Origin of the sequence: Methanococcoides vulcani (genome assembly GCF_900111645.1) — an archaeon.
GTDB classification, from domain to species: domain Archaea; phylum Halobacteriota; class Methanosarcinia; order Methanosarcinales; family Methanosarcinaceae; genus Methanococcoides; species Methanococcoides vulcani.
In genome coordinates this window covers 115,343-173,013 of the sequence record NZ_FOHQ01000005.1, presented here as the reverse complement: position 1 = coordinate 173,013, position 57,671 = coordinate 115,343, and the positions used below count along the sequence as shown (strand labels likewise).

Sequence of the window (57,671 nt, the reverse complement as noted above, 5' to 3'; positions counted from 1 at the left end):
ACTCAGGAAGGTTCTCATCGAACATGTCGGTAAGTATGTATTTTGCACGGTCTATGATCTGTTTCCTCTTGGTAGCACGGACATCTTCAACCTGTGACACCTCGATCTTTGCAGTACATGGACCGACCCTGTCGATGGTCTCAAGGGATGCTGCAAGTATTGATGTTTCAACTCTGTCAAGGCTGGATGGTATGAAAATATTACCTTTGGTCTTGCCGCCTTTTGCAGCAACTGAGACCTCGATCCTACCAATTCGTCCTGTTTTCTGCAGATCGCGCAGGTCAAGGTCTGAACCCAGCAGGCCCTCGGTCTGACCAAAGATCGCCCCGACTATATCCGGACGTTCGATTATCCCATCAGCATTGATCTTTGAATGAATGATATATTTAGTTGTATCAGTATTTTGCATATGTAAGTCTCCATTTGTGTGTGGTATATTGCCTTATAGACAGTATCCGAACGTAACAGAACAGCAAAACAGAATCATTCGGACATAACACAAATATAGGATCTCGAAGATCAAGGGAAGAACTACTTATCGGCTACTGGTATCCTGACCATTAGGATGCTTGTTCTTAAGCAATCCCGTTAAGGAGATCCTGTTTGTTCAAACTAACAAGTAATGCATCAACTATCCGGATAGTCCACAGACCTGACCGCTTAACGGCTGGCAAAGGAACTACATTATCAGCATGTAGCTATGCCATGGCCTTATTTGTGAACGTTCCGGCATTTATTTACCTTGAACCGTTTGAACGGTTATGGAACAATATGATACTAGATCTAAGATGCCGGTTGGTTCAATTCCAATAAGATATGAATGGAACCTGGTCCTTTAGATAACTCCCTACGTTTGTATTATGTGATGTGGTACAGCTATTTTCCCAATAGTGTGACCATGATATGATTCAGATTATATTTTGATGATCTGCTTACCCCCATTGGATAAAGCACCCAATGGGATTTTTGATAAACCAATTAAATTTTACTTATGACGTGATCTTGCTTCGATCACAATAGGCTAATTAGTTCTTACAGTTTAATAACCTTGTGGTTTTCAACTTTAAGGAATATCTCTGCAACACGATTATAATAAAACAGTATAAATTGTTCTCATGACAAATAAAGTTTATATTTGAAAACAATGTATTTTGTCTTGTATTTTTCCCAGAAAGGAATCCTACAATAAGGGAGCTACAATAAGAGAAATACATTGCATAGAACTTCACAATAGGGCTTACCAACATATATATATAGAATAATATTGTAGCAGCACTAGACGAGCGGGACACATTATTTTTTGCTACAATAACCCCCCACTCCCCAAACTCGCTCGTCGATTAACTTCATCTTTTTCTATACATTCTTAACATCATTCTTGCATTGCTTATTCTATACGTTGCTTTTTATATACATTTTTAACATTACTAAATCTGTTATTTCAGGTTCTGTACAAAAATCTATTAACCAGGCTGTCGAACTTATCTTATGAAAGATATTACAAAATATGATGTTGTTATTCTCGGCGGAGGAGCCACCGGAATGTCAACCGCCACACATGTGAGACGATGCCGTGATCTTTCTGTTATTGTTATTTCAAAGGACAGTCATGTATCCTACAGCGAATGTGGAATACCTTTCAAGCTTTCCGGCAAGGTACATGATTTTGATTCCCTCATAGTAAGAACCCCGGATTTCTTTGATAAAATGAGAATCGATATCCTGCTGGAAACAGAAGCAAAAGAAATAGATCTTAACGAAAAGAAGATAAAACTGGAGGACAGGGATATCGGTTTTGACAAACTGGTCATTGCTACCGGTGGAACCCATCACATCCCTTCTCATCTGCAGGCTTTCCTTGAAATGGACGGCGTATTCACCTTGCAAACGCTTTCTGATGGCATGAAAATAGAAAGTGCACTCCTGTCTGCTGAGAATGTGGTTATCATCGGTGCCGGTGCCATTGGGGTGGAAACAGCTGCAGGAACTGCAAAACGCGGCATAAGAACCACACTGATCAATCGCAGTTCCTCGATACTTTCGCGACTGATCGATACTGACATGTCGGAGATAGTTAAAGGCTACCTTACCTCCATAGGGGTCGATCTTATCACAGGAGAGGTCCCGGAAAGCATTGAAGGGAAGAGTAAGGCTGAATATGTGGTCCTTTCAAAAGAAAATGTCCCCGCAGATGTAGTTATTATTAGTACCGGGATAGTTCCTGACATAGAAATTGCAAAGAAAGCAGGTATTTCCATTGGGGAAAAAGGTGGTCTGGTCGTCAATGATAATCTTCAGGTCCGGATCGATGACCAGTTCTCAACTGATGTCTTTGCCGGTGGAGATTGCTGCGAAGTTACCGAACTTGTTACAGGAAAGAAAAGCATGATCCAACTGGCACCTGTGGCAAGAAGGATGGCTACCGTAATAGCAGACAATATCTGTGGTAAAGGAACCGTATTGGAATCTGTTCTCGGACCCAGTGTTTATGTTGCAGGAGATCTCCTGATCGGTTCTGTGGGCCTGACTTCCAGAAAAGCAGAAACAGAGAACATCGGGATAGTAACAGGCTATTCTAAAGGAGTAACGCATGCGACCTTCTATCCGGGCAGCAGTGATATCCATATCAAACTTCTTTTCAGGGAACAATACCTTGTGGGTGCACAGGTCATAGCCAAAGACGGAGTTAAGGAACGGATCGACAGCCTTGCCTTCATGATAAAGAAAAAGACCACGGTAGATGAAATGCTCACAATGGAAACCTGCTATGCACCACCGGTTGCCACTGTTGTAGATCCTCTTTTCTATGCTGTAAAGGATGCTTACAGGAAAATGAGGAACGTTAAATGAGGAACATTAAATGAGGAACATTAAATGAGGAACATTAAATGAGGAACTGGCAATGATCCATATCGACGGATCCTATGGTGAAGGCGGCGGCCAGATATTAAGGACATCAGTGGCACTTTCAGCAGTCACCGGGGAAGCGGTGCACATCACTGACATACGCAGCAACCGCCCAAAGCCAGGCCTTTCGGCCCAGCATGTAAAGGCAATAGAAACAGCTGCCCTTATCTGTGGTGCCACTGTGGAAGGGGTTAGCATTGGTTCTACCAACATCACTTTTTCTCCACAGGAAGTGAGGGGGGGTTACTATACTATTGATATTGGCACCGCCGGCAGCATAGCCCTTCTGCTCCAATGTATCATGCCGGCTGCAGCATACTCTGATACTGATATCGAGCTGAACATTATCGGAGGCACAGACGTTTCGTGGGCTCCAAGCATTGATTACCTTGAGAATGTCACACTGAAAGCACTGTCAAAGATGGGGTACAGATGTGAGATAGATACTCGCAAAAGGGGATACTACCCCCGTGGTGGCGGAGTTGTTCATGCAACGATCAGTCCATCAGAACCGGAACCCCATGACTTTACAGAAGAAACCGGGGACATACTTGGCATATCTCACTGCTCGAACCTTCCTGAACATGTTGCAAAGCGTCAAGCAGATTCTGCAAAAGATATCATTGGAAAAGCCGGATACGACTGCCACATAATCACCGAGTGTGCCGAATATCCTTCCACAGGCAGTGGGATAACATTATACTGTGGAATGAAAGGGGCATATGTTCCGGGAAAAAGAGGATTACCTGCCGAAAAGGTCGGTAGCCGGGCAGCTGCAGAACTTCTGGATGAGCTTTCGAATCGGTCTTCTGTCGACGTACATCTTGCGGACCAGCTTATACCCTATATGGGACTCGCAAAAGGCGGTTCATTCACAGTTAGAGAGATCTCATCTCATACAACAACGAACATCTGGGTTACAGAACAGTTCCTTGATGTGAAGTTCAAGATACAAAAAAAGGGTAATATGATGGAAATATTAGCGATATGAACAAATTTGTTCACTCTTCAATTTCCACAATGGTCAGATATTCAGGCGGTACAGATTCGGTCAGAACGATGTCATCGTTAACGGCCATGAACTCAATACCGTCATTTTGTGCCTCATCCGCATCGATCTCAAGTACAACCGGATTCTCTGTGTGAACTGATGCTGATTCCGTAGCCTTTTCCAGAGTTGTGCTAAGATGCACGTATGTCTGCCTGAGAGGTGCAATACCGGCATCAAGAAGCATGTCAACTTCTTCCTGGCTGACACCGTAGTACAGGTAAGGCAATTCATTCTCAGGATAATCCAGTTCCACATCTACAGAATGACCGTATCTTGCCCTTATTCCGGAACCTGTTATCTCATACCTGTTCTTAACGTCAGATTCTACAAGTGATATAAGGCGCTCCCTGCTTGCCCACCTATAGCGGCGTTCCATGAGATCACAAAGCAGGTCCATGTTGACCCAACCCTGCTTATCCATTGTAAGACCTACATCATCCGGAAAATGTCTCAAGGCACCTGAAACGAACCTTCCAAGGCGTTCTTCACGTTCGTCATCCAGTACATACCTGCCACTTTTGCCGCAATCAGGACAAACTTCGCCTCTGAAGTATCCATGCTCTTTACATTTTCGAATCATGCTATCTAATTGCAGATGCATTTAATAGTTAATATAACTTTATCCATGATCCCGTTCACAGGAAGCCGGATATAAAAATGATTCCGGAAGATGATATAAGAAAACTACAACGTGTCTTTCGTCAGGATTATATCATATCGGATTAAAGTTAATCGGAGTTCATGCTATTGCAAAATAGAGGGACGAACAAATTGCTTTACATATCACATATATTCTAAACGGTTCTGCGAACCCATGTTCCAGAACCTATTTACAGGTGTCATCAATGGACGATATAACTGAAATCTACAATAAGCTTGGAGGCATTATCAGCGAAGATGATTTTCGAAAGAAGGTCGATGAAAAGGTCGATCAGATGAGCGGCCTTTGTGATACTAAGACAGCGGCAATGCTCGTTGCCCATGACCTTGGTGTCACGGATACCGCAAAAGAAGTTATCAAAATAAAGGATATAACCCCTGAGATCGGTAATGTCAACTTCGTTGCAAAGATTGTCTCAGTATTTGATGTACGTGAGTTTAACAGGAATGACGGTACCACCGGAAGGGTCGGTAATATCATGGTAGCTGATGAGACCGGTTCTATCAGGCTGACACTATGGGACGAACGTGCTGAGCTTATCAAGAACGGAAGTGTAGAGGTAGGCGACTGCATGGAGATCAGTGGCTATGCAAAAGATGGATATTCCGGCACTGAGATCAACATCGGAAGGTATGGTGTCATCAATAAGACCGACCAGAACGTTGAGGTTAGGATGGACTCACAGAAGATATCTGAGATAAAGGATGGCATGGGCGACATCAACATCTCCGGAAAGTTGCTGGACGTATCGGATGTCAGGACATTCCAGAAGAAAGACGGCAGTCAGGGCCGTGTTTCTAACATACTCATTGGTGATGAGACCGGAAAGATACGTGTGACATTATGGGATGAAAAGGTCGATTCTGCCAGTGACCTGAACCTGGATGATGCTGTTGAGATCATAAACGGATATGCCAGGACCAACAACTTCAGCCAGCAGGTCGAGATCCAGATAGGCAATCACGGAGTTCTCAGGAAAACAGATGCCAGTGTCGAATACAAAGAAAGCTTCACTCCAATAGCTGACATAATACCCGGGGAATCCTATTCCATCGAGGGTTCTGTTTCAGGTCTTGGAGAGCTCAGGGAATTTGACAGGGATGACGGAACAACTAACATGGTCTCAAATATCTATGTATCAGATGACACAGGACGTATCCGCATAGCATTGTGGGGAGATCATGCACTTCTTGTGGACGAACTGGACATTGATACCCCTATCAAGATCATTGATGCATACTCAAAATCAGGCTTTAACGACGAAATAGAACTAAGTGCAGGAAACCGCACAAGGATCAACATATTGTGACCACAATCACCTATATATGCTATTAAGTCAGAATGTTATTTGTGTAGTGTGGGAACACAAATAATAGCATAGGAGGGTGATATCGTATGGTCATTAGGACCAAATGGGATGTCGAGGCTGATGGATCTGCAAATCAGCTCCTGAACGATATTGTCGTGCGTGAGATCATGACACCGGACGTTCTTGTCCTTGACATTACCAGTACAGCGCTTAAAGCCGCTCAGACAATGAAGGAGAACAATGTAGGTAGCCTCATTGTCTCGAAAGATGGCAACCCTGTAGGTATTGTCACTGAAAGGGATATTGTTCACAAGATCATGGCAAAGGATGTCAAACCCAGCACCATGCTTGTTGAAGGGATAATGTCATCCCCTATTATAACAGTAAAACCAGCAACAGATGTTATCAAAGCATCTGAGATCATGGTCAAATCCGGGATCCGACGGCTTGCAGTCACCGATGAAGAGAAGATCATTGGTATCATCACGGATCGGGATATCCTTACAGTAGCTCCGGGCCTGAATACTATTCTTGAAGACTTGATAGAAATAAACCGGGAGCAGGATATTCCTGAAACGACGGAATTAGAATTTGAAAGGGGGATCTGCCAGAGATGTAGTTCGTATGTGGATAGCCTTAGCCCTGTTAACGGTCTTATGTTATGTGAAGACTGTAAGGAAGACGAAAGCGACTACGACTGATCCGCTTCTTTGAATAATCGTATGAACGGGGGTTCGTATGAAAGTTAATGAAATTATGTCAAAGGATGCCGTATGCATAAAAAAGCATGATAATATAACCCATGCACGTCAGCTAATGAGAGACCACTTCCTCAGGGGTCTCCCTGTAATAGATGAGGAACAAAAAGTAGTTGGTATCCTCAAGGACCAGGACGTTCTCAATATCAAGTCCACACGATCCAATGTCACAGTTGAAGGATACATGCACGATTGTCCGTTGATAACTCCGGAAACAGATATTGTTGATGCTGCAAAGCATCTTCTCGATTCGGAGGTAAGCCGATGTCCTGTCATAGTTTCCACTGAAAACAGGATGGTAGCCGGAATCTTAAGCAATTCAGACATACTTGCAAACATTGGCAGTGACAGGAAACTGGATGCAGCTGTGGCTGATATTATGACCGCAGATGTAATCACATGCACACCAAAGGAAAGTCTCACAAAGGTCTGGCCTGTTTTGCTCGAATCGAACTTTTCCGGTCTGCCTGTGGTCTCTGACAACAGTGAGACCATTGGAATGGTAACACGAATGGACATAATACGTTCCGGATTCGTCAGGACAGCCCTGAACGATACACACGGCACTCAGCCAAAGGATACCACAGTAGTTGAAAAGATAATGTCCACGCCTGTTTATACCGTGTCTGCCGATACATCGGTAAAGGAATGTCTCGAGAAGATGCTCCATTACGATGTTGGCAGAATGACGGTTCTTGATAAAGATCGGATCGTAGGTATCGTGGATCGCACTGATATCTTACGGGCATTTGTAATGGGAACTGATCCTGTTCAATAATGGAGGAAATTCCATCTAAAATTTATAAAGCAGTTAAATCCGGGTCTGTATCCTAAATCCCAAAGATCTTTCCGGGTAATCTTAGATCACTCCCGAACCCGTATCGCCAGTCGAACATCATAAAAAGAACGAAAAATATGGAGGATTAAATGAAACTTGAAGCACATAGCCCTACAAAGGGCAGGGTTCAAAAAAAGGATCATGTGTTGATCACCACTTCCGGCACAATGGATCGTGGGGCTTTTGATTTTCATACAAGGATCTCAGAGCACGAAGGGGATATTATGTCGGTGGCCACCAAAGAAGTTATCACGGCCCCACCTACAACAAGGATCATCGATGCCATAAAGATCATGACAAGAAAGAACTTCAGGCATATCCCCCTTACTGATGCTGGCACAAATCGGGTTGAGGGTATCGTTACCTCTTTCGATGTAATCGATTTCCTTGGAGGAGGAGATAAGAACCAACTTGTTGAAAAGAGGTATAAGGGCAACCTGCTTGCAGCCATCAATGCAGATGTAAGCACAATAATGCAGCATAATGTGATATCGATACGCAGTGACGGGAATATCAGGGAAGCTTTTGATCTTATGCTCAAGAACAATATCGGAAGCCTTCCGATCGTAGATAATGCAAATCATGTACATGCCATCTGCACAGAGAAGGATTTCCTGACATTTACAGCTGGAATAGTTACCAACAAAACTATCGCTGAGTACATGAGCAAAAGAATTGAGAAAGCGTCTGCAGACATGACCATTAGTGATGCTGCAAAGATAATGGTAATGAATCGTTTCCGCAGACTTCCTGTGGTCAAAGGAGATATTCTCATTGGTGTTGTCAATGCGTCGTCCATAATGCACTTCCTGGGAAATGGAGATGCATTTGAAAAGCTAACCACCGGTAACATCCATGAAGCAATGGATGCTCCTATCAGCTCACTGATCTCAAAAGATGTTGTCTGGGTATCATCAGATGCAGATCTTGGGAAAGCAAGCGAGCTTATGGTGAAAAATGGTGTTGGGGCACTGCCTGTAATTGACAACGGAAAGCTCTGTGGTATAATCACAGAAAGGGATATACTTAGAGCAATGGCTGAATGAATGAAAATCCACAAGGATAACAAAAGAACAAGGAGGATGAGATATGAAAGTATCAGACATTATGACATCACCTGTCCATGTAATGGGACCGGATGAGCCTGTATCACATGCAAGGAACCTTATGCTAAGGCACAAGATAAGCACTATTGTTGTTGTAGAGAACGACAAGATGGTGGGGATAGTAACTAAGTCCGATCTGGGAAGACGCCTTGCACAGGCAGAACCTATGTGGAGAAGAAGACCGATAGACAAGGTCCCTGTAAAAATGATAATGACAGAAGAACCTGTCACGATCTACCCTGAAGCATCTGTTTCCCAGGCGACGGCACTGATGGTCGATAACGATATCAACAATATCCCTGTGGTCAACAAAGACAGCCTTCTGGGAATTATCACGAGAGTTGACGTGGTACGCTGCATGTCAGAACTTCCAACTGATAAGAAAGTTGGTGAAATAATGACAAATGATCCTGTATTTGTACACAGGCATCACACCGTCAATCACGTGGTCGATGAAATGGAAAGTAACAATGTCAGCAAACTTATTGTTACCGATGATTCCGGTGAAGCTGTGGGAATCATAACCACAAGAGAACTTGCACTGCACGTACTGGCAAATAATCAGGGAGAGCTACCATCCAAGAACATCAAGATGGCAAGAAAACCACAGGCAGGCGGTGAAAAGGTATACAGATATGTGAAGGCAGTTCCGCTTGTTGCTGAGGATATGATGGCCGAGATCGCAAGCATATTGGATATAAATGACCCTATCACGGAAGCTGCAAAGGTGATGATCGATAAGAACGTCACAGGCATCCCCATTGCTGAGAACGATGAGATCGTTGGTATTGTCAGCAGAACAGATGTGATGAAGGCAGCCTGATAAAGGTATAGCAAGGAAGTATAGACTAAGAACATGAGTTAAAGAGGTGACAGACATGCAAGTAAAGGACATAATGATACAACCAACATCAATTGACAAATCAGACACGATCTCACATGCACTTGATGTGATGGAGAAGAAAAGTACACGTCGCCTGTTAGTGACACATGATAATGATCTGGTCGGTGTTCTCACCATGAGGAGGCTTACCGAAGAACTGGGAACACGAAAGAAAGGTGCAAAACCAGCTTCTTCACTTCATGTTGCTACTGCTGTATCAGACAACTATGTGAAGGTCCTGCCTGATATGGATCTCAATGATGCGGTCGTATTGATGGCTAAAAAAAGTGGTGTTATCATTGTAAGCGACAATGAGAACGTTCTTGGGTGGGTCACGCCCGCTGAACTGCTTCAAAATGTAACATTCGACGGGTATGCTGCTGAGGTTATGAACAGTAACCCGATAACTATACATCCCGGAGACAGGGTAAGCCATGTCAGGCATCAGATGCTTGATGAGGATGTTGGAAGGTTCCCTGTTATTGAGGATGATAAGCTTGTGGGAATCGTTACAGAGAAGGATATTGCAAAGTCAATGCGTGCATTCAGGGATGTGGTTTCAGGAAACAAGCAGGATTCCCGTATCAAGAACCTCATTGTAGAGGATATCATGAAGAGGGGGGTCAAGACCGTACAGACCAACACCCCGGTGTCGGAAGTAAAAGAGATGATGCTTGAGGAGAACATTGGTGGTGTGCCTGTTGTAAACCTCGAAGGATATATGGTCGGGCTCATTACAAGAAGAATGCTTGTGAACACCATTGCAAAGTGAAAACTATGCGATCCGGGGATGCTGGTAAAGATATCGAACTGGACATAGAGGGTGTGGCAGAATATCTTGGCATACCCATTTCCAGACTTCAGAGACTGCTGGATAAGCGTGAGCTTTTGCAGAACTGGGGAGAATACCAGCACCTTTTTCGTTTTGAAACCACTTTTTCACAGATCGAAAGTGGAACTGTTGTCTAGCAGAAGGATGGCTGTTTTGAGCTGATCAAGGGTTTTCCAAAGATAAAGCGAGCCATGTTGCTTGAACCTGCCATCAATTCCCAGTTTTCCGATATTGATACCGTCTGTGTGGAAGAGAAGATGAATGGCTTTAATGTACGAGCCATAGCTCTGGACGGAAAGATAACCGCTATCACACGCGGTGGATATGTCTGCCCCTATTCCACCGAAAAAGCAAGGTACCTGCTGAATATTGATTTTTTTAATGACCATCCGGACCTAGTCCTTCACGGGGAAATGGTCGGACCCGATAACCCTTATGTGCCCAAGAAAATATACGATATCGATTCCCTTGACTTCTTTGTCTTCGATATCAGGCATAAGGGCAGTGGTGAGCCTCTGCCTGTATATGAAAGAAGGAAGATGGCAGAAGAATATGGTTTTACACAGGTCAGGCTTTTCGGGGAATTTACAAAAGAAGAGGCTCCTGCGAAGATACGGACCATTATCAAAGAACTCGGGAAAATTGAACATGAAGGTGTTGTGATCAAAGATCCCGATATGAACATCCCGCCTATAAAGTACACCTGTTCACAGAGCAATTGTGCAGATCTGCGACATGCTTTCAGATTTTATAATGATGTTGGACGTGACTATCTTTTTTCAAGGGTGGTGCGGGAAGGTTTCCAGGCCTTTGAATGGGGAGAAAGCGAAGAAGATTTCAAAAAGCGCTGCCTTCAGCTTGGGGAGAGCATACTTAGTCCAATGGCAGACTCCATTACTGAGATAGGAAAAGGTGAAAGAGTATCTGACGAAGTGCAGATACGGGTTAGAAGTCTTGATACTCTTTCAAAGTTCAAGGAATACCTCCGGCGGCAGGGAATAGATACAATGTTCGATGAACCGGAAAAGATCGGCGATGAATTCCTTGTGAAGATAAAAAAGCTGAGCAAGAGTACTAATGATAAGACCCTGTCCATGTTCAAAGGAGAACTCTGGTGATCTCAAAAAAGCATATATGACAAAAGGTATTTCTGTACACTAAAAGTGTGATCATATATGACAAAAATAACTATTATCGGAAGCGAAAAAAGCGGCAAAACCACCCTTGCTTCAAAACTTGGGAAAAAGGGAAACACAGCGGACATTACGATGTACGATTTTTCCAAGAACGACAGGGTCCTGACGACCATAGATGCGGTAGGGTATCCAACTTCTATCAAACCCATGGTTACCGCCTTCAATCTTTCAGACATTGTCCTCTTGTGCGTACCTCCTGAAGGCCTTGATGCACATACAGGCGAATGCATCATCGCACTTGACCTCCTGGGATACAAGCACGGCATCATCGTCCTTACAAAGGCAGATACAAGCTACCCTTATGCTTTAGATGAGCTCAAGGAGAAACTCAAGAAGATAACAGCGGGTACTGCTCTTGAGAACTGGGAATATATCTCCGTATCCACAACTTCATTTGAAGGAATGGAAGAATTGAAGGAAATGATATTCGAGACAGGAGATATAGTTGCAAAGGAGCAAGAGGAACTGAACGATCTGCCAACACGCGTTGTTATCGACCAGTCCTTCAATGTAACAGGTATCGGTTGTGTGGTACTTGGAATTGTGATGCAGGGCACCCTGAAAGCAAAGGACAAGCTGGTGGCATTCCCAACAGACAAAACCATCGAAGTACGCTCGATACAGCTGCATGATGTGGATGCAAAGAGCGCACCTGCAGGTGCCCGGGTGGGACTTGCACTCAAGAACGTCCAGTCAAAGGATATTGAGAGAGGTTTCATACTCTCGGAAAAGGAAGATGTGACCGAAGACCTTACACTCAAATGTAAGTTCTCACCATTCTCAAAAGGCTTTGCAATCGGAGATGTTCCACATATCTTCGTCGGACTTCAATCATCCCCGATGAGAGTTGAAAAGATAGTCAAGGATGGCGAGGAAGTTGAGAGAACAACAACTGACGCCGAATGTATTGTAACACTATTAGGATCGAAGTTACTGGCTTACAATGAATCAGACAGGTTTACCATCTGCAATCTGGATGATAAACAGAGATTCGCGGGATATGGTTACAAGGCTTAAAGCCCAATATCCCACATTTTATATTTTATTTCTTTGGCATTAATGGTTTGAAACCATCAAGATTAGTAGGACGTTCAACAGCTTGGGCCAGGGAAGTACACGAAGGATTTTCAAGAAACTTCGGACGGTCCACAGGAGCAAATATAGCATCATTTCCTGCATAATCTTTGTATCCCTCTGGAGCCTCTTCCTTCGGCTTCTTGAAAGCCAGTTCCTCCGATAAAGAGTACTCTTCTTCCTTTTTCATTGCAGATGTTACAGAACCGATATTGAGTCCTTTCTCCCTCGCAATGCCACCTTCGCCTTTGCCCTGAATGTACTTGTCGGAAACAATATCGCCAAGGCCCAGACTGTTGGCGAGGCTTTCCAGCTTCACAAAATTCTCTTTAACCCAGCCGATCTCCGAGTGTTTATGGTAACCTACCTCAAAGCCAAGCTCAAAGGCTTTCTTTTCAACTTCTGCCCTTTTCAGTTCAGCAAGGGTAGGCTTATCCTTATTTTTCTTGGACAGGTCCATTTCCACATTACCATTATTCAAGGTAGGAAGATACTTTCAGTCCTTTCTCAGTGAACTCAAGCTGCATCATATTACAATCATGCTTTGTTCCACGCATCTTTATGATCTGCAATGCACGGGTCATCTTCTTGCCATAGAGGAAGTTGTGAAGGAACATTACTCCATGTGATGCAAACTGTTCTGTTGAATATGCACTTGGGTCTGTCATCTCAGAGAGAAGGATGGTAGTGCATCCAAGCTGCTTCAGGTTCCTGATGAACCTGCCCATCTCTTTTTCTTCTGAAATGCGATCCTTTGTAGTAAAACGGATAGCAGATACAGAGTCTATAACAAGCCTTTTTACATTGTATTCCTGAACATAAGCAGCGATCTCTTTGAACACCATTGCCGGGGAAGGAGCTTCACCTTCCACAGATGAGTGGCTTACATCATAATCTGAAGTTATAACTTCATGGAGGTCATCCATGTATCCGTATTCCATTCTGGGACCAAGATCTGCAAAAAGAAGCTTTTTCATCTTTATTAAGGTCGCCACGTTCAGCAAGTAATTGGACATATCATTGATGATGTTCTGGGGGCTTTCAAGCAGGCTAACATAGAGACCGACATCCCCAAAAGTAGCACCCTGTGCAAGGAATTGCATACCAAAAGTGGTTTTTCCGCTTCCAGGGGGACCGCTTAAAAGATAAACACGTTCCGGAACCAGTCCACCCTGAACAAGTTCATCGAAACCTTCAATTCCAGATTGTATCCTCATATTAAACCTCTCTTTAATACCAAACCATGAATCTCTTAGATATATTTGTATGGAGATATATTTTAAGTCATCGATGAAAGTTATATTTATCATTTATAGATTATAAAAAGTGGAACAGTTAAAGTTAAGTGAAATCCTGATAAACATAAGTAAGAACTAAAAATACAATAACTGTTTATTCAGACAAATATCATTTTACTCCAAATTAGAACTCTGAATAACCATAGTCCAAATCGAACAAGTGATAAAAATGATCAATATAGCAATCCCAAAAGGCAGTTTAGAAGAGCAGACATTACTATTGTTCAAGCAGGCAGACCTTGAGATAAAAAAGACATCCAGGGATTACAACCCAAAGATCAATGATCCAAGGATCGAAAAGATAAAGATCCTGCGCCCACAGGAGATCCCAAAATATATCGAGGAAGGCTATTTTGATCTCGGGATCTCCGGACGTGACTGGGTAGTGGAATCCAGTTCAGATGTGGTAGAGGTTGCCGATATGCCCTACAGCAAGCAGGGTGCCGGTATTGTAAAGATCGTTATTGCTGTTCCACAGGACAGCGATATCCAGAGTGCCAAAGACATCAAACCCGGAAGCAGGGTTACAACCGAGTATCCGAATATTACAAAGAAGTTCTTCGATGACCTTGGAATTCCGGTCGATCTGCACTTTTCATACGGTGCAACCGAAGCAAAGGTCCCTGACCTTATGGATGTCGTGGTCGACCTCACAGAGACAGGATCCACTCTCCGTAAGAACGGACTGAAGATCGTGGATGTTATGCTGGAATCATCCTCAAAGCTTATAGCTAACAAGGAAAGCTGGGACGATCCTGTCAAGAGGAAAGAGATAGAAGAGATCAAGACCTTGCTTCTGGCGGTTATCGAAGCACGTGGAAAAGTACTCATCGACATGAACGTACCTGCTGATAAGCTGGACTCTGTGATCGAGGCACTTCCATCACTTAAAAGGCCAACTGTTTCCCAGCTTTACAATTCCGACTACTATGCCGTAGAATCTGTTGTGAACAAGAACGAAGTGAACATCCTGATCCCAAAACTCAAGGACCTCGGTGCTGAGGACATCCTTGAACTTGATATTTCAAAGATAGTTCACTAAAACGAACGATCATGGAAAAAGAAGAAAGCAGCCAATTCAAAATAAAACGGAAAGATGTAATATGGTCAGTGAAACTGTTCACGCTATTTACGATACTGGCCTTTGTATTCAGCATATCTGTTTACGTAGTTGCTTTCTTCTTTTCGCAACCTGAATCGGTAAGTGCTGTCCTGATCTCAACAGCACAGGCTGCTACTTCAGAAGTTGATGTCGTCAACGAGGCAATTATTTCAACCTCAGATGCCGCTACTTCAAAAGTGGAGTTCGGTGCCAGATATATCGGTCCGCTATATTCTGTTTTTTTCTTCAACATAATAGCAATATTTGTCACATCTATCGGTGCCGGAGCCATAACATACAGTCACAGAATAGTATTCAAAGAATTAATATTGCGCTCACAGCACCCGTTCTATTCTAAGATCTCCTGTAATATGGAAAAATTATCTTCACCCTTTTTTTCATTTGTACAGAAGGTCGCCCTGCACATCTATCCTGATATAAAGAAATATGATGTGGATGAGAAAAATGATAGCTCAAATTCTATCTGGAAACATTGCGGTTACACCGGCGAGGACTATAGAGCAATAGCATCAGTACTCCCACTCATATTTCCTGTGATGACATTGTTCCTAAATGGCCTTATAGCAGGAACTATCCTTGCATTTTTCGTGTTCAATGGTATACTGTGGGGGATTCAAACAGCAGGATTTGCTGGTATTGTTCTAGGAGCTGACTTTGCTTTCATATATTACTTTGCTTCAATACTTCCTCATGGAATAATTGAACTGCCGGCAATTTTCATAGCAACATCCATTGCATACAGATTTTCAAGAATTCACTCAGAAGAGATCATAAAAGGGCGTTTATTCGAAGCTGAAAAAGAAGAGGATCTAAAAGAAGACATTAGAAGGATAGAGGATATCACAGGAGCATATCTGAGATCCCGATACCTGTTGAAAATATTCTCAATTGCGATAATTATGCTCCATGTTGCTGCATATATAGAAATACGATTGACACCAAAAATAGCAGGATATGTGATCGATCTGATGGGTCTGTTGATCAGCAGGACCCTGATATGATCTGAACACGTTGTCTTTTCAGTACTGAATTATCTTATTTGGAGAACTTGTCAATCCCTTCAGATACATTCCTGAGCAATTGTCCTGCAATTTCCTGTGTTGGCCAGGAACCAAGACCACAATCGGGACCAACATACTTGATGCGATCCCCGAATATGGAATCTGCTTTTTCAAGGCGCTTTGAGATGACATCCGGAGTTTCCATTTCCGTTACAATCTCCGACAAATACTGAGTGTCCTTCCAGACATTAGTGTTGTACTTTTCGTTGAGTACAGACGCAAGGTTGAAAATATCGGTCCTCGCAATACCCACGCGCAGGAACGAATCGGCATCTTCCAGCACCTTCCTGTCGATAAGATCAAGATAGGAAGGGTTTGCTGCAGACTCCACACCTATGACATTAATGGTCGGTGTATCACAGGCTATCCTGTAATGAAGCGGGGAGTGCAGATGGATCTCCACGTCCACGTCCTGCTTACCTGCATAGGAAGTGGCAGTGCTCAGTGCTTCCACCAGTTCGGCATCCTCGAACATGACCTGTGGGTTGATACCGATACTTGGCTCATCGATGGAGACCGTCCTGATATTGAAGTTCTTCGCAGACTTGATCGAATTGCTTATGAAACGGTCGATACTTATTGCAAGCAGGTTCAGGATGTCTGTGTACTGGGTTCCCCCGAAGTCCTTAAGATAAAGTTCAAGCGGACCGGTCACACAGATACGGACATCCGGTTTTTCACCGGTCTCATCCCTGTACTCTGCAGCAGCTTCTTCTATAACAGCAAGCTCAAGGATACGTGCGCTGTCCTCTTTGACCTTGAAAGGCTCTTCCACACATTCCGGATCATTGATGATTGACAGGAACTGCTGGTTCATGTCCTGGAACTGGGGATATGTTGCTACCTGCACACCAGCATCAAGTTTCTGGCTAAAGGCCGAACGTATGACAGAAAAAAGCTTCTCATCACTATCCCTTTTCGAAAATGCACTCTCCATCCACTCCTTTGTTACGCCTTCAGGTAGCGGATAACTGCCAATGTCATCAAAGATCAGGTCACTCATAACTATCGTATGTGCGAGTATCATTTATAATGTTAGCGAATTATTTTCTTTGGGAGTATGAGAAAAAGAAACTAAACACCGAACCTGCAAGTATTATAAGTAAAGACTCCCAAGTTGAAAAGAAGCTTAAAAGGAAGTAATTTTCTTAAATAATATCATTCTACCACTGGTGAGATAATTGAAGATAATGATCATAGGCGGCTTTCTCGGAAGCGGCAAGACCACTACATTGTTAAAGCTCGGTAAGCATTTGAGCGAAACAGGCCACAAGATCGCGATAATCGTGAACGAGATAGGTGAGATCGGACTTGACGGTGACACACTTTCAAGCACCGGGATCGTCACCGAAGAACTTACAAGCGGCTGTATCTGCTGTACTCTCAAGATCAGCATGGAATACACCCTTGCCAAACTTTCAGATGACTTCCACCCTGACGTTATTATTATCGAGCCTACAGGCATCGCCTTCCCAAGGCAGATCAAGGAAGACATCGGCCTCATGAAGATAGATGACCTGAGCTTTGCACCTATCGTGAACATTGTTGACGGGACAAGGTTCAACACCGAGATAAAGCAAACACCGAAGTTCATCCTGACACAGATAGAAGATGCTGAGATCCTCTGTATCAACAAGGTCGATATCGCAGAGGAAGAAAAGGTTGCAGAGGTCAGGAATTTCCTGGAGGAGATCAATCCCGAAGCAGAAGTTATTGAATTCTCTGCAAAGGAAGTCGATGAGAAGTTCCAGAGGCTCATAGACCTGCTGGCAGGCAAGAGTAAGGAAAGGGAATCAAGAGAAGCTATCAATTCTATTGAAGCCTCTGAGGTCAGTTCCTATTCCGGCGAACTTATCATCAAAGACTGCGAACTGGAAGAGCAAAAGGCAGAAAAGTATGCAACAGATGTCCTGACTTCCATAAGCAAGCAGGTCAAAAAGCTCAATCCGGATTTCGTAGGTCACATAAAAATGGCCATGGAATACCCGGGAATCCTCATGAAAGCCAGTATCACATCTTCAGAGAGCATACCTCATATCGAGTTCTTTGAAACAAAAGGAAAGGATTGCAGCGTGAAGTTCCTTTCAGCAGTTACAAATGTGGAAAAGGAAGAGCTTGTGAAGATCGTCGAGGGTACGATAAAAGAGCATCTGGAGCAGGAAGGAATACCTTTCAGTAACAAGGTCAAGAATATACAGACCATCAATATCCTTTAAGAATAAAACACTCCAGTACAATTCTTCAGGAGAAGGATGTGCCTTTTCCTAATCTCTTTTTTGCAGAACACTATTTTGATTTACATTTATCAGTTTAGTTCACACTGATTGGTACACTGACCAGTTCTCACTTTTCCTCGAACAATTCAATACCTTCGAACCTGCATTCTGCAATTCTTCTTTCAAAGAGCAGATAGCGGAACCTTTTGAACAGTGCATATATCCTGAAATATAAGCCGAACAGTTTTTCAGAATACCTGTCTCCAAGATAGAATACTTTCTTATCGTCCTGAACAGAATCATCCACAAATCTGACCACACCACCGGCATTGGTCAGTTTTACCAGGGTGCCCTGAGGAAGCCGGGGTCCGAGTACGATGGCATCCTCTTCCATCCCATCATCGCCTAAGGTATCTTCAATGAAACCATAGTTGAATATCGTAGGTATCGGGGAAAAAAGGACTCTTTTGTACCCGTCATCAACTTTCTGATACTTGAAAAAGCTGAATTTTGGAGTTTCGATCCGTATCTTCATTATACAGTAATCAACTTCTTTTTTTATAAAACGCTTTGCAGAATAGTTTTTCAGATAGGTATCTGAAATCAATGATGCAGCTACATAATAGCCACACGATGATCATATGATGATCACATGATCTCAAAACAGGACCTGTAAAGCATATTCCAGGAAAAGATAGCCTTCCACTATAAATATCAGAGGCATCCCGATCCTGAATTTCGGATGCCTGGTCTTATGCCTGAACTTCTGCATCCCCATTATGGAACCTATGCTCCCGCCCAGCAATGCCCAGGTGAAAAGGGTCTTTTCCGGTATCCTGTACTGGTTCTTAATAGCTTTCTTTTTGTCAGAGTACATCAGCCAGAAAGCATAAGCATTTACTAAAAAAAGATACAGGAGAAAGTACATGTATAATTTCATATTCCATTCTCCCGATCTGTGTTGATATGTTTTTCATGCCTGAATTACATTGATTCAGGAGCACCCATTCCAAGGGTATCCAGAGTGTTAGCAAGCACTATCCTTGCACAGTCCACAAGAGCCAGACGGCTTGCACGGACATCCTCTTCTTCAGCATTGAGGACGGACACGAAGCGATAGAACTGGTTGAATGCATCTGCAAGTTCCCTTCCGTAGATAGCAAGCATATGAGGTTTCAGTTCCTTTGCACACTGGTCCAGCACATTGTCGAACATTCCCATCTTCTTGATAAGAGCTATCTCAGTATCTTCCACAAGAAGTGAAGGAGCAATAATTGCCTCACTGTCCCACAGGCCTTCATCCTTTGCCTTTCGCAGGATACTGCATGCACGTGCATGTGAGTACTGTACGAAAGGACCGCCCTGCTTCTCGAAATCCAGAGCTTCCTTCCAGTCGAAGACCGTGGATTTCTCAGGTGAGACCTTCACGATATCGTACCTGACAGCACCGATACCGACCATGTCAGCAACCTGTTTCTTGAAATCGTCAGGCATCTCAGGGCGGCGCTTGTCCACCTCTTCCAGTGCCCGGACCTTGACCTGGTCGAACAGTTCGTCGGCACTTATGAACTTGCCGCGCCTTGTGCTCATTGAACCTTCAGGCAATGAAACGAACTCAAAGATAACGAACTCAGGTTCTTTTTTGCCTATGGCATTCAACGTGGCCTTGAGCTGACCGGAGATAAGTTTATGGTCTGCTCCAAAGATATCGATGATCCTGTCAGCACGCTCTCCCTTCCATTCATGGTATGCAAGGTCACGTGTTGTATAAAGTGAAGTACCATCAGAACGCTGGATAACTAGCGTCTTTTCAAATCCGTAATCCAGAAGATCCACAACAAGGGCACCATTATCGATCTCAGTACGTCCTGTAGCCTTGATCTCATCCACTATCCTTGAAACATCACCGGACCTGATGAAACTTGATTCCTTCGGGAACTCGTCGTGGGAGACGTTCATCTTTCCGAGGGTTTCCTTGATACCTGCAACTGCAAGACCTACAGCCTTATCGAAACGCTCAATTGTCTCCTCATCACCGCTCTCAACAAGCTGCATGAGCCTGTCGATCTCGGCAACCTTTTCGGGGTGTGTCTCAAGCTCTGCGTTCGCCTTTATGTAAACATCTGCAATAGCATGGTCGGGCTTGGAACTTTCATCGAACTCGAAGTGCTCAAGAGCCCAGGAAACTATGGCTATCTGACGGCCCATGTCATTTACATAGTAGTGCAGCTCGACATTGTATCCTGCACGTTTGAGGATTCTACCAAGGGTATCTCCGATAATGGAATTTCTTATGTGTCCGACATGAAGAGGACCGTTAGGGTTAGCAGAAGTGTGTTCAAGCAGTATCCTGCCCTCACAGAAATTGCCTCCGAAAGACTCCTTTTTCTCCCTGATCCCGGAAACGATAGCATCAATGAAACTGCGACTGGCACTGATATTCAGATATGGGCCCAATGCCTCTACCTTCCCGATATAGGAACCCTCTGGTATTACTACCTCAGAAGCGATCCTGTCAGCAACGTCCTTTGGGCTCTGTTTTGCAACAGAGGCCAGCCTGAATGCGACCCTTGACGAAAGGTCTGCATGCTGGGAAGGACCAAGCTCCAGATCGTTCACTTCAAAACCTGCCGAACGGACAGCATCGTTCAGTACGGATGTAACCTGCTGTATAAAATTTAGGAACAAAATGATCACCTGTTAATTAACCTCAGATGCCTGTGTTGAAACGCAAGATAGCGACGATACCACCAAAAGCGTTCAGAAGCTGTGCACCCTCTTCAAAATCAGTGGAAATGAACTCTACCGTGGTACTCATCTGGTCACACATTTCGGATAGTTCATCCACAACATCGACCTTCTCCACTACCTCAAGATAGGAACCACATTTCGGGCAGTTACCAAGACTTGTCTTCGAATCACCAGGCTTGAAATCCCTGGTGGTCTTTTTCTCATAATCGCAAGACGTACACCTGACGGTCTCCCTCTCAGCTCTTAGGTCTTCTGATACGAGCATTATATCGACAGCACCTATCAGGAGGTTCTCACGTACGTTGTCCTCACCATAGGTCGCTTTGCCTGAATCCGATACCAGTTCCTTGAAGAACTGCTGCATCAGTTTCTTCTCTACCATGAGATCAAGGTCCTCAAGTCTTTCACTTGCCGCGTTCACAAGTTCTGAAAGACCGGACTCATCTGTATATGCTACATCGAAAAGCCCAAGCATCTTCTTCTCTATCTCATGGTGGAAGAAATGACCGGACTCGAACTCCTCTTTTGTTGGTGAAGGACCACCAACAAGCACGCCTTCAAAGTCCTTCTGGTCAACTGTGAGGAAGACCTCACTTGCTGCATCACCGATACGCTTGTAGAAATCGTGTATGGCAATAAGTCGAAGCTGCTGGAACCTGTGGGCACTCTGTCCTCCTTTCCTCTGTTTACCAGGAACGGTTGAGGTCAGGTTACGATATGGTTCTATGTGCTTGCCCACCAGAAGCCCTACTGAGGCCTCACGCCTGTCAAGGACGAGCAGACCATAGGTCTTTGCTTCCCTTAACATCTCCTCCAGCGGGTCAAGGTAGAATGAAGAATCACAGTGATACCTGTATGTAATAATAGGCTGTGGAGGCTCAATGATAGTTGTCTCCATATTTGTCTTGTTGGCTCCGATATCAACAGCGCCTGTGAAATAGACGATACCGTTCTCAGGGACTGTCACATACCTGAGTCTGGACATAATGGATTCTATGGCACCCTGCACATTTGTCTTGGTCAGCTTGGATTTGATGTTGGAAGCCTGACCGTGCTCGGTCTTGAGCTGTGCAACCACATCTGAAAGCTGCTTGTCAGGGGGAATATACAAGGAGATCAGTTCAGTACCACGACCTCGCTTATTCCTTAACGATTCCAGTTTCTTTTTAAATTCATATTTTTGATGTGAAGATTGGTCAGCCATTGTGGGAATACTCCATAATAAGGATCAATTGGGATTATAGATGCGTTGAGCATCTTGATGATCATGTTCTGCATACAGAACATGGATGCTATTAGCTAAATGGATGTATCCTATGTAAACAAGGATATAAATATAGATTGTGACTGGCCAGAAGCCAGAAACTCAGCTTCAGTCAAGATAGCTAACTTTACCGTCCTTTGAAAGCAGTGCGATGCGGCTTACTTCCACTTCATCTGCAATGCTATATCCAAGATGGTCAGCAAGTTCTTTTGCAAAACTGACAACTTCCTCATGTGAAGGCATCGCTTCACGAGGAAGGCGACTTCTGGAAAAACCAAGGTGCATATACGCCTTGACCTCAACGTAATCCGGATCTGCTATCTCAATAAGACGTGCATAACCTGCCGGATCGATCATGTTCATACCCTTTACAAGGGTTATGCGTATTGCTTTGCGGTTATTCTTCTTTCCGAGTATTTCCAGCGACCTGTTGATATTGTCCCATAGTTCAGCGGATTTCGGCTTGCAGACCTTTTCATATGTTTCCCTGTCAGGAGCATCAAGGCTCATGTATAATTGGGAAGGTTCGATCCTTTCCATCATATCAGGAACAGTACCGTTGCTTACAACAAAAGTGGTAAAACCCTGTTTCTCGTACTCTTTCACAAGTTCAGGCAGATACGGATACAAGGTCGGCTCCCCTGAAAGTGAGATAGCAACGTGTTTGGGCTGGTTTGCTTCCTCCCAGCGCTCCCTTGGTGCTGAGCCACCAAATCCAGATATTAATTTTCGCTGTGCATTGATCGATGACCCCACTATTTCCACTGGAGAATCCCAATCTTTCGGGAAAGATACCTCCGCTTCTGTAGGCCTCCAGCAAAAAAGACAGCGCTGGTTGCACCTCAAAGTAGGTGTCATCTGCAGACAACAATGCGAAGTGATACCATAGAACCTGGACTTATAACAGTCACCTTCTCCTTTCATGGAACGACCAAGCCACAGGCAGGTCTTTACAGCAGAATGGGTACCTGCCAGACTATATCCCTGCTTTTTCAGCAAGGCCTCAAAGTCAGGTATTTCAGGAATTGTCATAAGTTCTTCCTTCTCTTTCAGTGACATCTGGTGCATACTTTCCTGTTGCACTATATATAGTAATCGGATTTGAAAAAGAAGTGATCATCTTTTACCATGGAACAGGAATAAGATCAACTTTCCATAAGTTTCAGAACTATTTCAGAAGTGCAGGAGGGTTGTCCTGAGAGTTGAAAGGTCCACAATCGGAACCTGTGCAGGTGTTGGCATCACATTTACCATCTTCTGGAACTCTGTCTGTGACTGCCATGTACCGGAATTTATCGCAAGGACGTTCTTGTATCTTCCAATACCTATGGTATGCACATGACCACAATGGAGGATATCGGGTATTGGATCAATTACAAAATGGTCCTGTTTTTCCGGTGCAATGGAAACCCTGCTTCCATATATAGGGGAAAGATGCCTGCGCTTTAACATCTCTATCATGGCCTTTTCAGGCTCCTGATAGGAAACTCCCGGAATCGATGCCACCAGGTCGTCAATGGAACGTCCATGATACATCAGTACCTGAACACCGTCAAGGTCCACCAATGCGGGATTTCCCACAAAAGTGATCCTGTCCTCAAAAAGGGAGGTTATACGTTCAGGAAAACGGGGCTGTGGCTCTGCCTGACGGACTGCATCGTGGTTCCCAGGTGATATTATTATCTGAATATGTTCCGGTACCTGACTGAAGTATTCCGCAGCCTTTGCATACTGATCATAGATGTCAAGAATGTCCAGCTCATGTTCCTGACCCGGGAAAATTCCAATCCCATCGACCAGATCGCCTGCTATCACAAGGAACCGGATATCTTTGGAAAGCTCTTTCATTTGATCATTGTCACACTTTCCATTGAGAAAATCAAGGAAACTGCACCATTCTTCTTCAAGGAATGTCGAGCTTCCGATATGAACATCAGATGTGAACACCGCTTTGCCCCAGGTACCTTCCCTCCTGTGTGAGATATTCGGAAGGTCCGGGAGGATTATCTTCTTTGCCACAATAAGGCTGCCATCATTGGTAAGGGAACCTGTGATACCGATAACCTCGTCCAGAATTATCTTGCTGGCCTCTTCGAACAGATCTTTCTCCGCCTGATGCACAAGTACCAGAAAAGAACCTGTGGGATCTTCCAATTGCAGCATCTTATGGCCATTTGCAGTACTCCTTACCTCGGATACCATTCCAATGATAGAAACTTCACTGTAATCACCGCCTCCGCTCCGCTTTAAGCCACCTCCGTGCTTGCGGTTCCTGTTAAGGCTCTCAATTGGTCTGGCAGTTATCCTTCCACGGATCATATCACTAAGCTTGCTATACCTGTTCCTGAAATACTGAACAAATTCCATATATTCGCCAACACACGTTGACATGTCCGTGATATCGGACATGATGCTGATGTTGTTTCCATTAACATTGCCCTTGGAATTAGAATTTGCATGAATGCTGGTATTTAATGATCTGTCAGTTCCATATCCAGATGGAGATGAAAATGAAGGTGACGCTGATACTACTGGATTTACAGGTGCTTCTACCGAAGTAACCTCTGAATTCTGCGAAATCTGTGAACCAGGATGTGAAGAAGCCTCTGAAGTTGTTCCGGAATCAGCTTTCTGGCTGGTCGGATATTCAGATTCAAAGGACGGAAGATCAATATGTTCGATTTCAATAACAAAGACCGACTCATCGATATGCTCAAGGATGTAACAAACCAGGTCCTTTGGTGAACTGTGAGATACTATCAGCTTTACAGCTTCAGGGCTGATCTGATACCCGGCTTCTAAAAAAGCTTCCTGAACATTGATCTCTTTCATTATTGGACCTGAAATGTCATTTGTTTGCAAATTGTAAGCGATTTTACAACTGATCAACAATTTGAATTCTATTTTTTGTCTTTGACAGTTTAAGCTTTAGTAACTAAGTTATGTAATTCTTGTATCAAACTCTTGTATCAAACAAAAGCATTCCTATAAAATAAATAGGCTACGTACTGGATGCTTCAATACCAAATTTTTTAACTAATCAGATGCTATTGTTCAAAAGATAATATGGACCTAAAAGCCTCATTCCAGACATTCAGAACAAGTGATAAATTCTGGATATCCCTTTCAAGGGACATTCTTTCTGTAATTCTGGCCGTTCTGGCATTTGCAGTCATTTCCCAGGCGTTATTTGGGATGTGGACACCTATGGTTGCTGTTGAATCCGGAAGTATGGATCCACATATGAAGATCGGGGATATAATTTTCATCGAAAGCATAGACAGGACACAGATAATGACCAATCAGGATGCTACTCCGGATTACATATCCTTCGAAAAGGAAGGTGATGTTATACTTTACCGCCCTTACGGACAGGAAGGTGTCACCCCGATCATACACAGGGCCATGTACTTTGTTGAAGCCGGGGAAAGTATGTGGGAAGGCGGTCCGATCGCACCACATAGTGGTTACATCACTAAAGGTGATAACGAAAGGACAAACATGTACTATGACCAGCAGGGTCAGATAAGTTATCTTCAACCTGTAAAAGAAGAATGGATCATTGGAGTGGCAAGATACAGGATACCATATGCAGGGCATCTCAGGCTCATGCTTTCATGATGTTTCCTGTCGTTAATGCCTTTTGATAAATGAGATCTTATTTTCCTTTCTTCTTCCTTTTTGAACAAAAAGTGTTTGATGCATCACAGATGCATCTGTGCTGTGATCACCGGTTTGAATCCCGCAAGCATTCCAAGCCTGTAATCCTCAAGGAGGACACGGCGTGTGCTTTCGATAGGCACGCTCAGGACGATCTCTTTTGTTCTTCCATAACGTCCTTTGCTTACAACTACTGCATTAAGAATACCCAGCATATCCAGTTCCGAGATCAGGTCAGTGACCCTTCTTTGCGTCAGGATGTCCATGTCCACATTCACACACAGTTGCCTGTAAACGTTGTACACTTCGCCTGTGGTGACATTCCTGTGTCCGTTGTTCCTCAAAAGCATGACACTATAGAGAGATAACTTTGACTGTGTAGGTAAAGTCCTGACAACTTCAACGATACGATCTATCTCGATCTTTTCCTGAGCCATTCTGACGTGCACTTCACCAACATTTGTTTCGTTCTCACGTTCGGCAAGTTCGCCGGCAACTCTCAAAAGATCCAGTGCACGCCTTGCATCACCATGTTCCTGGGCTGCAAAAGCAGAACACAGAGGAATTACCATTTCGTCAAGCACCTCTTCTTTGTATGCAATGGATGCTCTTTGTCTCAGGATGTCGCTGATCTGTTCAGCATCATAAGGAGGAAAGATTATCTCTTCTTCCCCAAGGGAACTTTTTACCCTTGGATCAAGGAATTCCGTAAATTTCAGGTCGTTAGAGATACCGATCATACTTACCTTTGCGTTTTTAAGATCAGTATTGATACGAGAAAGATTATACAAAACGTCATCACCTTTCTTTACCAGTTTATCGATCTCATCAAGAATAATTATGATAACCTGCTTTTTTGAATCAATAGCTTCTTTGAACTTTGTGAATACCTGGTCAGTAGGCCACCCGGTCATAGGGATATCTTCACCAAAATGTTTGGCAAGGTTCGCCAGCAGCCTGTACTGGGTATCGATAACTTCACAGTTGAGATATAACACTGAACAATCAATATTGATATTATCACTTTTTGTTTCAAGTTCAATACCAACATAACGTGCAACAGCTGTTTTACCAGTACCTGTTTTTCCATAGATCAGGATGTTGGATGGTGTGTCTCCCCTAAGCGCTGAAACGAGAATCGTAGCAAGAGTGTTTACCTGTTCAGTTCTGTGAGGAAGGGATGCAGGAGTATATGAAGGTCTCAAAACTTCTTTGTTCTTAAAAAGAGATTCATTTTGTAATAAGTCCTCAAATAATCCATCTAATGATTTGTTCTCCACTTTTAAACCTTCCATATATTTAGTGTAATGACAAACAGGATAATAGATCTAAATAATAGACAAATTTCGAAATGATCAATATGATGGTAATTGATCTATTCTCCCGTATTGATTTTATTGTATTGACAATAATGATGATTTTTTAGTTACATTGAATGATGTTATTGAAAAGAATCTTACGAAACCATATTCTCAATAATTCATCAAAAAACAAAATATTTGATGAATTATATCTAAATGTGAATTCTTTAATTCTCCACCCGATGCAATGGAAGTGTACCTTATTAATACTTGTGGGTATAACCCCTTTGTTTCCATTCCAGCTCTTTATAAATTTAAGTTAATAATAAAAGAAACAGGTTCTAATGAAGAATCTTAGTTTTGTTGTTAAAACTTTTATTTATATAGATTTTGTTTTTGAAGCTTTCATTTGGAGCTAGACCCCTCTGTTTCTCATGGAAATTATATAAAGGAGGGTGACCCTATGGTTTCGACTGGAGTGCAGAAAAAAATAAGAGAACATATTTTTTATTATGTTAAAAAAACAGGGTGCTCCAAATATAAGAGTAATAGGTAATAAAGGTTTCTCAAGGAAAAGATAAGAACACGAAAATTAAGCTTAATATTCCAGTCGAAATGATGGGGTGACCCTCTACTGCAAAAAAAATGTAAAAAAAGATAACAGCAAAAATATAGGATATGTAACATCACAAAATAGGAAACTAATAATGAAAGGTATATTAAAAATTTAAAGGAATACTCTTTTTTTAATTTATAACATCTTCACGTGAACAATGCTAACAAAAAGATATAATTGAAAGCACCATCACTATTATCTCATTTTGAACAAAATCGTTTTAAGCAGGTTATATGTTCTACTAAACGAGAATTCATGGAAGAAACCGGACTATCCAGAGATGAGATACTCTCTATTTTAAAAAACGCTAAATCAGCAGATACCAGTTATGATCGTGTTCTAAGTTCTATGTGTACTTATCCACATGAAATTGCAGTTTTAGCACATACCCAATTCATTGAAGCTAATATGGGAGATCCTGGTCTTTTCCCTGGAACTTATGATCTTGAAAAAAAGGTCCTCAAGATGTTCGGTTCTCTTCTACACCATAACAATGATCCTGAAGAATGCGGTTATTTAACAACTGGTGGAACCGAATCTAATATACAGGCTATCAGGTCCATGGTAAATTCCCGTCGTGATGTCAAAAAACCAAATGTTGTAATGCCGGAATCTGCCCATTTTTCTTTTGACAAGGTCGCAGACCTGTCAGGAATAGAAATAAGGAAAGCTTCACTTGATCATTTTCTGAAAGTTGATCTTGGATCAGTAAGATCATTGATCGATGAGAATACAATAGGTATTGTTGGTATAGCAGGAACAACAGAATTTGGTCAGATAGATCCTATTGAACAACTTTCAGAGATCGCTCTTGAAAAAGGTCTTTTTTTGCATGTGGATGCTGCATTTGGTGGCTTTGTCCTTCCATTTATGGGTTTGGATTATCGTTATGATTTTGAGGTCGAAGGCGTAACTTCAATGACAATTGATCCTCACAAGATGGGATTAAGCACCATTCCTTCAGGTGGATTGATGTTCCGTGAAACTGAATATCTGGATGATCTTGAGATACATACTCCATATCTCAGTATCAATAAACAATATTCACTTACAGGTACCAGAAGTGGTGCAGCAGTAGCTTCAACATATGCCGTTATGAAATATCTTGGAAGAGAAGGTTACAGGCAGGTGATCGATCAATGCATGGAACAAACAGAAGATATCGTTGCAGGTGCTAAAGCGCTTGGGATCGAACCTGTCATTGATCCTGTCATGAATATTGTAGCGTTTCAGGTTCCGGATGCCGATAATATCAGAAAAAGATTACTTGATGAATTCGGCTGGCATGTTTCCATAACACGAAAACCCCGGGCTCTACGCTTGGTCATCATGCCTCATATTAATAGTAGTACGATCGAACTTTTTCTGAATGATCTTGAAAAACTGATCTGATGAACAGATCAGCTTATTTTTGATTCAATTTTCAGTTCCATTCTATTTAATTTTAGTTTAAGTTTTAAAATTGCACGGATTGAGGGGATGGTTCGATGGCACCTAGCCTTGAAACTTGTAAAGGCGTGTGTCCATCGAATCCGTGACTAATACTACCTATGACGTGAGCATATATACTCTTAAGCCAAGCGGGGTGAAAGTATTATTACAAAAAGTCATGCTAGCATTCATGCTAGCGCCTGTTGATCAGATTATCCTGACAACAATACTAATAATAAAATCAATATTGTCGAATTGATTCACTTGCTACTGATCATTGATCAGCAAATTGACTAACATGATCCTAAAAATACTGCTGGAACATAATACTGACTACAAGTACTAATTAAAGGTACTAACTAAAAATACTGATTAAAAGTATTTATTAAAGGTATCATCAAAGTAACCTAAGCAAGTTATTGACCGGAAAATAAGATCACTAAAAGTGTTGACCAGATAATACTAAATATAATAAAGCTAAAATTTGAATCTATGGCAAATTCTTTCAAAATTGGAACAATTATCGGTATCCCTATTAAGATACACATAACATTTCTTTTAGTTCTTCCATTTTTTACACTTGTTTTTGCCATGAATCCGGCACCGTATGGCTTCAGTGATGTAGTGCCGGTAGTATTGAGATACGCCTTATCTTTTTTGACAACTATACTTCTCTTTGGTTGTGTTCTGCTTCATGAGCTGGGGCATTCTTACCTTGCAAAGAAGTATGGTGTAAAAATCACAGATATAACTTTGTTCCTGATAGGGGGTGTCTCCTCCATGGAGGAGATCCCGAGGGACCCGAAGCAGGAAGCAAAGATGGCCTTTGCAGGGCCTTTGGTCAGTTTTATTATCGGAGGCTCATTGCTACTGCTCAATTTTGCAGTAGCCGGTGCTGTTGCTTCGTTTGCGGATTCGGTCATATTCAGGCTGGTACAGATGTTAGGTGCCATCAACATTGTCCTTGGTATGTTCAACCTGCTCCCTGCTTTTCCTATGGACGGCGGACGAATACTTCGTGCATGGTTTGCAAGGAAGATGCCTTACATACAGGCAACCCACGCAGCAGCAGCTGTCGGTAAGATGTTCGCATTCCTGCTGGGAATGCTGGGTCTGTTATCAAATCCCTGGAATCCCTGGCTTATCCTTATTGCTATCTTTGTTTACATGGGAGCATCAGGTGAGGACCGTTCCACAGCTGTTACAGTGACCCTTGAGAAAGTACCTGTCAGTGAAGTTATGACAAAGGATATTGTCTCGGTAGAGCCGTCATTGACGATTGATGATCTGACCCAGTTCATGTTCGAAAAGAAGCATATGGGATATCCTGTGATAGAACACAACACTTTAAAAGGTATCATTACATTTACAGATGTACGCAAGGTAATGCCTCTGGACCGCTACAGTGTACTGGTGTCCGATGTTATGACAAAAGATATTGTAACGATACCAAAAGAGGCGACTGCCGCAGATGCTTTTAAGCTGATGGTCTCTAACAACATTGGCAGGGTATTGGTGGTCAATGAAAATGGTTCTGTGTCTGGTATCCTTTCCAGGACCGACCTGATGCATACAATGATGTTATTGAACGAGTGATGTAGAAAATGGACAGTATGACCTACAAAAAAGCAGAAGAGAGGCCGGATGATCAGGTCATAACGGATTCTCAGAAAGCTGCTTCTAATTATAATTACGATACGGTATCGGGTTCAACTTATTCAGGCCAGGGCGATGCAACTTTTTCACAAACGCCTTCTCTTATTCCCATGATAAAGCAACCGGATTCTCTTCAGCCTACTCCCCAGCCTTCCCAGATAATCATCGTGGGAACGGCACATGTTTCGGAGAAGAGTGTCAATGAGGTAAAAAGTACCATTGAGCGCGAGAAACCCGATATAGTGGCTGTAGAGCTTTGCAAAAGCAGATATGATTCACTGAAAGGTGAAGTTAAGGATTCAGAGATACCCATCAAGGATATTCTAAGCGGTGGGAAGATCTACTATTTCCTTGTACACTTGCTGCTTGCCTATGTGCAGAAGAAGATCGGGGATGAGATGGGTGTCCAGCCTGGCGCTGAGATGATCGCTGCCATCGATGCTGCAGAAGCCAGTGGGGCAAAAATAGCCCTTGTTGATCGTGATATCCAGCTGACCCTGCAGCGTTTCTGGAGCAAGATGGGATTCTTTGAAAAACTGAATATCGTTGTAACTCTTGTTGCTTCTGCTTTAGGGATCGGCTCTTCAAAGAACATTGATATTGATAACATCACCAATCAGGACATGGTTACCATGCTCACAGATGAGCTGCGTGCTGCATCTCCGAATGCTGCCGCTGTTCTGATCGATGAGAGAGATGCTTACATTGCAGGAAATCTCGTCAAGGTTGCCAGAGGGGGCAACAAGAAGATAGTTGCAGTTCTTGGTGCCGGACATAAGACAGGGGTTGAGAAATATCTCAAGGATCCAAAGTCCATACCTCCAATGTCCTCACTTACCGAGCTTCCACAGAAGCGCTTCAATTTCATGAAGATCATTGGAATTGGTATTGTCGCTCTGGCTATTGCAACCTTCCTGCTGCTGATAATGTCAGGTACACCGATCGAGCTGTTGCTTCTGGCTTTTGGCTGGTGGTTCATCATAAACGGAATCTTAAGTTCCATCGGAGCTGCTCTTGCAAAAGGACATCCGTATTCGATCATCACCGCTTTCCTTGTAGCATGGCTTACATCCCTGAATCCGATGATGGCGGCAGGATGGTTCGCAGGATTGATGGAAGCTAGACAGAGGAATCCTACTACTGCAGACCTTAAGGAAGTTGTCAAGCTTGAAAGTTTCAAAGAGCTTCAGAAAAACAATTTCTTCCGTGTGATCATGGTAGCTGCATTTGCCAATATTGGAAGCACCATAGGTACGTTCCTTGGTGTTTATGTTATGGTGCAGGTGACAGGTATCGATCCAAGGGAAGTGATCGGTGCAGGTCTTATGGCGATAGGTCTTTGAAATGACCTATTGCTCATGATCTTTTGAATGATGGTTTTTGTATCAGTGGGATGTCAGGAAGATTTTCCCAGACATCTTCATAATTATCATATTTTGTCAGCACATCAACAATAACAGGTAACGGATCACCCCATATCTCCGGGAGGTCAGCTTCGCCTTCGACCTTAATTTCGTATGCAAGTGTCTCTTCCGGAGGGTTGAACTGTGCATCAATACTTTTCTTATTTCCTCTTGCATCGATGCGATGCCAGCCGATCTCAGGCAGGTAGACAGCATTTAATCCGTGAAGACAGAACGGTTCACCATTTTCATCCCTGCTCAAACGTTGGTAGCAAAACCCCGTGGGAATTGAGCTTGCTCTCAATAAAGCTGCCAGAAGATGGCTTTTTGCATAACAATAACCAGTACCTGCTTCCAGTACCTCCGAAGCTTTCAGTGTGATAGGGTTCATGCAGTGATCATGACTGTGGTAGATCTCATCCCTTACCCATTCAAAACAGTTCCTTGTTATTTCGACAGGGTCATCCAGTCCAAAAGCAAGTTCCTTTGCAAGCTTTTTGACTTCAGGATGATTCCAGTCGATCATCTCGGTAGAACGTAGGTATTCCTGCATGGTCTCACCTGTGAAATTCTAAGACTTAAATGTTAATGGATTTAGTAAAAATTCCTGAAAGAAACCTAAAATAGAAAAGAGAAAAAAGGACGACCTTATAAAAGGTCGTGCAGGTTGAACTTGTGTGGTCCGAGGTTTCCACCGTAGTTACCTGCGGTGATCTTCTTGACACCTGGAACTGCTACAGCTGCTTCGATACCTGCTGCCATTGCTTCGTTGATAACATCTGCGTCTACACCGTTAATCACGATCTCATAAACACAGTTGACATCTGCAGGGATCTCTGAACCTTCGACCTTATCCTTGATGCTTGGGCAGAACTTCTCATTAGCTGTTGCCTTGAGGAACTTGTACTTGTTTGCTCCTGCCTTGGAACCACTTGCAACGATTCCGCCTGGGAATGGTGTGACTACACCCTCGACAGCCTGGATAGAATCAACTGCATTTTCTGCTGCGGTAAGAGCGTTCATCTGTGTGTCTGCGAAAATGAAGAAGTTTCCACCTGCAATAGCTTCTACTCCACCAATGGAATCCTCTACAAGGAAGTCACCCTCCATCATTGGGATCACGTGCATCTTGCGGTCGCCGACCTCTTTCTGGGATTCTGTTCCATCTGCGAAGTATCTGAGCTTGTTTCCGGTGTCGAACTGCTTCTCTGCATCAGGGAGACCGTTGAACACTGCGGTTGTTGGTGCTGTCAGGATACACTGGCCAATGCGCTCCAGAAGCTGTCCTTCAAGTGACTTGTATCCGAAGGTGTAGATCTGTATGTAAACACCTGGTCTGCCGTCTGGTGTCTCACTACCGTCTACGTACATCTCAATGCCGGCTTCAGCAGGGCATCCAATGACGGATGTTCCGAACCCGGTTGCTTCCTGAGCTGCAACTGTTGCCCAGCGCATTGTTGCGGCTGTGATCAGTACACGTGCCATTTTGATTGGAAAGGCCTCTGCGAATGTATCTTCGATCTCTACTCCGTTAAGTTCCATTAAAAACACCTACATAATTGATTATTTAGTATGGATTAGAAGACTATTACAATACATATATGTTATGTCCATAGCGATAGACAACATATTTTCAGGGAAGAATTTGAAAAAAGCCTTATTTGACTGCAATGAATATCGGTTTGAAAGATTAAAAACTGTGCCTTTACACAAAGTATATGCAATAATAGTAAATTTTGCAAATTAGAAGTTGGCAGAAGTGTTGATGAATGTTAATTATTCACAGATCTCACTCTTTCTTTTTACCACAACTATGGCAATATCCCTTATGTACACAAATAGTACCTCCACATTCAGGACAGGTCCATCTCGTCTTTTCATTTTTCACAAATTCTTTTAAACCAAATTTTTTGATATATTCGAGATTTTCGATCATGCTCATATTGTATTTGGTTCGATACCTTTCATCTAAGTGTTTCAATCTGCTGCAGGGGAACTTTTCACACTCAAAACAGAATTGTGCCCTGCCATTTTCAAAAGTAGGACAGTGCTTGATCTGTTTGCATTTGGAGCGAGTAACATCTAATCCTCTACAGCCGGGGCACTTATTTTTATCTCTCAGGTAAGCCATGCAAATGCCACAGTTCATCCCACACGGAGCGATAAGTGAGAGGTCGTTCGGGGATTTCATAGTATTATACTATTTTATTTTTAAAGGCTATACATGTTCTGTTCGACGTCCGGACATTCCAGTAGTCTTAAAAAGGGTCAGGCAGGAGTCAGTAAGTTTTCCCGCCGTATTCCTTTAAAAAAAGCTGGTAGAGCTTATCCTCACCTGTCTTGTATTCCCCAATATCCATCACAGCATCCTGTATCATGATGGCAGCTTCATCGTATTTTTCTATCCTTGAAAAAGCAGTTCCAACTGCACTGATAGCTGCTGGGAGTTCAGAACGCATTGAAGAGATACATATCTCCTGAAGTGAAACGATGACCTGCCGGACCATTTCATCTGCCCTTTCATCTGATCCGTCCTTAAGGGCTGTAATTCCAACTTCTTCGAGCTCTTTTATGACCCTCAGGGTTTCGTCTCCAAGATGCTCACGTGAGGCTGCAATTCCAAGGTCACGCATTGCCCAGGTTACCTCTAGCCCATCCCTATGGGACATGAATTTACCCATTCTCCTGAAGGAGTCCATCAGTTGTTTGAAGGCTTCCTGCCTTTCGTTGCCTTCCAGTCTCAGGATCCGGGTACCAATATCACGCATTGTAAGCACGATCGACCTGGTGTAGGTCGTATGTTCCTTGTTTGCTGCTATCCTTGCAAGTTCCAGCATTTCTTCGTTGACTGCTGTCATTGTGGATGAGTCCCCTGAAAATGCAGCGTTGTCACCTATCTCTTTGAACAGGACAAGCCCCTTTTCCACTGTAGCTTCCTGTTTCAGGCTGGCAGCTGATCGTGTAATATCTCCTGTGGCTCCAACGAACTGGCGCTGTATATCCATTGTGTGTCTTCTTTTTGCTGCTGCGAAAAGAGACCCGATAGTCGCAATTGAAGCAACAGCACCAGCCTGGCTTCCATGGTTTGAAGCTGACGTTCCGATAGCTCCTATGGAATTGATAATAGTTTTTGTTGCCTCACCATCCTTTTCCAATGCGATGAACCCCATTTCAAGCAAATGTGAATTCATATGCCTGGTAATTTCAGTGGTGTCCTTTGAACCTGTCATGAGGTTCTGCGCGATCGTTGTGATCTTTTGCAATCCTGTTCTGAATTTATCTTCATCATCTTCCCTGATAGCGCATCGAATACTATCAACAGCCGAAGATAATGGATCATCTACATCTCTTGATGTGCTTTTTGTCGAAATCTCTATCAGGTCGTAAGCGGTAACCTTGCCCAGCATATGATCGAACTTTTTCACGATGGATTCGTTATAGAGATTCTTTGTTAGGGTAGAACCAATAAAGCCTAGGATCACAGCAACTGCAACTGCAGCTCCCAGTAAGGAGGGGTTATGGAGTTCCAGCAGGTGGGCTACGGAAATTGTAAAGATCGTTGTGCCTGTTATGAATGAGATCGTATAGCCGGATGTCTTTCTTTTTGAGCTTTGCCAGAGAGTAGTTGCCCACAAGCATCCAAAGAGAGCAAGAAGCATACCATCGGTGGCGATCTCTGGTGTAACCTCAGCTGTCAACAGTGCTGCTATCACTGCTATCTGAACTGAAAAAGCTCCTATAGCAAGATCTGAACCGATACCTGAAAGGCTCATTTTCAGATTGTGACGGATAATGATATCAAAGAAAAGGAAAGCTGCTGTCAGACCTATTACCATGGCGGTATCGATGATCGTGGTGAGTAGAATCTCCATGTTATCACTATCTTAAGATATATTTTTCAAAGCTTTGCTCCGCAGTATTTACAGTAATAAGCATCAGTATCGTGACCCTGCAAGCCACAGTTGTGACATGCTATATTCACTGCGACATCCTTTGTCTCTTCTGCTATTTCTATAGGCATGGCGTCCATGCTCCTGTTAATGATCGAATGGGTAACTATTCCTGTGGGAACTGCGATGATCGAATAACCGAGTATCATTACAACGGATGCCATTGCCTGACCCAGTGGTGTGATAGGGACTATGTCACCATATCCCACAGTTGTCAGTGTTATTATGGCCCAGTAGATACTTCGCGGGATGCTTGTATATCCGCTTTGCTCCCCTTCGATGACATACATCAGGGAGCCTAATATTATCACAAGGTTCAGGACAGTGAACATGAAAACGGTTATCTTCCTGCTACTGTCTTTAAGGGCCTGTACCAGTATCTCGGCCTCTGAGAGGTACTGGACGAGTTTGAGTACCCTGAATATCCTTAGCAAGCGCATCACTCTTATTATTAGCAGATACTGGCTTCCTGGAAGGAGCATGCTAAGATATGTCGGGATTATGGCAAGAAGATCGATGACACCAAAAAAACTGGTCGCATAACGTACTTTGCTTTTGACACAGATGATCCTCAGAAAATACTCAATGGTGAAAAGGGCAGTGAATATTATTTCTGCCAGGTAGAACTTCTCATGGTGAACGATGTTGATCGAATGGACACTGTCGAGCATTACCACAGCAACACTCAGAACGATCGTTATTATCAAGGCAACATCAAAATATTTTCCATAAGGAGAATTGGCTTCAAAGATCAGTTTGTATAGGTCCAAACGCCAGTCATCAGTGTCTGGTCTGTTCTCTCCCTCTTTGCCCAATCTGTATACCATTATCCTTCTCCTTAGGAACAAGGCGATGACCTTGTATTCTCATGCGTCTAGCATCCGGAACCTGAAATCAAATATCTCTTTATTGTATTATAAAGCATTCTGAATTATAAGAACGATTTAACAAAACATTTATTTCCTTTCATCTCATATTTGAGATGCATCTCATATTTGAGTCAATAAAGGTCCTACAAATGCATCGCATAAATTCTTTGAAACATCTGGCCCTTCTGGGCGCACTCAAGAGACCTGTCAAGATCTCTTCCAGCGAGTTTACCAAATATACTTTCACCAGTTCCAAGACAGCTGCAAGAACATTGAAACAGCTTGAAGAGGAAGGTCTGATAAAGCGCAGCATTATCCCTGAAGGTCAGATGATCTCCATAACAGATGAAGGTCGTATATGGCTTGAGAGAGAATACAGTGATTACAGGCACATCTTTTGTGGTGATGAAAAGAAGGTGGAACTGTACGGAAATGTTATAACAGGTCTTGGAGAAGGACAGTATTATATTGCCCAGGAAGGTTACCGTTCCCAGTTCGAGGAAAAGCTGGACTTTGTACCTTATCCGGGTACGCTTAATGTGAGACTTACCGATCATAGTGCAGACGTACAGAAGAATAGAAGTCTGAAGAATATGATACAAATTTCCGGTTTTACTAACGGGCAGCGTACCTTTGGAAGCTGCAATTGCTATTTTGTGGAGGTTGAAGGTATTCCCGGTGCAGTGGTGACACCTGAACGTTCACATTATCCCCATGATCTGCTGGAGATCATATCCCCTGTCCACCTCAGGGAGACACTGGATCTCAAGGACGGGGATGAGGTAAAGATTACAATAGAAGACCGAAGCGCATGTGAGTGATTCCTATGAGTTCCAATGAAAATTACAGTGATAATATCAATAAAGCATTGAAGGCCGCACAGAACGGTGAGATGTTCTTCATCTTCGATTCCGACAGCCGTGAAGGAGAGACTGATTTTGTGATCGCTGCAGGAGCTGTTACTCCCGATGACGTGCGCTGGATGCGCAGGGACGGTGGCGGATTGATCTGTGTTGCGCTGGATGGGGAATCTTCTGAAAAGCTTGGTCTTCCTTTCATTTCCGATATCCTGCGTGATGAGGTGGACAACTATCCTGCTCTTGGCACTATCGTTGAAAGGGGTGGCGATCTTGCCTACGACAGTCGCTCTTCATTCTCCATATGGGTGAACCACAGGAGAACACGCACAGGCATTCCTGACAATGACAGGGCACTGACCATAAACGAGCTGTCGAATATCACTGAAAAGGCCCTTGATGGCAAAGAAGTGGATTTCGGCTCTGAGTTCCGTACACCTGGCCATGTTGCACTTTTGCGTGCAGCTGACAGGCTGGTACATGAGCGCAGGGGACAAACAGAGCTCTCCATTGCTATTGCAAAGATGGCAGCAGTTACACCTGCAATGGTGGTCTGTGAGATGCTTGATGATTCCAACGGCAAGGCCCTTTCCAGAGAAGATGCAATAGAATATGCCCAGCTTCATGATCTTGTCTTCCTTGAAGGACAGGAGATCGTGGATGCATATGAGCAGTGGGAGAGCTCACAGGCATCCCATCAGAAAGAATGATATACTGAAAGTTACTATTATAGTTCGACCCCGTGGGGCCGTAGGGTAGCCTGGTCCATCCTGCAAGGCTGGGGGTCTTGCGACTTGAGTTCAAATCTCAGCGGCCCCATCACAAGATCTCGCTTCTTGAGCGCGGGTCCGTTTCGCTTTGCTCAATCGGACTTATTCTCGGGTCTCCATTCCTATTGATTTTCATTCTGATGTTATTTTTACATTGAATTTCTTACTGAAATTTTGGTGTTTTCTATCTGAGATTTCAACTTGCTTTTTTACAGACATAATAAGAAAAATAAGAAATCTATATCAAGTCTCATCACAATTGTTTATTATAAACAAAGAACTGGTGATGTACCATTACTGCTGTTATCGTAGCTGAAAATTTAAAAAAGGTCTTCGGGGATTTTTTAGCCGTGGATTCTGTAGCTTTCTCTGTGGAAGAAGGGGAGATGTTCGGCTTTCTAGGTCCCAACGGTGCGGGAAAGACCACTGCCATGCGAATGATACAGTGTGTTTCTCCGATGACCTCGGGTAAGTTGGAGGTCTTCGGGATGGATGTGAATACGCGTCAGCGTGAGATCAAGTTCTGGATGGGAGTTGTTCCACAGGAGAACAATCTGGATCCTGATTTTACTGTATATGAGAATCTCTTAGTTTTTTCACGATATTTTGATATTCCTGAAGATGAGGCTAAAAGAAGAGTAGACGAGCTTCTTGAGTTTGTCCATCTGGAAGAAAAGCGAGATACGATGACAGAGTCCCTCTCGGGCGGTATGAAGAGACGGCTGGTACTTGCACGGGCATTGATAAACAGGCCCAGGCTGCTGATACTGGATGAACCTACGGTGGGACTGGACCCCCAGTCCAGGCATTTGATGTGGGATAAGCTCAAAGGGCTCAAAAAGGAAGGGGTGACCATTGTGCTTACCACGCATTACCTTGAGGAGGCTGCCCAGTTGTGTGATCGGCTGGTGATCATGGATCATGGTGAAATACTGGTCGAAGGTACTCCTGAAGACATGATCAATGAATACATAGGTCCCGCTATAGTAGAAGCCGATAATGATCCCAATGTTATCTCATGTCTTGATAAGCATCAGGCAAACTACGAGATCCTCGGGGATGAAATACAGATATATACCGATGATCCACAGGAAATAGCAGACCATCTGTTATCGGAGTGCAGGCTTACCAGTGTCACTGCAAGGGCGTCGACCCTTGAGGATGTGTTCCTTAAGCTCACAGGCAGGAAACTGAGGGAGTGAGATCATGAACGTAGGTATGTACTTAAAAATGCCGAAATTAACATCGGGTGCCATCAAGGTCTGGCGGCGGAACAAGGATGTTTTCATGAAGAACGCAAAGCTCAATTTCCTTCCGCCGTTCATTGAACCTCTGCTCTACCTTTTTGCCATGGGTTTCGGGCTGGGACTGTTCATCGAAGAGATCGATGGTGTCTCCTATGCAAAGTTCATTGCTCCGGCATTGATATCGGTATCTGTGATGTATGGTGCGTTCTTCGAATGCAGCTACGGTTCCTATGTGAGAATGTACTACCAGAAGACCTTCGATGCCATTATCGCAACACCGCTTAGCATTGAGGATGTGATCGTGGGTGAGCTGTTGTGGGGGGCCACAAGGAGCCTGATAAGCGCCACATTGATGCTTCCAGTGATCGCACTTTTCGGTCTGATCGATATCCCTTATTCGTTGTTGATCATACCATTTGCTTTTCTGGCAGGGTTATTGTTCGCAGGTCTTGCAATGTGCATTACGGCTGTGACCCCTAACATAATGTCGATCAATTATCCGATACTTCTTTTCATAACTCCTATGTTCCTTTTCAGTGGAACATTCTTCCCGCTGAACGTGTTGCCTGAGATCATTCAGTATATTGCACTGGCAGTATTGCCGCTGACGCATGTGGTCATGATAATACGGTCACTGACCTTTGGAACACCGGGTCTGTTCCTGCTCTGGCATCTGCTGTGGATAGTCGTAGTATGTTTCATATTGTTCGTGGTCTCGGTCAATATGATGAAAAAGAGACTGGTTATCTGAAGATGAGAATGAGTAAGATCATTCATCTTTTTTGTTCATCTTCAGGTCCATGCACCTTCGGGAATTCTCACATCCAAGACTGCGCCTGTAATCCGACCTTATCTGTGATTTTGCTGTCTTGATCATCAGGTCATCGAGTTCTTCATCGTCGAGCATTTCCTGTTTTTGCTTCTGCTCTTGTCCTTTATCCTTTTCAGTTATCATTTTGTTTTCACTTTGATCCGTTTTTGTGAAATAAAGTTTGACTACCCTTAGATAAGTTTAAGCATAAAAAATCTACATATGTATTATAATCTCAGGATGTGGAAACATGAAAGTATTGGGTATTGTAGGAAGTCCCCGAAAGAACGGGAACACGGATGTTGTAGTGCAGAAAGTGCTTGAAGGAGTTGCAGAGAGCGGTGCTGAAACAGAAACGATCTATATCAATGACCTGAACTTCAAAGGCTGTCAGGGCTGTGGGTTCTGCAATGTTATGCCGGAATGCAAGATCAAGGATGACATGACAGAGGTTTACAAAAAGATAGAAGAAGCAGACGGGTTCGTTTTCGGATCATCTATCTATTTCTTCCAGTTCACAGGCCAGATGAGACTTTTCCTTGACCGCTGTTATGCACTTGTGGACGCTGAACTGAAACCAAGGATACCTGTGGGGAAGAAAGCTGTTCTTGTAAGGTCACAGGGGGCGCCTGATAAATCCACCTATGAGAACGTGTTTGATGAGTTCAGTGAATGCTTGACAACCTTCTTTGGAATGGAGGTCAAGGACAGGCTGGTTGCTGCAGGATTTGACCTTCCGAGAGAGGTCAAGAAAGACACCGAACTTATGGAAAAAGCAAAGTTAGCGGGTCTGCATCTGCTGGATTAATTTAATTTTATTGTGTGTCCGGGGCAGAAATGGCAGGACACAACCTTTCTTCTTCATCCTCTCCATCTTTATTTTCCTCTTTTCTTATCTTATCTTATCTTTTCCTTTCCGGCTTGAAATTGAAATTTATAGCTACGAACAGTTTCGAAGTTTAAGCTAAGTTTATACCAGATAGGGACTAATTTTCTTTTAGATAGTAATCATATTGATCTATGGGAGTGTTAAAATGAGGTCCATCGGAATTGTGCAAAAGTCATTCATCGTATTGTTCCTGCTGTCATGTATCCTGATAGCAGGCTGTATAGGCCAGGATGAAGGGGTGGATTATCCCCCTGCGAACGAAGCCCTTTCCTGTGAGAAGGGAGGTACCTATTCCACAGAGGATGAGTACCTGATACTGGTTCCAAAGGCGCTGTTCTCAGGCGGGGAAAGCTCTGTTACCATGTCGGCTTTCCTTGATGATGCTCCTGTAAGCCGGTGTTTTGAATACACTCTTACAAGTGCTGCAGGCGAGGTAATTCCACTGGTAAAGGCTGCTACCTCTGATTCGGGTAATTCTGTTGCGAAGTTCGATGTCCCGGAAGTTGAGGAAGGCAGTTACACACTTACCGCAACTCCGGTGGGTGCAGAAGCCGGTTTCACAACGACCATACAGGTCGTTCAGAACAACCCGATCTTCATAGAGACCGATAAACCGATCTACAAGCCAGGGCAGACAGTGCATGTGCGTCTTCTTTGCCTGAACAACAATCTGGTCCCTGTGGTTCAGAACACAACTGTGGAAATATCAGATGCTAAAGGCGTGAAAGTGTTCAAGGATGATCTCACCACCAACGATTATGGTGTTGCCTATTTTGATCTGCCACTGGCTTCCGAGCTGAACCTTGGTACATGGAAGATAAAGGCAACATCCGGAACATCCATGTCAGAGGTGGATATCAGGGTGGAGAAATATGTGCTTCCGAAGTTCGATCTGGAAGTTTCCACCGAGAAAAGCTGGTTCCTTGTGGATGATCCGATCACAGGAACGGTTTCGGCACAGTATTTCTTTGGAAAGGATGTCGAAGGTGACGTCGAGATAAAGGCTATGCGATATGTGGGAGTGTGGGAGGAATATGCGACATTCAGCGGACCACTTGAGGAAGGTTCAGTTGAGTTCGAACTTCCACCCACAGAGTATGTTGCAGGTACCTATGGTGCCGGCGGACAGGGCAGTGTTATGCTCAACGTTACCGTAACAGACACCGGTGGGCACAGTGAGGAAACCACCGAACTGTTGGCCATTGCACAGGACCCTCTTGTCCTCCAGATGATACCTGAGTCCGATTCCATAAAGCCGGGAATGCCGCTTCAGGTACTGATAGTGACAAAGGATCCCGGAGGGGAGCCACTGGAAAAGGAAGTAAAGCTCATTGTGGATTTCAGGGATGACAACTATGAGAGGGATGAGCAGGAACAGATCGTCAATACTGAGAACGGTATTGCCCTGGTGACACTCGAAGTACCTGAAGATGCCCTTGATCTGGAGATATATGCTATCTCGGAAGGTGTGGAGGTCTCCGATCATCTGAATGCGGTATATTCCCCAAGTGCAAGTTTCCTTCATTTGAGCCAGGTAAGTGAAGGCACACCTGAAGTGGGGGAAAGTATCACTTTCAAGGTCTATTCTACCAACAAGGGAACAGTGTTCTATGATGTGTTCGCAAACGGCAGGACTGTTTATTCTGCTACAAGTGATGAAGCACAGATAAGCATCCCGGTCACAATGCAGATGAGCCCTTCTGCAAAGGTGGTTGCATACATGATCAATCCGAACAATGAGGTATCAGCCGACAGCCTGCCTTTCGATGTGAAGTTCAGCACGCAGGTGGACCTGTCCTCAGGATTCGATAAGGAGACAGTGGCACCAGGTGAGAACGTTTCAGTGGAACTGGATGCAGGCACACAGTCCATGATCGGCCTTTCCATAGTTGATGAATCTGTCTATGCATTGAGCGAAGGCAGGCTCAACCTGAAGCAGGTATTCGATGAGCTTGAGCTCAGGTTCATGGAGCCACAGGTCGAGGCACATCCGAGATATGGCTGGTATCAGGAAACTGCCTATGATGTCATTGATGATGCAGGCCTGATAGTTCTGGCATCCGGTGGCTTTGATGTTCCGAAAGGTGAGGCTGAAGTGGCCGAGGGTGGCTTTGTCGACCGTATGTTCGCGATGGATGACATGGCGATGGTGGAAGAGGTCGAGGAGGAAATGGTCATGGAAGCTCCGGCCATGGCACCAACTAATGCAGATTCGGATGGCTCCCTTGCGGAAGTGGAAAGGGTTCGCCAGTTCTTCCCTGAAACATGGATATGGATGCCTGATCTCATGACGGATGAGATGGGGCTGGCATCCCTTGACCTGAACGCACCGGATTCCATCACCACCTGGAGACTGCATGCAGTATCCTCCAGTCCGGAAGGTATTGGAATATCCGAAGCAGGACTTACAGTGTTCCAGGATTTCTTCATTGATCCTGACCTTCCTTATGCGGTAATTCGCGGGGAAGAGTTCCCTGTCCAGGTGCAGGTTTACAACTATCTTGACAGGCCTCAGGACGTACAGCTGACACTTTCCGGTGCAGACTGGTTCGATCTGGTGGGTGAGGATGTCGTAAAGGTCAGTGTGGATGCCAACAGTGTGACCCATGCAAGTTTCACCATAAGGCCTACGGAGGTAGGTGTCCAGGAGGTCGAGCTGACGGGACAGACCACAGAGAAGGCCGATGCTGTGCGCAAGACGTTGATCGTTGAAGCAGAAGGTGTTACCAGGGAGATCGTGGACAATGGCATCCTCAAGGAAGGCTCCGTTGAACTGGATACCACGCTGCCTGTGGACATTGTACCGGATTCCGGCAAGGTGATGGTGAGCTTTACTCCAAGCATTGTAGCACAGACCATCAGCGGGGTTGACGACCTTCTGGGCATGCCATACGGTTGTGGCGAGCAGAACATGATGTTCTTCTCAACTGATGTGGAAGTGCTGAGATATCTCAAGGCTACCGGACAGCAGAACCCGGAGATCGAGGCCAAGGCGCAGACATACATAATAACCGGTTACCAGAGGGAACTGACCTTCAGGCATTCGGACGGTGCCTTCTCTGCATTCGGTGAAAGCGATCCTGAAGGCAGTTTGTGGCTTACAGCATTTGTGCTCTCACAGTTCAGCGGTGCCAGGGATATCACGACCATAGATGAGAACGTCCTGCAGGATGCAGCAGAGTGGATCGGTTCACACCAGAAGGAGGATGGTTCCTGGGAGTCTGTGGGATTTGTCATCCATCAGGATATGATGGGTGGGGTCAGCGGCACCTATGCCCTGACAGCATATGTCACTCTTGCACTTGATGAGTACGGATATGCCACTCCGGAAGTCATGAAAGGTGCTCTGGGTTACCTGGAGAATAACCTCGATGCCCAGGATGACCCATACACTCTTGCGGTGGGAACGCTTGCACTTGAAAAGCTTGAGAGCGAGAAGGCAGATGAGGCCAGGGCCAAACTGCTTGCAATGGCAAAGGAAGATGAGAATGGCATGTACTGGGGCTATGATGACGTGGTTCCGGAACCCTACGAATACGGAGGCTATGGCATCTATCCTGTCTCAAGCAAGAACGTTGAGACAACGGCATATGCGACACTTGCCCTGATAGAAGTTAATGACCCTGCAGCAAGCTCATCACTTAAATGGATCGCAGCACAGCGTAATTCCAATGGAGGTTTCTCAAGCACCCAGGATACTGTTATGGCATTCAGGGCATTGATGACGGCTGCAGCAGTTGCAGGAAGGGACGTGGATGCTACCATAACCGTCAGTGGTGATGGTGAGGAACTTAAGAGCATCAGGGTCACATCCGAGAATTACGATGTCGTTAACATCATCGAAGTTGCGGAAGGTACCGAAAGTATCAATATGACCCTTGAAGGAAGCGGTGAACTCAACTACCAGCTTGTCAGGCGCTTCAATGTGATCCTTCCGGATGTCATCGAACATGAGGAGATCGAGCTGGATGTGGAATACGACTCCACCGATGTTGCTGTGGATGACATTGTGAACGTCGATGTGCGCCTGAAGTACAATGGAATGCCAGGTATCAGGGGAGTTGTTGAATCCAGTGGCATGATGATAGTGGATATTGCGGTACCTACAGGTTTCACACCGGTCTCTGCAAGCCTTGAGGAGCTCAAGAATGATGGTACCATCACTCGCTATGAGATCGCAGGCCGCAAGGTCGTCCTCTATATCGATGAGATGATGGCTGGCGAGGAAATGAACTTCTCACTGCAGATGAGAGCTATGTTCCCAGTCAAGGCATTGGTACAGGAGAGTAGTGCCTACTCCTACTACAACCCGGAGGTCAGGGCCGAGGCAAAGGGAATGGACATAAATGTGACGTGATCATTCCCTTATTTTCTAAAGGCAGCCGGATATATTGCAATTGTTCTGCTACCTTTCTTTTTTTATTTTTATTTTCATCGGATCAGAGAGTGCTGTTATTGGTCTCTGATGCTCGTTATATCAAAGCCAAAATTTAAATATTGCAAATTCATAGTAAGACTTGTCTAAATATCGACATGGTAAGCAACATTATACGTGGTTCCTTAAAAAACAAAAAACAATAGAAAAAAATAGTGATAATAAATGATCGATGAAACTTTAATCTTAATCTTTATTGTGGCGGCGCTTGGACTATATGCATACTATTCCTATTCGCTGCAAAGGATCGCAAACAGAACTAACACAGAGAATGCCTGGATGGCATGGATACCTATCCTTAACGTTGTACTTATGTGCAGGACTGCAAGGAAGTCTCTATGGTATTTCCTTGGTATGTTGATCCCATACGTCAATATCCTTGTATTGATGTACATCTGGGGCGAGATAGCCGGCGTCCTTGGCAGGTCGAAATGGTTTGGAGTCCTGACCATTGTACCGGTAGCAAACCTTATACTTCCGGGATATCTGGCTTTCTCGGAATGATATTTTCTAAAAGGGTGATATAAACAACTTCTTTACATCACCCTTTCAATTAAAACAGTTAATACAATTATTTCTCCACCAACTTTCTTTTCTCTCATTTTTTGGCCTTTCCATCTTCCTCAGGAATACATCTGCAATGCAAAAACAAAAATACCAACAAACTGATAAATTCACCAGACCAATTCACCGTGGAGCAAGAATGAATAAATTAACACCTGCAATGAAACAGTACTATGATGCCAAGCAGCAACATAGCGATGCACTGATCTTCTTCAGGATGGGGGATTTCTATGAGTCCTTCGGGGAAGATGCAAAGACCATTGCAAAGGAACTTGAGATCACCCTGACCACGCGGGGAAAGGACAAGGACGGTGAAAGGATGCCTCTTGCAGGTATTCCCTATCATGCTATTGACAACTATCTCCCGCGTCTGATCAAAAAGGGCTACAAGGTAGCCATCTGTGAGCAACTTGAGGATCCGAAGAAGGCAAAGGGCGTTGTGAAACGTGGGGTCGTCAGGGTTGTAACACCCGGGACTGCAATTGATACCTCAATGTTCACGGATTCATCTAACAATTATCTCATGTCTGTCTCAGGCGGGGAGGGAAACTATGGTGTCTCATTTCTGGATGTATCCACAGGAGAGTTCCTGACAACCCAGTTCGCTGATGCTCCTCCATATGACAGGATAGCCAGTGAGGCTGCAAGGATGAGGCCATCGGAATGTATCCTGTCTCCTGAAATGTATTCTGACAGGCATATCGTTGAAAGGCTGAACGAACTTAAGATAGTGGTGCATGAGTTCGAAGAAGCGGCATTTGATATCGGGACCTCTGAAAAGAAGCTTAAGGAGCACTTCAAGGCCTCAACTCTTGAGGGCATGGGTTGTGATGGCCTGCCCTATGCAATATCTTCAGCAGGCGCTGCTCTTGATTATGCGTTGAGCACCCAGATGAGGGAACTCGGGCATGTGAGTGAGCTGAAGACGTATTCCGATTCTGAGTTCATGGTGCTGGATTCCATCACTTTGAGAAATCTTGAGATAGTAAAGAACGTGCGCGGGGAAGGAAATGACACGTCCATACTGAAAGTGCTGGATGAGACCAAAACGCCAATGGGCGGCAGGTTGCTTCAGAAATGGCTCTTAAAACCACTTATTGATGTGGATGCAATCAATTACCGTCTCGATGCTGTGGAGGCGCTGGCAAACGGTACCATGATCCGGTTCGATGTCAGGTCCCATCTTTCTTTTGTAAAGGACATTGAGCGCCTCATTGGAAGGGTCATGTATGGTAATTCCAATGCACGTGACCTTATTGCACTAAAACGCTCCCTTGAGTCAGTGCCTTTGATAGTGGAATGTCTTGGGGACGATGACCTCTGCGAGATGCTTAAAAGCATCAGGGGTGGCCTTCTGGGATTTGACCAGCTTGACAGTATCGTGGAGCTAATAGATAGTTCCATAGTAGAAGAGCCACCGGTAAGTGTCAGGGAAGGGGGCATGATAAAAGCAGGTTATGACGAGGCTCTGGACGAACTCAAGGAAATGTCCAAGGGAGGCAAGTCATGGATAGCCTCATTCCAGCAGAAAGAGCGTGACAGGACCGGGATAAAATCACTTAAAGTGGGTTACAATAAGGTATTTGGCTATTACATCGAGGTCACAAAGGCGAACATATCACAGGTTCCTGATGATTACATACGCAAGCAGACCATGAGGAACGCGGAAAGGTTCTACACTCCGGAACTGAAGGAATGGGAAAATGTCATCCTTTCTGCTGATGAGAAGATAACAGCACTGGAGTATGAGATATTCTCCAATATCACTTCGAACGTTGCTTCATATTCATCGCAGTTGCAGACCATTGCGGGCCTGATAGGGCAATTGGATTGTGTTACAAGCCTTGCAGAGGTTTCCGTAAACAATAATTTCGTCAGACCCAACATCACTTCTGATTGCAGGTTACTGATACGTGAAGGCAGGCATCCTGTTGTAGAGAGGTCCGTACCCGGTGGTTTTGTTCCCAATGATGCGGAAATGGATTGTGTTGACAACCAGTTCCTGCTGATAACAGGACCTAACATGGCAGGAAAATCCACTTTCATGCGTCAGGTCTCATTAATAGTGATAATGGCACAGGCAGGTTCATTCGTTCCCGCTTCCCATGCATCCATTGGTATCGTGGACAGGGTATTTACAAGGGTGGGAGCCTTTGATGACCTCGCAAGCGGGCAGAGTACTTTCATGGTGGAGATGGTGGAGCTTGCCAATATCCTGAACAACGCCACTCCGAAAAGCCTTGTTCTCCTTGATGAGATCGGCAGGGGTACCAGTACCTATGATGGTTACAGCATTGCAAAAGCTGTGGTCGAGTATATTCACAATAAAGGGCGGGTCGGCGTACGCTCACTTTTTGCCACACATTACCACCAGCTTACCAATATCTCATCCGACCTGAAAAGGGTGAAGAACTATCATATTGCAGTGAAAGAAGATGGCGATGACCTTGTGTTTTTGCGCAAGATAGTACCCGGGGCCACGGACAAAAGTTACGGAATACATGTCGCCCGGCTTGCAGGTGTACCTCACAAGGTTACCCAGAGGGCAAGGGAAATACTGCAGGATATCGAGGATGAGAGTTCCATCAGCAAGGAAAGCAGTTCAAAGGGTGGCAAAAAAAGAAGGTCGGCACAATATACGCAGCTGATGCTTTTCGATCCGGAAGGTTCGGTTCCTGTCGGGAAGGATCCTGTAGTTGAGGAACTTAAAGGGCTTGATGTCAACAACATGACACCTATGGATGCTTTGAACAAGCTCTGTGAACTTCAGAAGAGAACGGGAAAGAACGCGGAGGAATAATATGGCAGAAGCGAGCGGTAACAGGATCCATGTGCTGGATGAGGCTACCATCAACAAAATAGCTGCAGGTGAGGTCGTAGAGCGTCCGGCATCTGTGGTAAAAGAGCTTCTGGATAACTCTATTGACGCGGAAGCTACCGAAGTTCGAGTGGAAGTGAAGGGGGCCGGAACGGAACTGATCACAGTTACTGACAACGGGCGAGGCATGTCCCGGGAGGATTCCACTCTTGCGTTCACAAAACACGCTACCAGCAAGATAGGGCATATCGAGGATCTTGAAAGAGTACTTACCTTGGGCTTCAGGGGCGAGGCTATTTCTTCCATTGCAGCGGTTGCAAAAGTGTACCTGACCACACGTGAAAAAGGGAGCATCTCCGGAACAAAAGTAGTTGTCAGCGGTGGCTCAATAGAGAATGTACTGGAAGTTGGTGCTGCGCCGGGGACCACTATCTCGGTAGAGTCATTGTTCTATAATACACCGGCCAGGAAGAAGTACCTGAAAAGCATGCGGACCGAGCTTGCACATATTACTGATGTTGTTACAAGACATGCTTTTGGTCATCCTGAGATCTCATTTACTCTCATAAGTGATGGCAAGGTGCTTGTACGCTCTCCGACATCGGGTGACATTTTTGACAGCATCGTCTACCTGCTTGGAAGTGAATCCGCAAAGAAGCTGATACCTGTGGAGTTCAAGTCGGATATCGTGAAGATATCCGGTTATATCTCAAAACCTGAGCTAAGCCGCAGCGGTACTGACCTGCAATACTTTTTCATAAACGGCAGAGGCATATCCTCAAAGAGTATCAGCAATGCGGTGAGACTTGGTTATTACAACCTGATCCCAAAGGGACGTTTCCCGGTTGCGGTCCTTGATCTGGAACTGGATCTGAGTGAGGTGGATGTCAATGTACATCCTGCAAAAAGGTATGTGAGAATGAGCCATGAGCGTGAGGTATGTGATGCAGTTACTCTTGCTGTGGAAAATGCATTGAAGGCTGAGCAGCTGGTACCTGAGATAAGTTTACCGGAAAAAAAGCCGGTACAGGCCGTTTTTGTGGAAAAGGCCGAAGAGATGCTTGAAGAAAGACCTGAAGGGACAAATGAACCAAATCGTGAAGAGAAGCTTGAACTGGAGGTCCCTGTTCCTGAGAACAAAATCTCTCCATTGATACGGGAAGAGGAAGAACCCTATCATTTCACTGCCAGGGATACGGAAAAGCGCCTAAAGCGTTCTGAAAGGGTATTGTCAAAGACCCCGAAGAAACCTGAAAGAGCACCTACGGGTCTTGATAAAGCAAGAATAGTAGGTCAGGTCAATGAGCTTTATATTATTGTGGAGCTGGAGAATGGGCTTGTCATAGTTGACCAGCATGCTGCGCATGAGAGGGTCATGTACGAGCAGATCTGTGACATCAGCAGTTCCGGCTGGCAGGAGCTTATAACACCTGTTACGCTTGACCTCACATCCAAAGAAAAGGTGCTGCTTGAGGAGTATATACCCTATCTTGAAGAAATGGGCTTTGCAATATCGGAATTTGGTCCGAACAGCTATGTGGTTACTACGGTTCCGGCTCTTCTTGGAAAGATGGAAAGTGCCGAGCTGATCCATGATATCATCATAGACCTGCTTTCCACAGGCAGGGTGAAAAATGATACCGGAATGTTCGATAATCTTTGCAAGACCATGTCATGCCGTGCAGCGATAAAAGCCGGTGCTGGTTGCAGTATGGGACAAATGGAGAGCCTTCTGAAGCAACTGGATATGGCAGATAATCCATACACCTGCCCGCATGGCCGCCCAACGATGATATCATTTACCCGGGCAGAGCTTGATAAACTGTTCAAGAGGACAGGATAAGTTAGCTCGTTGGTCGGTAACTTTTATAACCATAAGATATTGAATAACTGGCAATGTCAATTATCGATCCTGTTAACAAATCAAAGATCCCGGATGAGTGGATCAATAGATCAAAAATACCCCGCGATGAGCTTGAAGAGGGTATAAAGAGCGGGATGCTGGTGGTGCTTAGCGATGGTTCAGTGCTAAGACGAGGCTATACCACAGGGACCACTGCTACCGTTGCGGCAAAGGCAGCTGTCCTGTCACTCAGGAAGGATGTGAACAGGGTGTCAGTGCCCACACCTGTAGGACTTCGCGCTGTCATGGATGTAAAAGCAAAAGATGGATATGCTGTTGCGGTTAAACTGAAAAACGACCATGAATCTGATATCACCCGCGGTCTTGAGTTCGAGTCAAAGGCGGTTGAATCCGACAAGATCAATATAACTGCCGGCGAGGGTATCGGTATTGTCACAAGAGGTGGGCTGCAGTCCAAAAAGGGATATCCTGCTATCAATCCGAAACCAATGCAACAGATAAAGGCTGCAATTGCAGAGGCTGTGGAAGAGATAGGCATCAAAGGCGTTGAAGTGGAGATCTCCCTTCCAAAAGGTGCTGAGATCGCAAAGAAGACACTGAACAGCCGTATAGGTGTCGAGGGTGGCATCTCCATTCTCGGAACTACAGGTTTTGTTGAGCCATGGAACGATCACCTTGGTGAAATGAAGAGTGATCTCGTACGTGAAGCTTCAAAGGTCGTTCTTACAACCGGTCGTATAGGTATCCGTTATTCTACAATGCTGTTCCCTGATCATACGGTAGTTCTTGCCGGAAGCCGGATATCCGAGTTCCTGGAGTCCACAACCGGTGAGGTAGCTATTTGTGGCCTGCCGGGTCTGATCCTGAAATGGGGAGATCCCGATATGCTCAAGGACAGCGGGTTTGCAACGGTCTCTGAGATGATCGAGGTGGAACCTGAAGGTGAACACATTAAACGTGCATTTGCAAAAACGGTGGAGAAAGGTAAAGGTGCTCGCATTGTTGTAGTGGACAGGGACGGCACCGTCCTTATGGATAGTGGGGAAAAGAAATGATAATTGCAGGGGTCGGCGTCGGGCCGAACATGCTGACACTGGAAGCTATCGAAGCCATACGCAACGCATCGGTGGTCTATGGTTCGAAGCGCTCCCTTGAGATCGCTGAACCTTACATTGAGTGTGAGGCAAATATCATCAAGAACTACAAGGCTTTACACGAGCTGCCTGATGATGCGGTGGTGCTTTCCACAGGCGATCCCATGTTCTCCGGGCTTGGCAAGTTTGCCAGGGAAGGCGACAGGATCATACCGGGAATTTCTTCCATTCAGGTCGCATGTTCTCGATTAGGTGTCAGCTTATCCAACATAACCGCAATAACAGCTCATGGGCGTGACCCTGCACCTGCAAAAAAGGCGTTTATCCAGGAGATCGAACTGGGGAAAGACATTTTCATGCTTCCGGCTGACACTTTTGGCGTTGCAGAGGTAGCTGAAGTGCTAAAAGAAATGGGTGTTGATGCTAAGCTCTATGTCTGCGAGAACTTCGGTTATCCTGAGGAACGTATTGCAGGCGGGACGGTGGATGAACCACCAAAGGCGGAATCAGTTCTTCATTGTGTCGTAGTTGTAAGGTAATACTTACGTATTCTTATTTTTCTTCCATTTTTTCTTATTTTTGTCGTGGTAATAGAAATCATTTTAAACAGTATTATCCAAAAAACTTATACTATTTAGCTCAAAGTATTTATATAAAGTTTCCATTGTAGGAATATCCAAATCAAGTAATATTGATTTAGGTAAATTCATCTAGCTAGATATATAATTCATTATAAATCAGGAATGGAGTAATAAAATGCATATATTTGAAGGGTTTTTACCATCACCATGGTGGCAACTGTGGTTTGTGTTCTCTATACCAATAATATTCTTTGGTATATACAGGTTGAACAAACTTGTATCTGAAAAGCGCGAACTATTGCCTTTACTGGCAGTAGCGGGAGCATTCATCTTTGTACTTTCATCTTTGAAAATGCCATCTGTTACGGGTAGTTCTTCACACCCAACAGGAACAGGAATGGCAGCTATCCTTTTCGGTCCTGCAATTGCAGCGGTCCTGAGTACAATAGTACTGCTTTACCAGGCAATCTTCCTTGCACACGGCGGTCTTACAACACTTGGTGCAAACGTTGCATCAATGGGGATCATTGGCCCGGTTGCAGCATATATTATCTATAAGGTAGGTATGAAAGCGAACATCAACTTCTATGTGGTCGTATTCCTCGCTGCCACATTCGCAGACTGGATCACTTATGTCGTAACATCTCTTGAGCTTGCTTTAGCTTTCCCGGCAGAGGTTGGTGGAGTTGCAGCGTCACTGAAAGCGTTCATGCTGGTATTCGCAACAACACAGGTCCCTCTGGCTATCATGGAAGGTGCATTAACAGCTCTTATCTTCAAGTACGTTATACAGGTAAAGAGCGATGCACTTTTACAGCTCAATGTTATTTCAGAATCAGTCCTTGATAAAATAAAGGGGGCTAGCCAATGAAAGGTGAAGCAATATTTGCAGTGATAGCTATTTTATTCGTAGCATCATTCTTCTATGGGATGGCAGCAAACCCGGACTCAGAGTTTGGTGGTGCTGACGGTCAGGCAGAAGATGTCATCGCTGAGATAACAGACGGTCAATACGAAGAATGGACCGCTGATTCATGGGTCAACTCTGTAAAGTTCGAACCTCCTGGAGGGGAAACCGAGAGTCTTCTCTTTGCACTTCAGGCTGCTATTGGCGCAATCGTTCTGGGTTACTTCTTCGGATATTACAAAGGCAAACAACAGTCTGAATAAGATTGTTTATCTCTATGGTGATCCTTGTTAAGGATCACCTTTTTCTATTCTTTTTCCTAATGATGTTTAATTACGTAATAAAAACGAAATAAAATGAAATTAACGGTGTGAACATAATATGACGAACATTCTTGATGATTATGCTCTGGTGAGTCCGTTAAGGTATCGAAACAACTGGCTTAAACTCACTATCATTACTTTTGGTCTGTTAATGGGTGTTTCTTCACAATCCTTCATCCTACCTTTTACTGTAGCTTTTTGCATGAGCTTTGCAACAGTTCATTTTGGAAAGATCCCTGTCGGATTTTACCTGAAGCTTCTGTCTGCTCCAGCTGTTTTTGTGATCTTAAGTGTTATCATCATAGCATTTTTCTTTGGTTCCGGAACTGAGCTTTTCGGATTTAATGTTTTTAGTTACAGATTTGGTATAAACACAGGTGGACTTGATATGGCATTGCTGGTATTTTCAAGGACACTCAGCGGTATGTCATGTCTGTTCTTCCTTGCACTGACAACACCTATGGTAGAGTTGTTTTCAGTTCTAAAGGCTACAAAGTTGCCTGATTCCTTAATTGAGCTATCAATGATGATGTATCGGTACATCTTTGTTTTTCTTGAAGTTGCATGGGGTATCAGGTATGCACAGACAGTAAGGCTTGGATATAAGGACTGGAGAACTTCCCTTAATTCACTTGCTATGCTTGCAACAACTCTTTTCATAAGGTCATGGGAGCAGGGAGAGAAGATCTTCATTTCCATGAGTGCACGTTGTTATGATGGAAGAATACTTTTCTTTGAGGAAAAAAGGCCCGTCCGGGCAACTGAATTGATACTCACAGGTACCTACTTTTCCGCGATCCTGGTGTTATGGTATCTGACCAATGATATTTCTATATTTTAAAGGTCTCGGAGGTAAAAATGATGATATTGGAAACAAAAGGCTTGAAGTATTCCTACCAGGATGGGACCCAGGCTATAAAAGGCGTTGATGTAAAGATCAAAAAAGGTAAGAAAATAGCTTTTGTCGGAAAGAACGGTTCCGGCAAATCAACTCTTTTCATGCTGTTGAACGGTACCCTCAAACCCAAAGAAGGCGCGGTATATTTCCATGGCAAACCCATGGAATACGATGCAAAGTCCCTGCGTGAGGTACGAAAAAGTGTGGGTATTGTCTTCCAGAACTCGGATGACCAGATATTTGCCCCTACAGTCTATCAGGATGTAGGTTTTGGTCCCACTAACCTCGGTTATTCTAAAGAGGAAGTTGAAGAGAAAGTAGAGCAGACTCTCGAATATATCGGTATAACCGAATTCAAGGATAAACCACCCCACCATTTGAGTGGAGGACAGAAAAAAAGGGTTGCTATTGCAGGTGTCTGTTCAATGGAACCCGAGATCATGATCCTTGACGAACCATTAGCGAACCTCGATCCTGTAGGTGCGGATGAGATCCTTGATCTGCTGAATGAATTAAATCACAATGGTACCACCCTTATAATTTCAACTCATGATGTGGAACTTGCCTATAGCTGGGCAGATTATGTATATTTCATGACAGAGGGTAATGTGATAGGCGAAGGTCTGCCTGAAGATGTTTTCAGAGACGCTGATCTTTTGAGGAAATCATATCTAAGACAGCCTCGCACACTGGAGATATATAGCGAACTTGAAAGAAGGAACCTTGCAATCCGTAACAGGTTCCCAACAAGTGTTCCTGAACTGGTAAATTCATTCAAGCCTCCTGAACTTATGTGGATAGAAGTATCAGCCGATGTAAAGGAAGGTGATATCATCAATCTTGGTGTCATGCACGGGGAATATGCTATCAGCAGCCCCTATGAGGCAGTCAATGCAAAGGTCCTGCATATCCATCCGGATGGACATGCTATTGCAGAAATGACAAGGCATGGTATCAAGTCCGGCGGGATTGTGATATATGATACTGACAGGTATGACGAGGCATCTTTCCGTAAAGTTGTCGCTGAAGAAGACATCGACAATATCGGTGCAATGGGGAAAAAGAGCAAGACACTTGCTGAAAATAACCTCATCGACCTTCAGATAACTTCCGGTGTGATCGATAAATCCATACTGATGGCGCTTTGTGGTAAGAGATCTCTGATAATGACATCCGGTGGAATGGTAGAGCATGCTGTAAAACGTATCGACGGATATGCTGAGAACAGTGGAATAGCCATTCAACTATCTCTTGCAAATATTGAAAGGGATGAACTGGACCTTTAAGGTCCCTTTCATCTTTTATCTTCTATTTTTTCATAATTTTGGTTCGGTTGTAGCGGTAGCTTTACGAATACATATAATATTTGTAGGATGAAAGGAATACTTTATATGGGTATTTCCCACGCATTATAGCTTGAAGGGGGAAGAAAGCTGTGACCGATGCTGGAAATGAAGATTGTATACAATGTGGTCGATCCTTTTCTGAAAGTTGTAACGAGAAGTTGATAGAACAGGTTATGATAAAGGATCTTGTAACGATTCATGAGGATGATACGTTAGACAAAGTTCTGGAAATTTTCAGCAAACATCATTTTCACACGTATCCTGTGGTGAATGACAATTATGAACTTGTGGGTATAATCGATCAGGATGTAATGCTTCGGATCCTTCTTGTGCAAAGGACCCCAAGACTGGAACACACACATCTGGCTGCAGTGGTATCCCAGGGCGAGACAGCAAAGAACATTATGGTCCCTCATCCGGTATCGATGTCTTCAGACGAGTCTCTTTGTGAAGCAGCTGACATGATGCTCAAGCACAAGATGGATCGTGTCTGTGTTGTTGACGACGGAAAGCTTGTAGGTATCATGTGCAAGCCCGATATCCTTAACGAGATATACGAGTTAAGAGGGTCTGAGTAATGGAAGTTCTCTTCTATATACTGCTGATCCTTCTTCTGGCAAAGGTCTTTGGTGAACTGTTCGAAAGAGTTGGCTTTCCTTCCATTCTCGGTGAATTGCTTTCCGGTGTGGTGCTTGGAACATTTTTGATACATCAGGAATCAGAGATCATCACATTCCTTGCTGAAATGGGAGCTATTTTCCTTTTGTTTACAGCAGGCTACAAGGAAGTACATCTTCGCGACCTTAGGGAATCGTCCAAAAAAGCATCAATAGCAAGTATTTCTCAGATATTAGTGGCCTTTTCTGCTGGCTTCCTGCTGGGCATGTATTTCCAGTTCAGCAGTCTTGAGAGTATCTTCATGGGAGTGGCATTCAGCCCTACCAGCATTGGGGTGGTTGTCAGGACATTGATAGATATGGACTACCTGTCAAGCAAACCCGGTTCCATGATGCTTAGCTCATCGATATTAGATGATATCATCGGTATCTTCCT

Annotated in this window: 53 protein-coding genes and 1 tRNA gene (2 of these 54 running past the window's edge); 36 read left to right on the top strand and 18 right to left on the bottom strand. The window is 44.1% G+C overall.

The window, feature by feature from the left end; all coding sequences use genetic code 11:
- On the bottom strand, positions 1-409 hold the 5' end (the start) of the coding sequence (dnaG, locus tag BMX02_RS08750; RefSeq protein WP_091690303.1) for a DNA primase DnaG. The gene continues 932 nt to the left of window position 1, outside the view; the window shows 409 of its 1,341 coding nt (coding positions 1-409); the start codon lies at positions 407-409; its stop codon lies beyond the left edge, outside the window.
- Between the two features lie 1,079 nt (positions 410-1,488).
- Here dnaG and BMX02_RS08745 point away from each other — a divergent pair.
- A complete protein-coding gene (locus BMX02_RS08745) occupies positions 1,489-2,850 on the top strand; it encodes an FAD-dependent oxidoreductase (RefSeq protein WP_091690302.1) in 1,362 nt (453 codons plus the stop codon).
- Positions 2,851-2,902: 52 nt separating this feature from the next.
- On the top strand, positions 2,903-3,898 hold the full coding sequence (rtcA, locus tag BMX02_RS08740; RefSeq protein ID WP_091690301.1) for an RNA 3'-terminal phosphate cyclase: 996 nt from the start codon (positions 2,903-2,905) through the stop codon (positions 3,896-3,898).
- Between the two features lie 10 nt (positions 3,899-3,908).
- Here the strand turns inward: rtcA and BMX02_RS08735 are convergent, their stop codons facing one another.
- Positions 3,909-4,538, bottom strand: a complete 630-nt coding sequence (locus BMX02_RS08735) for an RNA 2'-phosphotransferase (protein ID WP_091690300.1) — start codon at positions 4,536-4,538, stop codon at positions 3,909-3,911.
- A gap of 265 nt (positions 4,539-4,803) precedes the next feature.
- Between BMX02_RS08735 and BMX02_RS08730 the strand changes: the two genes are divergently transcribed.
- From BMX02_RS08730 to BMX02_RS08695, 9 genes are all read left to right on the top strand, one after another.
- Positions 4,804-5,928 (top strand): OB-fold nucleic acid binding domain-containing protein, encoded by a 1,125-nt coding sequence (locus tag BMX02_RS08730; protein WP_091690299.1) that lies wholly within the window; start codon positions 4,804-4,806, stop codon positions 5,926-5,928.
- Between the two features lie 86 nt (positions 5,929-6,014).
- On the top strand, positions 6,015-6,629 hold the full coding sequence (locus BMX02_RS08725) for a CBS domain-containing protein (RefSeq protein ID WP_091690298.1): 615 nt from the start codon (positions 6,015-6,017) through the stop codon (positions 6,627-6,629).
- A gap of 37 nt (positions 6,630-6,666) precedes the next feature.
- Complete coding sequence (locus tag BMX02_RS08720; RefSeq protein ID WP_091690297.1) at positions 6,667-7,464, top strand: CBS domain-containing protein; 798 nt, start codon at positions 6,667-6,669, stop codon at positions 7,462-7,464.
- A gap of 149 nt (positions 7,465-7,613) precedes the next feature.
- Positions 7,614-8,570 (top strand): CBS domain-containing protein, encoded by a 957-nt coding sequence (locus BMX02_RS08715; protein ID WP_091690296.1) that lies wholly within the window; start codon positions 7,614-7,616, stop codon positions 8,568-8,570.
- A 43-nt stretch (positions 8,571-8,613) separates the two neighbouring features.
- The gene (locus tag BMX02_RS08710) at positions 8,614-9,453 is read left to right on the top strand and encodes a CBS domain-containing protein (protein ID WP_091690295.1); all 840 of its coding nucleotides are present in this window, start codon (positions 8,614-8,616) and stop codon (positions 9,451-9,453) included.
- A gap of 55 nt (positions 9,454-9,508) precedes the next feature.
- On the top strand, positions 9,509-10,285 hold the full coding sequence (locus tag BMX02_RS08705; RefSeq protein WP_177165259.1) for a CBS domain-containing protein: 777 nt from the start codon (positions 9,509-9,511) through the stop codon (positions 10,283-10,285).
- On the top strand, positions 10,282-10,482 hold the full coding sequence (locus BMX02_RS12315; RefSeq protein ID WP_342210536.1) for a hypothetical protein: 201 nt from the start codon (positions 10,282-10,284) through the stop codon (positions 10,480-10,482). The genes BMX02_RS08705 and BMX02_RS12315 overlap by 4 nt, the downstream gene beginning before the upstream one ends.
- Positions 10,483-10,503: 21 nt before the next feature.
- Entirely contained in the window at positions 10,504-11,463 is a 960-nt protein-coding gene (locus BMX02_RS08700; RefSeq protein ID WP_342210537.1) for an RNA ligase, read from the top strand.
- A 57-nt stretch (positions 11,464-11,520) separates the two neighbouring features.
- Complete coding sequence (locus tag BMX02_RS08695; RefSeq protein ID WP_091690293.1) at positions 11,521-12,558, top strand: EF-Tu/IF-2/RF-3 family GTPase; 1,038 nt, start codon at positions 11,521-11,523, stop codon at positions 12,556-12,558.
- A gap of 25 nt (positions 12,559-12,583) precedes the next feature.
- Here the strand turns inward: BMX02_RS08695 and BMX02_RS08690 are convergent, their stop codons facing one another.
- Positions 12,584-13,096, bottom strand: coding sequence for a hypothetical protein (locus tag BMX02_RS08690; RefSeq protein WP_091690292.1), 513 nt, complete (start codon positions 13,094-13,096; stop codon positions 12,584-12,586).
- Positions 13,089-13,832 (bottom strand): RAD55 family ATPase, encoded by a 744-nt coding sequence (locus BMX02_RS08685; protein WP_091690291.1) that lies wholly within the window; start codon positions 13,830-13,832, stop codon positions 13,089-13,091. Before BMX02_RS08685 ends, BMX02_RS08690 begins: the two co-directional genes overlap by 8 nt.
- 250 nt (positions 13,833-14,082) lie before the next feature.
- Here BMX02_RS08685 and hisG point away from each other — a divergent pair, with 250 nt between their 5' ends.
- Positions 14,083-14,955: an ATP phosphoribosyltransferase gene (gene hisG / locus BMX02_RS08680; protein ID WP_091690290.1), complete on the top strand. Its 873-nt coding sequence runs from the start codon at positions 14,083-14,085 to the stop codon at positions 14,953-14,955.
- A gap of 11 nt (positions 14,956-14,966) precedes the next feature.
- Positions 14,967-16,037, top strand: coding sequence for a stage II sporulation protein M (locus tag BMX02_RS08675; protein WP_091690289.1), 1,071 nt, complete (start codon positions 14,967-14,969; stop codon positions 16,035-16,037).
- Between the two features lie 34 nt (positions 16,038-16,071).
- On the opposite strand, the gene BMX02_RS08670 is transcribed toward BMX02_RS08675, so the two are convergent.
- Positions 16,072-17,100: a methionine synthase gene (locus tag BMX02_RS08670; RefSeq protein ID WP_091690288.1), complete on the bottom strand. Its 1,029-nt coding sequence runs from the start codon at positions 17,098-17,100 to the stop codon at positions 16,072-16,074.
- Positions 17,101-17,287: 187 nt separating this feature from the next.
- Between BMX02_RS08670 and BMX02_RS08665 the strand changes: the two genes are divergently transcribed.
- A complete protein-coding gene (locus tag BMX02_RS08665; RefSeq protein ID WP_244625227.1) occupies positions 17,288-18,313 on the top strand; it encodes a CobW family GTP-binding protein in 1,026 nt (341 codons plus the stop codon).
- 127 nt (positions 18,314-18,440) lie between these two features.
- On the opposite strand, the gene BMX02_RS08660 is transcribed toward BMX02_RS08665, so the two are convergent.
- From BMX02_RS08660 to BMX02_RS08635, 6 genes are all read right to left on the bottom strand, one after another.
- Positions 18,441-18,848 (bottom strand): inorganic diphosphatase, encoded by a 408-nt coding sequence (locus BMX02_RS08660; RefSeq protein WP_091690324.1) that lies wholly within the window; start codon positions 18,846-18,848, stop codon positions 18,441-18,443.
- A gap of 123 nt (positions 18,849-18,971) precedes the next feature.
- Positions 18,972-19,253 (bottom strand): DUF1294 domain-containing protein, encoded by a 282-nt coding sequence (locus BMX02_RS08655; RefSeq protein ID WP_091690286.1) that lies wholly within the window; start codon positions 19,251-19,253, stop codon positions 18,972-18,974.
- Between the two features lie 44 nt (positions 19,254-19,297).
- Complete coding sequence (argS, locus tag BMX02_RS08650) at positions 19,298-21,001, bottom strand: arginine--tRNA ligase (protein ID WP_091690285.1); 1,704 nt, start codon at positions 20,999-21,001, stop codon at positions 19,298-19,300.
- A 22-nt stretch (positions 21,002-21,023) separates the two neighbouring features.
- Positions 21,024-22,268: a peptide chain release factor aRF-1 gene (gene prf1, locus BMX02_RS08645; RefSeq protein ID WP_091690284.1), complete on the bottom strand. Its 1,245-nt coding sequence runs from the start codon at positions 22,266-22,268 to the stop codon at positions 21,024-21,026.
- A 168-nt stretch (positions 22,269-22,436) separates the two neighbouring features.
- Positions 22,437-23,387, bottom strand: coding sequence for a 4-demethylwyosine synthase TYW1 (gene twy1, locus BMX02_RS08640; protein WP_091690323.1), 951 nt, complete (start codon positions 23,385-23,387; stop codon positions 22,437-22,439).
- Positions 23,388-23,501: 114 nt separating this feature from the next.
- The gene (locus BMX02_RS08635; protein WP_091690283.1) at positions 23,502-25,160 is read right to left on the bottom strand and encodes a DNA-directed DNA polymerase II small subunit; all 1,659 of its coding nucleotides are present in this window, start codon (positions 25,158-25,160) and stop codon (positions 23,502-23,504) included.
- Between the two features lie 234 nt (positions 25,161-25,394).
- Here BMX02_RS08635 and BMX02_RS08630 point away from each other — a divergent pair, with 234 nt between their 5' ends.
- Complete coding sequence (locus BMX02_RS08630) at positions 25,395-25,949, top strand: signal peptidase I (RefSeq protein ID WP_091690282.1); 555 nt, start codon at positions 25,395-25,397, stop codon at positions 25,947-25,949.
- A gap of 83 nt (positions 25,950-26,032) precedes the next feature.
- On the opposite strand, the gene BMX02_RS08625 is transcribed toward BMX02_RS08630, so the two are convergent.
- A complete protein-coding gene (locus BMX02_RS08625) occupies positions 26,033-27,283 on the bottom strand; it encodes an ORC1-type DNA replication protein (protein WP_091690281.1) in 1,251 nt (416 codons plus the stop codon).
- Between the two features lie 877 nt (positions 27,284-28,160).
- Between BMX02_RS08625 and mfnA the strand changes: the two genes are divergently transcribed.
- The 3 genes from mfnA to BMX02_RS08610 all read left to right on the top strand — a co-directional run bounded on the left by mfnA (position 28,161) and on the right by BMX02_RS08610 (position 32,335).
- Positions 28,161-29,297, top strand: coding sequence for a tyrosine decarboxylase MfnA (mfnA, locus tag BMX02_RS08620; protein WP_091690280.1), 1,137 nt, complete (start codon positions 28,161-28,163; stop codon positions 29,295-29,297).
- Positions 29,298-29,828: 531 nt separating this feature from the next.
- Positions 29,829-30,932, top strand: a complete 1,104-nt coding sequence (locus BMX02_RS08615) for a CBS domain-containing protein (protein WP_091690279.1) — start codon at positions 29,829-29,831, stop codon at positions 30,930-30,932.
- Positions 30,933-30,949: 17 nt separating this feature from the next.
- On the top strand, positions 30,950-32,335 hold the full coding sequence (locus tag BMX02_RS08610; protein ID WP_394328888.1) for a TraB/GumN family protein: 1,386 nt from the start codon (positions 30,950-30,952) through the stop codon (positions 32,333-32,335).
- 13 nt (positions 32,336-32,348) lie between these two features.
- Here BMX02_RS08610 and BMX02_RS08605 read toward each other — a convergent pair whose 3' ends face one another.
- The 5 genes from BMX02_RS08605 to BMX02_RS08585 all read right to left on the bottom strand — a co-directional run bounded on the left by BMX02_RS08605 (position 32,349) and on the right by BMX02_RS08585 (position 37,172).
- Positions 32,349-32,948 carry a transglutaminase-like domain-containing protein gene (locus BMX02_RS08605; protein ID WP_091690277.1) on the bottom strand — a complete coding sequence of 200 codons (600 nt, stop codon included), beginning with the start codon at positions 32,946-32,948 and terminating at the stop codon, positions 32,349-32,351.
- Positions 32,949-33,043: 95 nt separating this feature from the next.
- Positions 33,044-33,937 carry a formylmethanofuran--tetrahydromethanopterin N-formyltransferase gene (gene fhcD / locus BMX02_RS08600; RefSeq protein ID WP_091690276.1) on the bottom strand — a complete coding sequence of 298 codons (894 nt, stop codon included), beginning with the start codon at positions 33,935-33,937 and terminating at the stop codon, positions 33,044-33,046.
- 247 nt (positions 33,938-34,184) lie between these two features.
- The gene (locus tag BMX02_RS08595; RefSeq protein ID WP_091690275.1) at positions 34,185-34,586 is read right to left on the bottom strand and encodes a DUF3795 domain-containing protein; all 402 of its coding nucleotides are present in this window, start codon (positions 34,584-34,586) and stop codon (positions 34,185-34,187) included.
- Between the two features lie 88 nt (positions 34,587-34,674).
- Positions 34,675-36,267 (bottom strand): hypothetical protein, encoded by a 1,593-nt coding sequence (locus BMX02_RS08590; RefSeq protein ID WP_091690274.1) that lies wholly within the window; start codon positions 36,265-36,267, stop codon positions 34,675-34,677.
- Positions 36,268-36,293: 26 nt separating this feature from the next.
- Positions 36,294-37,172 carry an ion transporter gene (locus BMX02_RS08585; RefSeq protein WP_091690273.1) on the bottom strand — a complete coding sequence of 293 codons (879 nt, stop codon included), beginning with the start codon at positions 37,170-37,172 and terminating at the stop codon, positions 36,294-36,296.
- Positions 37,173-37,363: 191 nt separating this feature from the next.
- On the opposite strand from BMX02_RS08585, the gene BMX02_RS08580 reads away from it, so the two are divergent.
- The 5 genes from BMX02_RS08580 (at position 37,364) to BMX02_RS08560 (ending at position 40,839) form a co-directional block, all read left to right on the top strand.
- Positions 37,364-38,035, top strand: coding sequence for a winged helix-turn-helix domain-containing protein/riboflavin kinase (locus tag BMX02_RS08580; RefSeq protein ID WP_091690272.1), 672 nt, complete (start codon positions 37,364-37,366; stop codon positions 38,033-38,035).
- 5 nt (positions 38,036-38,040) lie between these two features.
- On the top strand, positions 38,041-38,781 hold the full coding sequence (gene ribB / locus BMX02_RS08575; RefSeq protein ID WP_091690271.1) for a 3,4-dihydroxy-2-butanone-4-phosphate synthase: 741 nt from the start codon (positions 38,041-38,043) through the stop codon (positions 38,779-38,781).
- A gap of 34 nt (positions 38,782-38,815) precedes the next feature.
- Positions 38,816-38,890 (top strand) — tRNA-Pro (locus BMX02_RS08570).
- 301 nt (positions 38,891-39,191) lie between these two features.
- On the top strand, positions 39,192-40,043 hold the full coding sequence (locus BMX02_RS08565; protein WP_244625217.1) for an ABC transporter ATP-binding protein: 852 nt from the start codon (positions 39,192-39,194) through the stop codon (positions 40,041-40,043).
- Between the two features lie 4 nt (positions 40,044-40,047).
- Entirely contained in the window at positions 40,048-40,839 is a 792-nt protein-coding gene (locus tag BMX02_RS08560) for an ABC transporter permease (RefSeq protein WP_091690269.1), read from the top strand.
- An 18-nt stretch (positions 40,840-40,857) separates the two neighbouring features.
- Here the strand turns inward: BMX02_RS08560 and BMX02_RS08555 are convergent, their stop codons facing one another.
- The gene (locus BMX02_RS08555; RefSeq protein WP_091690268.1) at positions 40,858-41,043 is read right to left on the bottom strand and encodes a hypothetical protein; all 186 of its coding nucleotides are present in this window, start codon (positions 41,041-41,043) and stop codon (positions 40,858-40,860) included.
- Between the two features lie 106 nt (positions 41,044-41,149).
- Here BMX02_RS08555 and BMX02_RS08550 point away from each other — a divergent pair, with 106 nt between their 5' ends.
- The 13 genes from BMX02_RS08550 to BMX02_RS08490 form a co-directional block, all read left to right on the top strand.
- Complete coding sequence (locus tag BMX02_RS08550) at positions 41,150-41,707, top strand: flavodoxin family protein (protein WP_091690267.1); 558 nt, start codon at positions 41,150-41,152, stop codon at positions 41,705-41,707.
- 226 nt (positions 41,708-41,933) lie between these two features.
- Positions 41,934-46,145 carry an alpha-2-macroglobulin family protein gene (locus BMX02_RS08545; RefSeq protein ID WP_091690266.1) on the top strand — a complete coding sequence of 1,404 codons (4,212 nt, stop codon included), beginning with the start codon at positions 41,934-41,936 and terminating at the stop codon, positions 46,143-46,145.
- A gap of 243 nt (positions 46,146-46,388) precedes the next feature.
- Positions 46,389-46,727, top strand: a complete 339-nt coding sequence (locus BMX02_RS08540; protein ID WP_091690265.1) for a DUF5684 domain-containing protein — start codon at positions 46,389-46,391, stop codon at positions 46,725-46,727.
- Between the two features lie 199 nt (positions 46,728-46,926).
- The gene (mutS, locus tag BMX02_RS08535) at positions 46,927-49,587 is read left to right on the top strand and encodes a DNA mismatch repair protein MutS (protein ID WP_091690264.1); all 2,661 of its coding nucleotides are present in this window, start codon (positions 46,927-46,929) and stop codon (positions 49,585-49,587) included.
- Between the two features lies 1 nt (position 49,588).
- Entirely contained in the window at positions 49,589-51,448 is a 1,860-nt protein-coding gene (gene mutL, locus BMX02_RS08530; protein ID WP_091690263.1) for a DNA mismatch repair endonuclease MutL, read from the top strand.
- Positions 51,449-51,507: 59 nt separating this feature from the next.
- Positions 51,508-52,524 (top strand): cobalt-precorrin-5B (C(1))-methyltransferase, encoded by a 1,017-nt coding sequence (locus BMX02_RS08525; RefSeq protein ID WP_091690322.1) that lies wholly within the window; start codon positions 51,508-51,510, stop codon positions 52,522-52,524.
- On the top strand, positions 52,521-53,102 hold the full coding sequence (locus BMX02_RS08520; RefSeq protein ID WP_091690262.1) for a cobalt-precorrin-7 (C(5))-methyltransferase: 582 nt from the start codon (positions 52,521-52,523) through the stop codon (positions 53,100-53,102). The genes BMX02_RS08525 and BMX02_RS08520 overlap by 4 nt, the downstream gene beginning before the upstream one ends.
- 217 nt (positions 53,103-53,319) lie before the next feature.
- Positions 53,320-54,015, top strand: coding sequence for an energy-coupling factor ABC transporter permease (locus BMX02_RS08515; protein ID WP_091690261.1), 696 nt, complete (start codon positions 53,320-53,322; stop codon positions 54,013-54,015).
- On the top strand, positions 54,012-54,314 hold the full coding sequence (locus BMX02_RS08510) for an energy-coupling factor ABC transporter substrate-binding protein (RefSeq protein ID WP_091690260.1): 303 nt from the start codon (positions 54,012-54,014) through the stop codon (positions 54,312-54,314). The genes BMX02_RS08515 and BMX02_RS08510 overlap by 4 nt, the downstream gene beginning before the upstream one ends.
- 118 nt (positions 54,315-54,432) lie before the next feature.
- Positions 54,433-55,215, top strand: coding sequence for a cobalt ECF transporter T component CbiQ (cbiQ, locus tag BMX02_RS08505; protein ID WP_091690259.1), 783 nt, complete (start codon positions 54,433-54,435; stop codon positions 55,213-55,215).
- Positions 55,216-55,232: 17 nt separating this feature from the next.
- The gene (locus tag BMX02_RS08500) at positions 55,233-56,558 is read left to right on the top strand and encodes an energy-coupling factor ABC transporter ATP-binding protein (RefSeq protein WP_091690258.1); all 1,326 of its coding nucleotides are present in this window, start codon (positions 55,233-55,235) and stop codon (positions 56,556-56,558) included.
- Between the two features lie 149 nt (positions 56,559-56,707).
- Positions 56,708-57,196: a CBS domain-containing protein gene (locus BMX02_RS08495; protein WP_244625215.1), complete on the top strand. Its 489-nt coding sequence runs from the start codon at positions 56,708-56,710 to the stop codon at positions 57,194-57,196.
- A protein-coding gene (locus BMX02_RS08490) for a cation:proton antiporter (RefSeq protein ID WP_091690257.1) crosses the window boundary here: on the top strand, positions 57,196-57,671 show its beginning. It continues 697 nt past the right edge of the window; only the first 476 of its 1,173 coding nucleotides appear in the window; its start codon is at positions 57,196-57,198; its stop codon lies off the right edge, out of view. Before BMX02_RS08495 ends, BMX02_RS08490 begins: the two co-directional genes overlap by 1 nt.

What these genes read in the sequence shown, in the direction of transcription:
- BMX02_RS08745 (WP_091690302.1), top strand. Translation starts at nt 1,489, where the DNA reads ATGAAAGATATTACAAAATATGATGTTGTTATTCTCGGCGGAGGAGCC.
- rtcA (WP_091690301.1), top strand. Translation starts at nt 2,903, where the DNA reads ATGATCCATATCGACGGATCCTATGGTGAAGGCGGCGGCCAGATATTA.
- BMX02_RS08735 (WP_091690300.1), bottom strand. Translation starts at nt 4,538, where the DNA reads ATGATTCGAAAATGTAAAGAGCATGGATACTTCAGAGGCGAAGTTTGT.
- BMX02_RS08730 (WP_091690299.1), top strand. Translation starts at nt 4,804, where the DNA reads ATGGACGATATAACTGAAATCTACAATAAGCTTGGAGGCATTATCAGC.
- BMX02_RS08725 (WP_091690298.1), top strand. Translation starts at nt 6,015, where the DNA reads ATGGTCATTAGGACCAAATGGGATGTCGAGGCTGATGGATCTGCAAAT.
- BMX02_RS08720 (WP_091690297.1), top strand. Translation starts at nt 6,667, where the DNA reads ATGAAAGTTAATGAAATTATGTCAAAGGATGCCGTATGCATAAAAAAG.
- BMX02_RS08715 (WP_091690296.1), top strand. Translation starts at nt 7,614, where the DNA reads ATGAAACTTGAAGCACATAGCCCTACAAAGGGCAGGGTTCAAAAAAAG.
- BMX02_RS08710 (WP_091690295.1), top strand. Translation starts at nt 8,614, where the DNA reads ATGAAAGTATCAGACATTATGACATCACCTGTCCATGTAATGGGACCG.
- BMX02_RS08705 (WP_177165259.1), top strand. Translation starts at nt 9,509, where the DNA reads ATGCAAGTAAAGGACATAATGATACAACCAACATCAATTGACAAATCA.
- BMX02_RS08695 (WP_091690293.1), top strand. Translation starts at nt 11,521, where the DNA reads ATGACAAAAATAACTATTATCGGAAGCGAAAAAAGCGGCAAAACCACC.
- BMX02_RS08685 (WP_091690291.1), bottom strand. Translation starts at nt 13,832, where the DNA reads ATGAGGATACAATCTGGAATTGAAGGTTTCGATGAACTTGTTCAGGGT.
- hisG (WP_091690290.1), top strand. Translation starts at nt 14,083, where the DNA reads ATGATCAATATAGCAATCCCAAAAGGCAGTTTAGAAGAGCAGACATTA.
- BMX02_RS08675 (WP_091690289.1), top strand. Translation starts at nt 14,967, where the DNA reads ATGGAAAAAGAAGAAAGCAGCCAATTCAAAATAAAACGGAAAGATGTA.
- BMX02_RS08670 (WP_091690288.1), bottom strand. Translation starts at nt 17,100, where the DNA reads ATGAGTGACCTGATCTTTGATGACATTGGCAGTTATCCGCTACCTGAA.
- BMX02_RS08665 (WP_244625227.1), top strand. Translation starts at nt 17,288, where the DNA reads ATGATCATAGGCGGCTTTCTCGGAAGCGGCAAGACCACTACATTGTTA.
- BMX02_RS08660 (WP_091690324.1), bottom strand. Translation starts at nt 18,848, where the DNA reads ATGAAGATACGGATCGAAACTCCAAAATTCAGCTTTTTCAAGTATCAG.
- BMX02_RS08655 (WP_091690286.1), bottom strand. Translation starts at nt 19,253, where the DNA reads ATGAAATTATACATGTACTTTCTCCTGTATCTTTTTTTAGTAAATGCT.
- prf1 (WP_091690284.1), bottom strand. Translation starts at nt 22,268, where the DNA reads ATGGCTGACCAATCTTCACATCAAAAATATGAATTTAAAAAGAAACTG.
- twy1 (WP_091690323.1), bottom strand. Translation starts at nt 23,387, where the DNA reads ATGTCACTGAAAGAGAAGGAAGAACTTATGACAATTCCTGAAATACCT.
- BMX02_RS08635 (WP_091690283.1), bottom strand. Translation starts at nt 25,160, where the DNA reads ATGAAAGAGATCAATGTTCAGGAAGCTTTTTTAGAAGCCGGGTATCAG.
- BMX02_RS08630 (WP_091690282.1), top strand. Translation starts at nt 25,395, where the DNA reads ATGGACCTAAAAGCCTCATTCCAGACATTCAGAACAAGTGATAAATTC.
- BMX02_RS08625 (WP_091690281.1), bottom strand. Translation starts at nt 27,283, where the DNA reads ATGGAAGGTTTAAAAGTGGAGAACAAATCATTAGATGGATTATTTGAG.
- mfnA (WP_091690280.1), top strand. Translation starts at nt 28,161, where the DNA reads ATGGAAGAAACCGGACTATCCAGAGATGAGATACTCTCTATTTTAAAA.
- BMX02_RS08615 (WP_091690279.1), top strand. Translation starts at nt 29,829, where the DNA reads ATGGCAAATTCTTTCAAAATTGGAACAATTATCGGTATCCCTATTAAG.
- BMX02_RS08610 (WP_394328888.1), top strand. Translation starts at nt 30,950, where the DNA reads ATGACCTACAAAAAAGCAGAAGAGAGGCCGGATGATCAGGTCATAACG.
- BMX02_RS08605 (WP_091690277.1), bottom strand. Translation starts at nt 32,948, where the DNA reads ATGCAGGAATACCTACGTTCTACCGAGATGATCGACTGGAATCATCCT.
- fhcD (WP_091690276.1), bottom strand. Translation starts at nt 33,937, where the DNA reads ATGGAACTTAACGGAGTAGAGATCGAAGATACATTCGCAGAGGCCTTT.
- BMX02_RS08595 (WP_091690275.1), bottom strand. Translation starts at nt 34,586, where the DNA reads ATGAAATCCCCGAACGACCTCTCACTTATCGCTCCGTGTGGGATGAAC.
- BMX02_RS08590 (WP_091690274.1), bottom strand. Translation starts at nt 36,267, where the DNA reads ATGGAGATTCTACTCACCACGATCATCGATACCGCCATGGTAATAGGT.
- BMX02_RS08585 (WP_091690273.1), bottom strand. Translation starts at nt 37,172, where the DNA reads ATGGTATACAGATTGGGCAAAGAGGGAGAGAACAGACCAGACACTGAT.
- BMX02_RS08580 (WP_091690272.1), top strand. Translation starts at nt 37,364, where the DNA reads ATGCATCGCATAAATTCTTTGAAACATCTGGCCCTTCTGGGCGCACTC.
- ribB (WP_091690271.1), top strand. Translation starts at nt 38,041, where the DNA reads ATGAGTTCCAATGAAAATTACAGTGATAATATCAATAAAGCATTGAAG.
- BMX02_RS08560 (WP_091690269.1), top strand. Translation starts at nt 40,048, where the DNA reads ATGAACGTAGGTATGTACTTAAAAATGCCGAAATTAACATCGGGTGCC.
- BMX02_RS08555 (WP_091690268.1), bottom strand. Translation starts at nt 41,043, where the DNA reads ATGATAACTGAAAAGGATAAAGGACAAGAGCAGAAGCAAAAACAGGAA.
- BMX02_RS08550 (WP_091690267.1), top strand. Translation starts at nt 41,150, where the DNA reads ATGAAAGTATTGGGTATTGTAGGAAGTCCCCGAAAGAACGGGAACACG.
- BMX02_RS08545 (WP_091690266.1), top strand. Translation starts at nt 41,934, where the DNA reads ATGAGGTCCATCGGAATTGTGCAAAAGTCATTCATCGTATTGTTCCTG.
- BMX02_RS08540 (WP_091690265.1), top strand. Translation starts at nt 46,389, where the DNA reads ATGATCGATGAAACTTTAATCTTAATCTTTATTGTGGCGGCGCTTGGA.
- mutS (WP_091690264.1), top strand. Translation starts at nt 46,927, where the DNA reads ATGAATAAATTAACACCTGCAATGAAACAGTACTATGATGCCAAGCAG.
- mutL (WP_091690263.1), top strand. Translation starts at nt 49,589, where the DNA reads ATGGCAGAAGCGAGCGGTAACAGGATCCATGTGCTGGATGAGGCTACC.
- BMX02_RS08520 (WP_091690262.1), top strand. Translation starts at nt 52,521, where the DNA reads ATGATAATTGCAGGGGTCGGCGTCGGGCCGAACATGCTGACACTGGAA.
- BMX02_RS08515 (WP_091690261.1), top strand. Translation starts at nt 53,320, where the DNA reads ATGCATATATTTGAAGGGTTTTTACCATCACCATGGTGGCAACTGTGG.
- BMX02_RS08510 (WP_091690260.1), top strand. Translation starts at nt 54,012, where the DNA reads ATGAAAGGTGAAGCAATATTTGCAGTGATAGCTATTTTATTCGTAGCA.
- cbiQ (WP_091690259.1), top strand. Translation starts at nt 54,433, where the DNA reads ATGACGAACATTCTTGATGATTATGCTCTGGTGAGTCCGTTAAGGTAT.
- BMX02_RS08500 (WP_091690258.1), top strand. Translation starts at nt 55,233, where the DNA reads ATGATGATATTGGAAACAAAAGGCTTGAAGTATTCCTACCAGGATGGG.